This window comes from Curtobacterium sp. MCLR17_007 (assembly GCF_003234655.2).
GTDB lineage: Bacteria > Actinomycetota > Actinomycetes > Actinomycetales > Microbacteriaceae > Curtobacterium.
On the sequence record NZ_CP126271.1, the window covers coordinates 3536138 to 3591067 of the forward strand.

The 54930-nt window shown below is 72.3% G+C and carries 59 protein-coding genes and 1 pseudogene (2 of these 60 only partly in view); 17 read left to right on the plus strand and 43 right to left on the minus strand.

Going from position 1 to position 54930, the window contains the following annotated elements; translation table 11 throughout:
• Positions 1–228, minus strand: the start of a protein-coding gene (locus tag DEJ13_RS16700) for an AlkA N-terminal domain-containing protein (protein ID WP_111105980.1). Its footprint begins 1323 nt before the window's first position; 228 of the gene's 1551 nt are visible here — the first part of the coding sequence; the start codon lies at positions 226–228; the stop codon falls past the left edge of the window.
• Between the two features lie 89 nt (positions 229–317).
• On the opposite strand from DEJ13_RS16700, the gene DEJ13_RS16705 reads away from it, so the two are divergent.
• Positions 318–878 (plus strand): MOSC domain-containing protein, encoded by a 561-nt coding sequence (locus DEJ13_RS16705; RefSeq protein ID WP_111105981.1) that lies wholly within the window; start codon positions 318–320, stop codon positions 876–878.
• A 10-nt stretch (positions 879–888) separates the two neighbouring features.
• Here DEJ13_RS16705 and DEJ13_RS16710 read toward each other — a convergent pair whose 3' ends face one another.
• The 5 genes and pseudogenes from DEJ13_RS16710 to folE form a co-directional block, all read right to left on the minus strand.
• Entirely contained in the window at positions 889–1437 is a 549-nt protein-coding gene (locus DEJ13_RS16710) for a type 1 glutamine amidotransferase domain-containing protein (protein WP_111105982.1), read from the minus strand.
• Positions 1438–1526: 89 nt separating this feature from the next.
• Entirely contained in the window at positions 1527–2180 is a 654-nt protein-coding gene (locus tag DEJ13_RS16715; protein ID WP_056121303.1) for an HAD-IA family hydrolase, read from the minus strand.
• A gap of 10 nt (positions 2181–2190) precedes the next feature.
• Entirely contained in the window at positions 2191–2955 is a 765-nt protein-coding gene (locus DEJ13_RS16720; RefSeq protein ID WP_258374019.1) for a pyrimidine reductase family protein, read from the minus strand.
• Positions 2952–3881, minus strand: coding sequence for a dihydropteroate synthase (gene folP / locus DEJ13_RS16725; protein WP_111105983.1), 930 nt, complete (start codon positions 3879–3881; stop codon positions 2952–2954). Before folP ends, DEJ13_RS16720 begins: the two co-directional genes overlap by 4 nt.
• A 167-nt stretch (positions 3882–4048) precedes the next feature.
• Positions 4049–4642: pseudogene (folE, locus tag DEJ13_RS16730) on the minus strand (GTP cyclohydrolase I); the annotation flags it as partial.
• Positions 4643–4699: 57 nt separating this feature from the next.
• On the opposite strand from folE, the gene DEJ13_RS16735 reads away from it, so the two are divergent.
• Entirely contained in the window at positions 4700–6175 is a 1476-nt protein-coding gene (locus DEJ13_RS16735) for an NCS2 family permease (protein ID WP_111105985.1), read from the plus strand.
• Between the two features lie 178 nt (positions 6176–6353).
• Here the strand turns inward: DEJ13_RS16735 and DEJ13_RS16740 are convergent, their stop codons facing one another.
• A complete protein-coding gene (locus tag DEJ13_RS16740; protein WP_111105986.1) occupies positions 6354–6806 on the minus strand; it encodes a hypothetical protein in 453 nt (150 codons plus the stop codon).
• Between the two features lie 99 nt (positions 6807–6905).
• Here DEJ13_RS16740 and DEJ13_RS16745 point away from each other — a divergent pair, with 99 nt between their 5' ends.
• The 3 genes from DEJ13_RS16745 (at position 6906) to DEJ13_RS16755 (ending at position 8200) form a co-directional block, all read left to right on the plus strand.
• A complete protein-coding gene (locus tag DEJ13_RS16745; protein ID WP_146245163.1) occupies positions 6906–7169 on the plus strand; it encodes a hypothetical protein in 264 nt (87 codons plus the stop codon).
• A 69-nt stretch (positions 7170–7238) separates the two neighbouring features.
• Entirely contained in the window at positions 7239–7754 is a 516-nt protein-coding gene (locus tag DEJ13_RS16750; protein ID WP_181436937.1) for a DUF1697 domain-containing protein, read from the plus strand.
• 119 nt (positions 7755–7873) lie between these two features.
• Entirely contained in the window at positions 7874–8200 is a 327-nt protein-coding gene (locus tag DEJ13_RS16755) for a hypothetical protein (RefSeq protein WP_111105987.1), read from the plus strand.
• 64 nt (positions 8201–8264) lie between these two features.
• On the opposite strand, the gene DEJ13_RS16760 is transcribed toward DEJ13_RS16755, so the two are convergent.
• From DEJ13_RS16760 to hxlB, 7 genes are all read right to left on the minus strand, one after another.
• Positions 8265–10781, minus strand: a complete 2517-nt coding sequence (locus tag DEJ13_RS16760; RefSeq protein ID WP_111105988.1) for a glycoside hydrolase family 65 protein — start codon at positions 10779–10781, stop codon at positions 8265–8267.
• Between the two features lie 65 nt (positions 10782–10846).
• The gene (locus tag DEJ13_RS16765; protein ID WP_056121284.1) at positions 10847–11614 is read right to left on the minus strand and encodes an HAD family hydrolase; all 768 of its coding nucleotides are present in this window, start codon (positions 11612–11614) and stop codon (positions 10847–10849) included.
• A gap of 112 nt (positions 11615–11726) precedes the next feature.
• A complete protein-coding gene (locus tag DEJ13_RS16770; protein ID WP_111105989.1) occupies positions 11727–12470 on the minus strand; it encodes an alpha/beta hydrolase in 744 nt (247 codons plus the stop codon).
• Complete coding sequence (locus DEJ13_RS16775) at positions 12467–13426, minus strand: bifunctional GNAT family N-acetyltransferase/class I SAM-dependent methyltransferase (protein WP_111105990.1); 960 nt, start codon at positions 13424–13426, stop codon at positions 12467–12469. The genes DEJ13_RS16770 and DEJ13_RS16775 overlap by 4 nt, the downstream gene beginning before the upstream one ends.
• Positions 13427–13531: 105 nt before the next feature.
• Positions 13532–13780, minus strand: a complete 249-nt coding sequence (locus tag DEJ13_RS16780) for a hypothetical protein (RefSeq protein WP_220037551.1) — start codon at positions 13778–13780, stop codon at positions 13532–13534.
• A gap of 129 nt (positions 13781–13909) precedes the next feature.
• Positions 13910–14536 carry a 3-hexulose-6-phosphate synthase gene (hxlA, locus tag DEJ13_RS16785; protein WP_111105991.1) on the minus strand — a complete coding sequence of 209 codons (627 nt, stop codon included), beginning with the start codon at positions 14534–14536 and terminating at the stop codon, positions 13910–13912.
• An 11-nt stretch (positions 14537–14547) separates the two neighbouring features.
• Complete coding sequence (gene hxlB, locus DEJ13_RS16790; protein ID WP_056121279.1) at positions 14548–15120, minus strand: 6-phospho-3-hexuloisomerase; 573 nt, start codon at positions 15118–15120, stop codon at positions 14548–14550.
• 109 nt (positions 15121–15229) lie between these two features.
• Here hxlB and DEJ13_RS16795 point away from each other — a divergent pair, with 109 nt between their 5' ends.
• Complete coding sequence (locus tag DEJ13_RS16795; RefSeq protein WP_056121277.1) at positions 15230–16066, plus strand: helix-turn-helix transcriptional regulator; 837 nt, start codon at positions 15230–15232, stop codon at positions 16064–16066.
• Positions 16067–16293: 227 nt separating this feature from the next.
• On the opposite strand, the gene DEJ13_RS16800 is transcribed toward DEJ13_RS16795, so the two are convergent.
• From DEJ13_RS16800 to DEJ13_RS16835, 8 genes are all read right to left on the minus strand, one after another.
• Positions 16294–16980, minus strand: a complete 687-nt coding sequence (locus tag DEJ13_RS16800) for a response regulator (RefSeq protein WP_056121275.1) — start codon at positions 16978–16980, stop codon at positions 16294–16296.
• Complete coding sequence (locus DEJ13_RS16805; protein WP_111105992.1) at positions 16977–19469, minus strand: ATP-binding protein; 2493 nt, start codon at positions 19467–19469, stop codon at positions 16977–16979. Before DEJ13_RS16805 ends, DEJ13_RS16800 begins: the two co-directional genes overlap by 4 nt.
• A 171-nt stretch (positions 19470–19640) precedes the next feature.
• The gene (gene kdpC, locus DEJ13_RS16810) at positions 19641–20246 is read right to left on the minus strand and encodes a potassium-transporting ATPase subunit KdpC (RefSeq protein WP_056121271.1); all 606 of its coding nucleotides are present in this window, start codon (positions 20244–20246) and stop codon (positions 19641–19643) included.
• Between the two features lie 3 nt (positions 20247–20249).
• Positions 20250–22346: a potassium-transporting ATPase subunit KdpB gene (gene kdpB / locus DEJ13_RS16815; RefSeq protein ID WP_111105993.1), complete on the minus strand. Its 2097-nt coding sequence runs from the start codon at positions 22344–22346 to the stop codon at positions 20250–20252.
• On the minus strand, positions 22343–24025 hold the full coding sequence (gene kdpA, locus DEJ13_RS16820; protein WP_111105994.1) for a potassium-transporting ATPase subunit KdpA: 1683 nt from the start codon (positions 24023–24025) through the stop codon (positions 22343–22345). Before kdpA ends, kdpB begins: the two co-directional genes overlap by 4 nt.
• Positions 24025–24114: a potassium-transporting ATPase subunit F gene (locus DEJ13_RS16825; protein ID WP_056121266.1), complete on the minus strand. Its 90-nt coding sequence runs from the start codon at positions 24112–24114 to the stop codon at positions 24025–24027. Before DEJ13_RS16825 ends, kdpA begins: the two co-directional genes overlap by 1 nt.
• 253 nt (positions 24115–24367) lie before the next feature.
• Positions 24368–24817 (minus strand): GNAT family N-acetyltransferase, encoded by a 450-nt coding sequence (locus tag DEJ13_RS16830; protein ID WP_111105995.1) that lies wholly within the window; start codon positions 24815–24817, stop codon positions 24368–24370.
• Between the two features lie 9 nt (positions 24818–24826).
• Positions 24827–25789: a helix-turn-helix transcriptional regulator gene (locus DEJ13_RS16835; RefSeq protein WP_111105996.1), complete on the minus strand. Its 963-nt coding sequence runs from the start codon at positions 25787–25789 to the stop codon at positions 24827–24829.
• A 62-nt stretch (positions 25790–25851) separates the two neighbouring features.
• On the opposite strand from DEJ13_RS16835, the gene DEJ13_RS16840 reads away from it, so the two are divergent.
• The gene (locus tag DEJ13_RS16840) at positions 25852–26283 is read left to right on the plus strand and encodes a VOC family protein (protein ID WP_111105997.1); all 432 of its coding nucleotides are present in this window, start codon (positions 25852–25854) and stop codon (positions 26281–26283) included.
• Between the two features lie 163 nt (positions 26284–26446).
• Here the strand turns inward: DEJ13_RS16840 and DEJ13_RS16845 are convergent, their stop codons facing one another.
• On the minus strand, positions 26447–27259 hold the full coding sequence (locus tag DEJ13_RS16845) for a putative RNA methyltransferase (RefSeq protein WP_111105998.1): 813 nt from the start codon (positions 27257–27259) through the stop codon (positions 26447–26449).
• A gap of 41 nt (positions 27260–27300) precedes the next feature.
• Here DEJ13_RS16845 and DEJ13_RS16850 point away from each other — a divergent pair, with 41 nt between their 5' ends.
• From DEJ13_RS16850 to DEJ13_RS16860, 3 genes are all read left to right on the plus strand, one after another.
• Positions 27301–27948 carry a CG0192-related protein gene (locus DEJ13_RS16850; protein ID WP_111105999.1) on the plus strand — a complete coding sequence of 216 codons (648 nt, stop codon included), beginning with the start codon at positions 27301–27303 and terminating at the stop codon, positions 27946–27948.
• Positions 27949–28012: 64 nt separating this feature from the next.
• Positions 28013–28951, plus strand: coding sequence for an aldo/keto reductase (locus tag DEJ13_RS16855; RefSeq protein WP_111106000.1), 939 nt, complete (start codon positions 28013–28015; stop codon positions 28949–28951).
• A gap of 40 nt (positions 28952–28991) precedes the next feature.
• The gene (locus tag DEJ13_RS16860; RefSeq protein ID WP_111106001.1) at positions 28992–29510 is read left to right on the plus strand and encodes a GNAT family N-acetyltransferase; all 519 of its coding nucleotides are present in this window, start codon (positions 28992–28994) and stop codon (positions 29508–29510) included.
• Positions 29511–29516: 6 nt separating this feature from the next.
• Here DEJ13_RS16860 and DEJ13_RS16865 read toward each other — a convergent pair whose 3' ends face one another.
• From DEJ13_RS16865 to DEJ13_RS16885, 5 genes are all read right to left on the minus strand, one after another.
• Complete coding sequence (locus DEJ13_RS16865) at positions 29517–30032, minus strand: hypothetical protein (protein ID WP_146245165.1); 516 nt, start codon at positions 30030–30032, stop codon at positions 29517–29519.
• 59 nt (positions 30033–30091) lie between these two features.
• Entirely contained in the window at positions 30092–30400 is a 309-nt protein-coding gene (locus DEJ13_RS16870) for a type II toxin-antitoxin system Phd/YefM family antitoxin (protein ID WP_111106003.1), read from the minus strand.
• Between the two features lie 38 nt (positions 30401–30438).
• A complete protein-coding gene (locus DEJ13_RS16875) occupies positions 30439–31293 on the minus strand; it encodes a LamG domain-containing protein (protein WP_111106004.1) in 855 nt (284 codons plus the stop codon).
• Entirely contained in the window at positions 31290–32174 is an 885-nt protein-coding gene (locus tag DEJ13_RS16880) for a S24/S26 family peptidase (protein ID WP_111106005.1), read from the minus strand. Before DEJ13_RS16880 ends, DEJ13_RS16875 begins: the two co-directional genes overlap by 4 nt.
• A 111-nt stretch (positions 32175–32285) precedes the next feature.
• Entirely contained in the window at positions 32286–32939 is a 654-nt protein-coding gene (locus tag DEJ13_RS16885; RefSeq protein ID WP_111106006.1) for a COG1361 family protein, read from the minus strand.
• A 194-nt stretch (positions 32940–33133) separates the two neighbouring features.
• On the opposite strand from DEJ13_RS16885, the gene DEJ13_RS16890 reads away from it, so the two are divergent.
• The gene (locus DEJ13_RS16890) at positions 33134–33583 is read left to right on the plus strand and encodes a MarR family winged helix-turn-helix transcriptional regulator (RefSeq protein WP_111106007.1); all 450 of its coding nucleotides are present in this window, start codon (positions 33134–33136) and stop codon (positions 33581–33583) included.
• A 3-nt stretch (positions 33584–33586) separates the two neighbouring features.
• Here DEJ13_RS16890 and DEJ13_RS16895 read toward each other — a convergent pair whose 3' ends face one another.
• The 4 genes from DEJ13_RS16895 to DEJ13_RS16910 form a co-directional block, all read right to left on the minus strand.
• Positions 33587–33808, minus strand: coding sequence for a hypothetical protein (locus tag DEJ13_RS16895; RefSeq protein WP_056121244.1), 222 nt, complete (start codon positions 33806–33808; stop codon positions 33587–33589).
• A 33-nt stretch (positions 33809–33841) separates the two neighbouring features.
• Positions 33842–34099: a hypothetical protein gene (locus DEJ13_RS16900; protein ID WP_146245166.1), complete on the minus strand. Its 258-nt coding sequence runs from the start codon at positions 34097–34099 to the stop codon at positions 33842–33844.
• Positions 34100–34133: 34 nt separating this feature from the next.
• On the minus strand, positions 34134–37271 hold the full coding sequence (locus DEJ13_RS16905) for a GH92 family glycosyl hydrolase (RefSeq protein ID WP_258374020.1): 3138 nt from the start codon (positions 37269–37271) through the stop codon (positions 34134–34136).
• A gap of 64 nt (positions 37272–37335) precedes the next feature.
• Positions 37336–38028, minus strand: a complete 693-nt coding sequence (locus tag DEJ13_RS16910; protein ID WP_111106008.1) for a TetR/AcrR family transcriptional regulator — start codon at positions 38026–38028, stop codon at positions 37336–37338.
• Positions 38029–38112: 84 nt separating this feature from the next.
• On the opposite strand from DEJ13_RS16910, the gene DEJ13_RS16915 reads away from it, so the two are divergent.
• Positions 38113–38976 (plus strand): NmrA family NAD(P)-binding protein, encoded by an 864-nt coding sequence (locus DEJ13_RS16915; RefSeq protein ID WP_111106009.1) that lies wholly within the window; start codon positions 38113–38115, stop codon positions 38974–38976.
• A 4-nt stretch (positions 38977–38980) separates the two neighbouring features.
• Here the strand turns inward: DEJ13_RS16915 and DEJ13_RS16920 are convergent, their stop codons facing one another.
• The 10 genes from DEJ13_RS16920 to DEJ13_RS16965 form a co-directional block, all read right to left on the minus strand.
• A complete protein-coding gene (locus DEJ13_RS16920; RefSeq protein ID WP_111106010.1) occupies positions 38981–40567 on the minus strand; it encodes a serine/threonine-protein kinase in 1587 nt (528 codons plus the stop codon).
• A 10-nt stretch (positions 40568–40577) separates the two neighbouring features.
• Positions 40578–41399 carry a phosphatase PAP2 family protein gene (locus tag DEJ13_RS16925; RefSeq protein ID WP_111106011.1) on the minus strand — a complete coding sequence of 274 codons (822 nt, stop codon included), beginning with the start codon at positions 41397–41399 and terminating at the stop codon, positions 40578–40580.
• Positions 41400–41569: 170 nt separating this feature from the next.
• Positions 41570–43255 carry a bifunctional 3'-5' exonuclease/DNA polymerase gene (locus DEJ13_RS16930; RefSeq protein ID WP_111106012.1) on the minus strand — a complete coding sequence of 562 codons (1686 nt, stop codon included), beginning with the start codon at positions 43253–43255 and terminating at the stop codon, positions 41570–41572.
• 67 nt (positions 43256–43322) lie between these two features.
• The gene (locus DEJ13_RS16935) at positions 43323–43544 is read right to left on the minus strand and encodes a hypothetical protein (RefSeq protein WP_056121227.1); all 222 of its coding nucleotides are present in this window, start codon (positions 43542–43544) and stop codon (positions 43323–43325) included.
• Between the two features lie 34 nt (positions 43545–43578).
• Positions 43579–44355 (minus strand): hypothetical protein, encoded by a 777-nt coding sequence (locus DEJ13_RS16940; RefSeq protein ID WP_111106013.1) that lies wholly within the window; start codon positions 44353–44355, stop codon positions 43579–43581.
• Positions 44352–45257, minus strand: coding sequence for a carbohydrate ABC transporter permease (locus tag DEJ13_RS16945; protein WP_258374021.1), 906 nt, complete (start codon positions 45255–45257; stop codon positions 44352–44354). Before DEJ13_RS16945 ends, DEJ13_RS16940 begins: the two co-directional genes overlap by 4 nt.
• Complete coding sequence (locus DEJ13_RS16950; RefSeq protein ID WP_111106014.1) at positions 45254–46237, minus strand: carbohydrate ABC transporter permease; 984 nt, start codon at positions 46235–46237, stop codon at positions 45254–45256. The genes DEJ13_RS16945 and DEJ13_RS16950 overlap by 4 nt, the downstream gene beginning before the upstream one ends.
• Before the next feature lie 25 nt (positions 46238–46262).
• On the minus strand, positions 46263–47603 hold the full coding sequence (locus DEJ13_RS16955) for an ABC transporter substrate-binding protein (RefSeq protein ID WP_111106015.1): 1341 nt from the start codon (positions 47601–47603) through the stop codon (positions 46263–46265).
• A 23-nt stretch (positions 47604–47626) separates the two neighbouring features.
• Positions 47627–48832 carry a Gfo/Idh/MocA family protein gene (locus DEJ13_RS16960; RefSeq protein ID WP_111106016.1) on the minus strand — a complete coding sequence of 402 codons (1206 nt, stop codon included), beginning with the start codon at positions 48830–48832 and terminating at the stop codon, positions 47627–47629.
• A 213-nt stretch (positions 48833–49045) separates the two neighbouring features.
• Positions 49046–49834 carry a DeoR/GlpR family DNA-binding transcription regulator gene (locus DEJ13_RS16965; RefSeq protein WP_056121611.1) on the minus strand — a complete coding sequence of 263 codons (789 nt, stop codon included), beginning with the start codon at positions 49832–49834 and terminating at the stop codon, positions 49046–49048.
• A gap of 133 nt (positions 49835–49967) precedes the next feature.
• Here DEJ13_RS16965 and DEJ13_RS16970 point away from each other — a divergent pair, with 133 nt between their 5' ends.
• From DEJ13_RS16970 to DEJ13_RS16990, 5 genes are all read left to right on the plus strand, one after another.
• Positions 49968–50846 carry an SIS domain-containing protein gene (locus DEJ13_RS16970; RefSeq protein WP_111106017.1) on the plus strand — a complete coding sequence of 293 codons (879 nt, stop codon included), beginning with the start codon at positions 49968–49970 and terminating at the stop codon, positions 50844–50846.
• On the plus strand, positions 50846–51775 hold the full coding sequence (locus DEJ13_RS16975; protein WP_111106018.1) for an ROK family protein: 930 nt from the start codon (positions 50846–50848) through the stop codon (positions 51773–51775). Before DEJ13_RS16970 ends, DEJ13_RS16975 begins: the two co-directional genes overlap by 1 nt.
• Entirely contained in the window at positions 51772–52899 is a 1128-nt protein-coding gene (locus DEJ13_RS16980) for an N-acetylglucosamine-6-phosphate deacetylase (protein WP_111106019.1), read from the plus strand. Before DEJ13_RS16975 ends, DEJ13_RS16980 begins: the two co-directional genes overlap by 4 nt.
• A complete protein-coding gene (locus tag DEJ13_RS16985; protein ID WP_111106020.1) occupies positions 52896–53813 on the plus strand; it encodes a 1-phosphofructokinase family hexose kinase in 918 nt (305 codons plus the stop codon). The genes DEJ13_RS16980 and DEJ13_RS16985 overlap by 4 nt, the downstream gene beginning before the upstream one ends.
• Before the next feature lie 68 nt (positions 53814–53881).
• Entirely contained in the window at positions 53882–54718 is an 837-nt protein-coding gene (locus tag DEJ13_RS16990; protein WP_056121208.1) for a class II fructose-bisphosphate aldolase, read from the plus strand.
• Between the two features lie 92 nt (positions 54719–54810).
• Here the strand turns inward: DEJ13_RS16990 and DEJ13_RS16995 are convergent, their stop codons facing one another.
• Positions 54811–54930, minus strand: the 3' portion of a protein-coding gene (locus DEJ13_RS16995; protein ID WP_111106021.1) for a S8 family serine peptidase. It continues 2172 nt past the right edge of the window; the window shows 120 of its 2292 coding nt (coding positions 2173–2292); its start codon lies beyond the right edge, outside the window; its stop codon occupies positions 54811–54813.

The following is a 54930-nucleotide window of genomic DNA, read 5'->3' on the forward strand; positions in this document are numbered from 1 at the left end:
GCCCGGTGTGGCCTCGGGCAGGCAGCGCTTGCAGGCGCGGAACCCGGCCAGATGGGCGGCGGCACTGGTCCGGTAGAACGTGACGCCGGCCGAGCGGGGCGTGCGCGCGGGGCAGCTCGGCCGGCAGTAGATGCGCGTGGAGTGCACCGCGGTGACGAACTGGCCGTCGAACCGGGCGTCGCGCGAGGCGGCGATGCGGTAGCGCTCGTCGTGCAGTGCGTCGGTCATGCCGCCAGCCTGACACGGGCCACCGTCAGCCACTGGCGGGAATCGGACGGGGCAGGGAGCGGCAAGGAGGCTCGGCTACGGTCGGGTGCGTGGGTGCACTTGACGACGTCCCGGCGTCCACCGCCCTCAGGCACGAGACAGCGGTGGAGATCGCGCTGCTGCTCGTGTCGCGGCGGCACCGCTACGCGGGCCGGCCCGCCGACGGCGCACTGCCCGCGGACGAGGACGAGCGGCGCGACCGCATCGAGCTCCGGGCCGGCCTGGGGATCGTCGGCGACCGCTACTTCGCGTCGCGGGCCCACGTCCACGCGTCGGTGACGGTCATCGGCCTGGAGGACCTGGACGACGTCGCCGACGAGCTCGGCGTCGAAGTGGACCCGGTCGCGACCCGGCGCAACGTGTTCCTGCGCGGGGCCGACGTCGAGGCGCTGCGCGGCGAGCCGTTCTCGCTCGACAGCGGCGCGGGCACGGTGGCGTTCCGCGGGTACCGGGCGGCGAACCCCTGCGCCTGGATGGACCACGAGATCGCACCCGGGGCGTTCCGGGCGATGCGCGGACGGAGCGGGGTGCGGTGCGACCCGGAGTCCGACGGTGTGCTCACCCTCGGACCCGCGGTGCTCCGCACGGCCCGCCCCGTGCCGACGCGCTGATCGCCGGGGACTAGCGGAGTGCGGACTCGATCGCGTCGACGAACGCCGGCAGGTCGTCGGGGTTCCGCGAGGTGATGACGGTGCCGTTCGTGTCGTCGACCTGGACCTCGCGGTCGACCCACTCGGCACCGGCGTTGCGGATGTCGGTCTGCAGCGACGGGAACGACGTGATCGTTCGGCCGGTCAGCACACCCGCCTCGACGAGGGTCCACGGGCCGTGGCAGATCGCGGCGACGGGCTTGCCCGCCTCGACGAAGGACTTCACCAACGCGACCGCCGTCGCGTCCTGGCGGATGGTGTCGGCGTTGATCGTGCCGCCGGGGACGACCAGGGCGTCGAACTCAGTCGCATCGACACCGTCGTAGGTGGTGTCGACGTCGACGCTCTTGCCGGGGTCCTTGTCGCCGACGAGGGTCGCGATCGAGCCGGACTCCTGCCCGGCGACCGTCACGGTCGCGCCGCGCTCGCGCAGCTGGTCGGTGGGGACGACGATCTCGTCCTGCTCCACGCCGTAGTTGGTCGCGATGACCAGGATCGTCTTGCCGTCGAGGGTTGCCATGATGACTCCTTCCACGAGCCGGGGTCTCCGGCCGCGCAGACCAGGGTCGTCGCCCCGCGCTGGGCGTGCTCGCAGGACGCAGGCTCCGGTCAGCCGCGGATGCGGAAAGCGGACCCCTCGCGCGTGACCTCGACGCCGTCGTACCCGTGCACTCGCGGGATGCCGACCGTGGCCTCGGACTCGAGTGTCCCGACGACGACCGTCGTCGCGCCCGATGCCCGCGCGGACTCGACGCCGGCAGGGGCGTCCTCGAACGCCAGGCACGCCTCCGCGCCCAGCCCGAGCAGCTCGGCGCCACGCAGGTAGCCCTCGGGGTGCGGCTTGCCCTGCTCGGTGTCCTCGGAGGTCACGACGACCGCGGGCACCGGCACCCCGGCAGCGCGCATCCGGTTCAGGGCGAGGTCGCGAGGTGCGCTCGTGACGAGGGCGACCGGCACCCCGGCATCGACCAGCCGGCGGACGAACGCCGCCGCACCCGGCACCTCGACGATGCCGTGGGTGTTCTCGACCTCGTCCGCGACGAGCGCCTCGGCGACTCGGCGCTGTTCGTCGGACGGCAGGTCGGGCAGGAAGTGCCGGATCGTGTCGATCGTCTGGCGACCGTGCGAGAACGCCAGGATCGTGCGCGGGTCGATGTCGTGCGCGGCGCCGAAGCGACCCCAGGCGCCCTCGACCACCGAGGTCGAGTCGACGAGGGTGCCGTCCATGTCGAAGAGGACCCCGGACGCCACGATGTCGATCACGTGCCCGACCCTACCGGCGGACGTAGCGCGTCAGCAGCACGTCGTCCGCCCCGAGCAGCACGTGCGCCAGGCGCATCCGCCGCAGCTGGGGCGAGGACCCCGTGGCGATGCGCGGTGCGGCACCGCCCTCGAGCGACGGGTCGATCGTCAGGCAGAGCTCGTCGACCTGGTCCCCGGCCACGAGCGCCCCGAGGAAGGACGGTCCGCCCTCGCAGTGGATCGCCGTGAGTCCGCGCGACACGAGCGCAGCACGCACGAGTGCCACGTCGACCGAGTCCTGGCCGCAGGACACGACCTCCGCGACCGCCGACAGCGCCGCACGACGGTCGGCAGGGGCTGATGCCGACGTCAGCACGATGGGCCGCACCGGCGCATCGGTGAAGACGTTCGACGCGGGGTCGAGCGACAGCGAACCGGTGACGATGGCGAACACCGGGTGGTCGGGCTTGCCGTGCGCCCGCCGCCAGGCGACGTCGGACTCGCGCAGCCGCATCGGCCCGTACCCCTCGTCGCGGACCGTCCCCGCGGCGACGAGCACCACGTCCGCGAACCGGCGCAGCAGCTCGAAGACCCGCAGGTCGTCGTCGCCGCCGAGCGAGCCGGACACCCCGCCGGTCGATGCGGCACCGTCGGCCGTGGCGACGAAGTTGACCCGGATCCACCCGCCGGCCGACGTCGCGGACACGGGTGGGGCCTCCAGGCCGACACCGGCGGTGTACAGGGCGACCACGTCGTCGTCGGACAGGTCCGCGATCGGGGCGGGCAGCTGGTTCACGTGTTGTGCCTCGATTCCATGGGTGCGCGCCACCCGAGGGTGGCCTCGACCATCCGCATCGCGTCGACGGACTCCGCCACGTCGTGCATCCGGACGATCCGGGCCCCCAGCATCGCGCTGACCGTGGCGACCGCGATCGACCCGGCCAGGCGCTCCCCACGAGGCCGGCCGAGGGACTCGCCCACGAAGTCCTTGTTCGACACCGCGGCGAGCACGAGGTGGCCGAGCGCGACCACTTCGGGCAGGCGCCGGGTGAGCTCGAGCGTGTGCACGGTGTTCTTGTTGAGGTCGTGCCCCGGGTCCACGATGATCCGCGACTCGGGGACGCCCGCGGCGAGCGCGCGGTCGACCCGCTCCCGCAGGAAGTCCACGACAGATGCGGTGACGTCGTCGTAGTGCGGCGGCTCCGGCAGCTTCGTGCGGGGCGGCGCGGTCGAGTGGGTGATCACGATGGTCGCGTCCGAATCGGCGACCACCGCGGCCATCCGCGGATCGGACAGCCCGGTCGTGTCGTTGACGACGTTCGCGCCGGCATCGATCGCGGCCCGCGCGACGTCGGCGCGGAACGTGTCGACGCTGATGATGACGTCCGACTCGGCGCTGAGCTGGGCGATGACGGGCACCACGCGCTCGACCTCGTCCGCGGCGGGGAGCTCGGGACCCGGCGCGAACTTCACGCCGCCGATGTCGACCCAGTCGGCGCCTTGGTCGGCGGCGCGGACCGCCGCGGCCACTGCCCGGTCGAGCTCGAACGTGGCACCCCGGTCGTGGAACGAGTCAGGGGTGCGGTTGATGATCGCCATCACCGCGATGCGGTGGTCGAAGTCGATGGTGCGTCGGCCCAGCGTGCGGACCGGGTGGCGCAGGACGGGCACGACCCAGCCGGGGGCGGCCTGGAGGCGCGGCGCGGCCGGTTCGGTCGTCATGCGTCCGCCTCGTGGTCGGTCCGGGTGCCGCGGCCGGGTCCGCCGTCGTGCCCGGCGTACTCGTGGTCGGCGTGCCCGGCGTGCTCGTGGTCGGCGTGCTCGGCGTGCCCGGCGTGCCCGGCGTGCTCGTGGTCGTCGTCGTCGGCCCCGGGGCCGCTGCCGCGGGCGCTGATCAGGGCGATCGCCTCGGCGCGGGCCGCTGGCTCGGCGAGGGTGCCACGGGCCGCGACGGTCACGGTCGTCGAGCCGCTCTGGCGCTCGCCCCGCGTCGTGACGCACTGGTGCTGCGCGTCGAGCACGACCAGCACCCCCTGCGCGTCGAGCCCCTCGGCGATCGTCCCCGCGACCTGTTCCCCGAGCCGTTCCTGCAGCTGCGGGCGCGACGCGACCGCGTCGAGCACCCGGGACAGCGTGCCCAGGCCGATCAGCTCCGCACCGGGTGCGTACGCCAGGTGCGCGACCCCGATGAAGGGCAGCAGGTGGTGCTCGCAGACGGAGCGGAAGCGGACGTCCCGCACGACGACGAGCTGGCCCCGATCGCCGTCCTCGGCGTGGACGGTACCCTGCCGGGTGATCTCGACCGCGTCGGTGCCGATGCCGTGGAAGAACTCCGCGTAGGCGTCCGCGACACGGGCGGGCGTGCGGGCGAGTTCGGCGCGGTCAGGGTCGTCGCCGATGCCGAGCAGCAGTTCGCGGACCGCTGCCTCCACACGAGCGCGGTCGAAGGGACGTGTCACGGGATCATCCAACACCAGGAACATCCGGAGAACGCAGCCCGGGGTACGGCGTCACCGGGTCCCAGGTTCCTTTAAACTTCGTTGGTGAGCGCCCCGCAGACAACCGAAACGCCCCGGAACCGCGTCGCTTCCGGCCTCGACCGCTTCTTCTCCATCACCCAGCGCGGATCGACCATCCCCCGCGAGGTCCGTGGTGGCCTCGTCTCCTTCGTGACGATGGCCTACATCGTGATCCTCAACCCGCTGATCCTGGGCGGGTTCAACGCCGACCAGGCCGCCAAGGACGTCACCGGCGGCTGGCTCGAGAACGCTCAGGTCGCTGCGGCCACCGGGCTCGTCGCCGGCCTCATGACCATCGCGATGGGCCTGATCGCGAACCTGCCGTTCGGCATCGCGGCCGGTCTCGGGATCAACTCGTTCCTGGCCGTCAGCGTCGTGCACCAGGTCACCTGGGCCGAGGCGATGGGGCTCGTCGTCATCAACGGCGTGGTCATCGTCGTGCTGGCGCTGACCGGGATCCGGACGATGATCTTCACGGCGGTGCCGGCGCAGCTCAAGGCCGCCATCACCGTGGGCATCGGCCTGTTCATCGCGTTCATCGGGCTCGTCGACTCCGGCTTCGTGCGCACCACGAACAACGCGTCGCCGCCGCTGCAGCTCGGTGAGGACGGCTCCGTCGGTGCACTCCCGACGATCGTGTTCCTGATCGGGCTCGTCATCATCGGCACGCTCATGGCCCGCAAGGTCAAGGGCGCGCTGCTCATCGGCATCGTCGCGACGACGATCATCGCGATCATCCTGCAGGCGGTCTTCCAGGTGCCGACGTCGGTCGACTCCAAGACGGGTTGGAACCTCAACGCGCCGGGGCTGCCGAGTGCGCTGTTCGCCTTCCCCGACCTGTCGCTCGTCGGCCACGCCGACCTGGTCGGCGCGTTCGGCCGCATCGGGCCGCTCGCCGCGTCGATGCTCGTCTTCACGCTGGTCTTCACGAACTTCTTCGACGCGATGGGCACGATGACCGGCCTGGCCAAGGCCGCCGGTGTCGCGAAGCCCGACGGGACCTTCCCCCGCCTGCGTGCGGCGCTCGTGGTCGAGGGCGCCGGAGCCATCGCGGGTGGTGGCGCATCGGTGTCGTCGAACACGGTGTTCATCGACTCGGCAGCCGGCATCGGCGAGGGCGCGCGGACCGGCATGGCGTCGGTCGTGACCGGCCTGCTCTTCCTGGCGTCGATGTTCCTGACACCGCTGACGCAGGTCGTCCCGCTCGAGGTCGCCGCCGCCGGACTGGTCGTCGTCGGAGCGCTCATGGTGGCGCAGGTCGCGGACATCTCGTGGACGGACTTCGGGTCGGCCCTGCCCGCGTTCCTGACGATCGTCGTGATGCCGCTCACCTACTCGATCGCGAACGGCATCGGCGCCGGCTTCATCAGCTGGGTGCTCATCAAGGCGCTGTCCGGCCGGGGCCGCGAGGTCTCGTGGCTGCTCTACGTCGTCGCCGCGGGCTTCCTGCTGTACTTCGCGCGCGGACCGCTCGAGGCGGTGCTCGGGGTCGGCTGACCCGCGGCGCGCTGCTCGCGGCGCGCTGCGTCGACGGTTCGCTTCGGAATCGCACGACAGCAACCGGCTCGCACCACGGACGTCCGTGGTGCGAGCCGGTCTTCGTTGTGCGAGTCCGGTCCGCGCCACGGTGCGGACGGCGGCCGCAGACGCGACGCGGCGGACGGGAGGCCCGGGTCTACTCCGGCAGGTCGGCCGGCGTCGCCTCGTGGTGACGCCGACCCTGCGTCCGCCGGTCTTCCTTCATGCGCGCCTCGAGCAGGTGGCGGCGCCCCGCTGCCAGCTCGTCCCGCGCGGTGCGTTCGAGCTCCTTGACGAGGGCGTAGTACCCGTCGTCGTAGTCCTCGACGATCTGGAACGTCCACCGCCCCGCGATCACGTTCCGACCGATCAGTTCGGTGTCGATCCGGTCAGCCAGCTCGGCGTGCCCGGCCTTCCGGAGCTGGTCGACCGCGTCGCCGAGGTCCAGGTCCGCCATCCCGGTCAGCCGGTGGAAGCCGTAGAGCAGCCCCCGCGCGTGCTCGATCACCTCGACCGCTGCCGACAGCGTGCCGAGCGCCTCGACCGTGTCGTCGGACACCCCCTGGGGAACCTGGTGGGCGGAGTCCGGGCCCTGCGCGTCGTTCGTCATGCCCCTCGTCTACACGACTGCTCCGGGAACCGCTCCCGGTTGCGCGGGGTCGGAACCGACGCCTACCATTCGAACACACGTTCGAACGAGGAGGACCCGATGATCGTCGTCGATGCAGCCGTCACGGTCTGGTGGGAGCAGGGCACGCCGGTGCGGATCGTCTGGCAGGGGCGCCGGTGGCGGGTGTCCGACGTACCGACGCGGCTCACCGTCACCCCCACCGACCTGCCCACCGCCATCACCCATGCCCCCGAGCGCACGGCGGGGTGGCGCTTCCAGGTGACTGCCGACGACCGCGAGACCCTCGTGGTCGACATCGTGCCCGACCGCGGCGGCTGGACCGTGGCGCGCACCTGGTCCTGACCCGCGCCGTGTGCGCGGACATCTGCGCCCGTGGGCACTCCGCGCCTCGGTCCGCGGTACGGTCACGACATGGCGAGGTGGATCGCACTGCTGCGCGGCGTCAACGTCAACGGGATCACGATCCGGTCCGCTGAGCTGCGCGCACTCTTCGAGCAGCGCGGGTACACGGACGTGCGGACCGTGCTGGCGTCCGGCAACGTGGTGTTCGACGCCGACGCCGACGCGGCGTCGCTGCAGGCCGACATCGAGCGCGCCCTCCGGGACCGGTTCGGCTACGACGCCTGGATCGTGCTCGTCCCGCACCAGGACCTGGCCGCGGTCGTGGACGGATTCCCGTTCTCCTCGGCCGAGGACCGGCACGACTACGTCCTGTTCGGCTCCGACGACACCGCCCTCGACGACCTGCTCAGCGACCTCGTGACGGACCCGACCGTCGAACAGCTCGCCCGCGGGGACGGCGTCGTCTACTGGTCGTGCCCCAAGGGGTCGAGCACCGACACCGCCTTCGCGAAGCGCGCTGCCGCGGCACGCTTCAAGCGGACGACGACCACCCGCAACACCAACACCCTGCGCAAGCTGCTCTGAGCGGTCAGGACTGCGGTGGCTGCCCGGCCGGCAGGACGGGTCACGCTGGCGCAACACCGGTGCTGGTCGGATGGTGTGCAACGCCGCTGATCGGCAGCGGCCTGCGGAAGGAAGCACCCATGAACAGGATGTCAACTCGGAAGGGCCGCACGATCGCCGTGGTCGCGGCGGTGACGCTCGCTGGCGCGGTGGCGGTCGGCGGGGCTGTCGCAGCGAACGCGGCAGAAACCGGACCGGTGCCAGTGGGTGGGGGCCAGTTCCTCCAGACGGACCGCGACGGCAACCGCACGGAGGTCGGTGGGATGCCCGCCGACGGCGAGCGCTCCACCGGAGGCGGTGCGGGCGAGGTGGACGGCAGCGGCCTGGTCCAGACCGATCGTGATGGCGACCGCACGGGGGTCAGCGATGTCCCGGCTGTCGGTGGCGAGGCAGCGGTCGCATCCTGAGCCAGTTCGATGCGTGGTGCTGACGGCGACTGACCGTCAGCACCACGCGTCGGACCAGGATGCGTCAGGCGGTGGTGTCCTCGGGCTCGAGTTCGCGCTCGAGTGAGATCGTCGGGATCGACGCCGTGATGACCGACCCGTCGGCGCGCAGGGTGCCCTGGATGTCGCTGGTCGTCGGCGCGTGCCCGGACATGCGGGGCCCGTGGTGCGGGATGGGCACGACGGTCGGCTCGCCCGCCTCGATGTCGTGCGGCTGGTTGTGCACCCACGCCGTGAACCCGGACCCGGTCTCGACCGTGAACGTCATCTGCTGTTGTTCGAGGTCGATCCGCACGCGGGACCCGCGCACGGTGAGGCGGTAGGTCAGTCGTTCCCACTGCTCGGGCAGGCGCGGGTTGAACGACATCCGCCCGCCGTGGTCGCGCATGCCACCGAAGCCGTTGACCAGCCCGCCCCAGATGCCGCCGGTCGACGCGATGTGGACCCCGTCCGACGTGTTGCCGTGCAGGTCGGCCAGGTCGACGTACAGGGCCGTGTGGAAGTACTGCTCGGCGAGCTCGTGGTACCCGACCTCGGCCGCCATGATCGACTGCACCACGGCGGACAGCGTCGAGTCACCGGTGGTCAACGCGTCGTAGTAGTCGAAGTCGCGACGCTTCTCGGCCGGGGTGAACTCGTTCCCCTGCAGGAACAGCGCCAGGACGACGTCCGCCTGCTTGAGCACCTGGAACCGGTAGATCACCAGCGGGTGGTAGTGCAGCAGCAGCGGCCGCTTGGACTCGGGCGTGTTCTCGAGGTCCCAGAGTTCCTTGTCGAGGAACTGGGCGTCCTGCGGGTGGATGCCACGGTGCGGGTCGAACGGGATCTCCATCGACTCGGCGGCGCGCTCCCAGTCGACGACCTCGGCCTCGCTCAGCCCGGTGCGCCGGACCATGCGGGCGTACTCCTCCGGGTCGTCCACCGCGAGTTCACGGCACGCGTTCACCGCGAACCACAGGTTCGCCCGTGCCATCACGTTCGTGTACATGTTGTCGTCGACGACCGTCGTGTACTCGTCCGGGCCGGTGACGCCGTCGATGTGGAACTTCTGGTCGCCGTTCGAGCGCCAGAACCCCAGGTCCTCCCACAGTCGGGCGGTCTCGACCAGGATGTCGATCGCACCGCGCTTCAGGAACTCGGTGTCCCCGGAGGCGCGCACGTACTGCATGAGCGCGTGGGCGATGTCCGCGTCGATGTGGTACTGCGCGGTGCCGGCGGCGTAGTAGGCGCTCGATTCCTCGCCGTTGATCGTCCGCCACGGGAACAGCGCGCCGTGCTGGTTGAGCTCGCGGGCCCGGGCGCGCGCGGAGTCGAGCATGTTGTAGCGGAACCGGAGCGCGTTCCGGGCGACGATCGGCGCCGTGTACGACAGGAACGGCAGGACATAGATCTCCATGTCCCAGAAGTAGTGGCCGCCGTAGCCGGAGCCCGTCACGCCCTTCGCCGCGATGCCGTGCCCGTCGGTGCGTGCGGTCGCCTGCGCCAGCATGTACAGGTTCCAGCGCACGGCCTGCTGGACCTCGGGCTGCCCCGCGATCTCGACGTCGCTGCGCGCCCAGTAGTCGTCCATCCAGACCCGCTGCTTGGCGAAGGTCTCTTCCACCGTCTCGGCGTGTGCGCGGTCGAGCGTGCGGTCACACCGGTCGGCGAGCTCGCGAGCCGGGACCCCGCGCGAGGTGTGGTACACGACGTTCTTGGTCAGGCGGATGGGCTGCCCGGCCTTGGCGTGCACCCGGTAGACGTGCTTGGCCAGGTCGTCCTCGATCGACGCGGACTCGTCCCACGCGTTCTCGGTCTCGATCCGGTGCTCGACACCGACGCAGATCGTCATGCCCGAGCTCTTGGCCTGGTACCCGAGCAAGGAGCGGGTCGCCGTGTTCCGCTTGAGCCGGGGTTCGAGCACACGCTCGCTGAAGGTCTCGGCCTTGCGCGGGTCGAACGCCGATGCCGACGCCGCCGCGCGCATGCCGGCGTGGTACTCGTCGACGACGTCCTGCCGGTTGAGGATCTGGCTCGACAGCAGGATCGACGCGTCGTGGTCGAGCATCGTGACCTCGTAGTCGATGACCGCCAGGTGCCGGTCGGTGAACGACACGAGCCGCCGCGAGCGGATGAGGACACGCTTGCCCGACGGCGTGGACCACTCGGTCTCACGCAGCAGGTACCCGCCGCGGAAGTCGAGCCGACGCGTGTGCCGGAGGATGTCGGCCTCGGCCAGGACCAGCGGTTCGTCGTCGACGTACAGCCGGATGACCTTGGCGTCCGGGGCGTTGATGATCGTCTGCCCGGTCTTGGCGAAACCGAAGGCGTCCTCGGCGTGCCGGATCGGCCAGGTCTCGTGGAACCCGTTGATGTACGTGCCGTACTGCACCCCACCGCGGCCCTCGTCGAGGTTGCCGCGCAGCCCGAGGTAGCCGTTGCCGACCGCGAAGTTCGTCTCGGCGACGCCCTGTTCGTCGGGGGCGTACTCGGTCTCGACGAGCGCCCACTCGTCGACCGGGTAGCGCACGCGGTCGAGTGGGTCCGAGGTGATGGGGTTCATGGGTTCTCCGTGGGAGGGAGTGGTCAGGGACGCTCTGGAGGCACGGATCGCGCCCGGTGGGTCGGTCAGGCCGTGGGGGTGGCCGGCTGCGGCAGCTCGGCGAGCAGGTCCGCCAGGTCGGTCACGACGACGTCGGCACCGTCGGCGCGGAGCGCGTCGGCACCCGCACCGCGGTCGACGCCGATGACGAGTCCGAACGCGCCGTTCCGCCCGGCGGCGACGCCGCTGGTGGCGTCCTCGACCACGACGCACTCCGCAGCGGTGAGGCCGAACCGACTCGCCGCGTCGAGGTAGGTGTCGGGTGCGGGCTTGCCGGCGAGGCCGTCCTCGCGCGCGACCACGCCGTCGACGATGACGGGGAACCGCTCGAGGATGCCGGCCGTGCGCAGGACCTGCTTCGCGTTGGCGGAGCTCGACACCACGGCGACGGACAGCCCGGCGTCGGTCGCGGCGGTCAGGAAGCGCAGCGACCCCGGGTACGGCTCGACCCCGTGCTCGGTCAGCTCGGCCGTGAACTCGGCGTTCTTGCGGTTGCCGAGCCCGCAGACGGTGTCCTGGTCGGGGTCGTCGTCCGGGGAGCCCTGCGGCAGGTCGATGCCCCGCGCATCGAGCAGCGAGCGCACGCCGTCGTACCGCGGCTTGCCGTCGATGTACGCGAAGTAGTCCTGCTCCGTGTACGGGGCGACACCGTGCTGCTCGAGGTAGGGCGTGAAGAGCCGGCTCCAGGCCCGCATGTGCACGTCGGCCGTCGGCGTGAGGACGCCGTCGAGGTCGAAGAGGAGCGCCCGCGCGTCGGCGAGGCGCGCAGGGGTTCGCCGGTCAGACGACGTCATGGACACACCTTCCAGGGAGTGGTGTCGTACGAGTGCTGCGCCCGAGTCTAGGACCGCTCCAGGTGCCGCGCTGCACTCGGCTGCGCGCCTGTGGAGCGTGTTCACCGGATCGTCAGTGCAGGACGTCGGACCGGATCCCCTCGATCCACCGCTCGACCGCCGCGCTGATCTCGGCTCGGGCCAGGGACCGCGGGATCGTCGCCGTCAGGTCCCCCGGCTGGGCGCCGTAGGCGCCGAAGTCGGCGTGGTTCGCGCCCTGGATCTCGGTCATCGTGGCGTCGGCGGGCAGCCGGTCGCGGGCGGCGTCGACCTTCGCCGGGGTGGACAGCCCGTCGCGCGACCCCGAGACGCTCAGCACGTCGACGTCCGAGCGCGACAGGTCGTTCGCGCAGTAGCTGCCGAACAGCAGCAGCCCGGCGACGCCCGGGTCGTCGGCGAGCTGGCATGCCCGGACACCGCCGAGCGAGTGCCCGCCGACCGCCCAGGTGGTGACCGACGGCGCGTACCGCTCGAAGGCGGACAGCGGGCGGAGGTCGAAGAAGGCCAGGTGCAGGGTCGGCTTCGTGATGACGACGGTGGTGCCGGCCGCCACGACCTGCCGGAAGGACGCCATGTAGGCGTACGCGTCGACCTTGGCGCCCGGGATGAACACGATCCCCACGCCGTTCGCCTGCCCCGTCGGGCTCATCACGACCGAGTCGCCGGCGTCGCGCACGGACACCCGGTCGTCGCGCCAGACCTGGAGTGCCGCCGACCGGGTGCCCTGCATGACGATGTTCGCCCAGACCAGGAACACCAGCACCAGGACGACGAGTGCCGCCACGATCCAGGTGGTGACACGGAGTGCTCGGTTCATCGTTCGTCCTCAGTCCGGTGTGCGGTGATCGTGATCGGCCCGTCGCCCGAGGTCGCCCGGACGACGACGTCGTCCCAGCCAGCGGACACGACGTCGGCCGCGAGGGCATCGTCGGTCCGCTGCACCGTCACGGCGAGCACCCCGCCGGGACGGACGGCCACGAGGGCACGGCGGAGCACCCCGCGGAGCTCCGCCCGCCGCACGTGGCGGAGCAGCCCGGTCGCGAACACGGCGTCGAACGGTCCGCCGAACACCCCGGTCCGGACGTCGAGCACCCGCGCGCCGTGTCCGTCGGCCCGGAGCTCGTCGACGAAGGACCTGGCCCCGTCGGTGCGATCGACACGGAACCCGGCGGCTTCGAGGGCGAGCGCGTCACGTCCGGCCCCCGAGCCGAGTTCGAGCACGTGTGCACCCGGGCGCACCAGCCCGGCGAGGACGTCGACGAGCCTGGAGGCGCGTGGGGACTCCGGTGGTCCGGGCAGCGCCCGGCGCATCACGACCTCGTGACGGCCGTCCGGCAGGGCGTCACCGGCCACGGCGGACTCCGTGAAACCGAGCCGTGCGTACGTCCGTCGGGCACGGGCGTTGTCGGGCATCACCGCGAGCTCGAGCACGTCAGCCCCGGTCTCGACGGCCCAGCGGGCAACGGCGTCGATGAGGGCGTCCGCGACTCCGCGGCCACGCGCGGCGGGGTCGACCCACATCGAGATCAGTTCGGCATCGTCGCCCTCCCCGGGGACCCCGCTGGCCATGCCGACGGCGAGCTCACCGTCGTACGCGACCAGGTCGAGCGCACCCGGGATCGACAGCCGGGTGCGCCAGCGGCTCTCTGGCGCATCTGCCCAGTCGACGAGCCGCGAGCCGAAGGCATCGGGGGCGTCCGCGAGCGCCGCCAGCCGCACCGGCCGCCACTGCTGCCAGTCGTCGGCGGTCATGGCCCGCAGCGCGATCGTCACGCTCCGACGCTAGCGCTCCCCGCGCCGGACCGGCAGGACGCCGCACTCCCGATCGCGCGGTGACGGATGCGGTCGGCGACCCCCGCGTCCGGCGAACCAGATCCGTCAGACGGCGTCACGGGGATGCCCGCCCCGCAAGCAGCGCGACCAGGCGACCTCCCGCTCCAGCTGCCCGCTCGCACGGAACAGCGTCACCTGCGTCGTGTCCGCCAGCACCGCGGCGAGCGTCGACAGCTCGGCGGGGACGAACCCCAGCCGCTGCCAGAACGGCCCGGACCGTCGGCTGAACAGCCACGCTCGGTCGGCGACGTCGGCAGGCCCGACTGCCTGTGCTGCGATCGGCTCGTCGTCCACGCCAGCCACCCTACGGAACACGGGACGCCACACGGATGCGACGCCCACACGACGGCAGCCCGACACGACGACGGCCCGACGTCCCCGGCCAGCAGCCGGGGCCCGTCGGGCCGATCGTGGTGGGGTGGGTCAGGCCGTGATCGCCGCGCGGATCTCGGCGGCCGCGGCGCCGACGTCGGACGCGCTGTAGATGGCGCTGCCGGCGACGGCCACGCGGGCGCCGGCCTCCTGCACGGACGCGACGGACGAGGCGTTCACGCCACCGGCGACCGAGAACGGCACGCCGGACTCCTTGCCGGCGTCGAGCAGCTTCGAGAAGGTGAAGCCCTCCTCTGCCTGCTCGTCGAGACCGGCGTGCATCTCGACGAACTCGACGCCCATCTCGGTGACCTCGCGGGCACGGGCGGCCTTGTCGGAGACGCCGATCAGGTCGACGACGATGCCCTTGCCGTGGGCCTTGGCTGCCTTGACCGCACCGGCGATGGTGCTGTCACCGGCGACCCCGAGCACGGTGACCAGGTCGGCGCCGGCGGAGAAGGCGATGTCGGCCTCGAGCTCGCCGGCGTCCATCGTCTTGAGGTCGGCGAACACGATCTTGTCCGGGTGGGCTTCCTTGATCGCGGTCACGGCGGAGAGACCGGCGCTCTTGATGAGCGGCGTGCCGAGCTCGATGATGTCGACGTGCGGAGCTGCCGCGGCGGCGAGTTCGAGCGCCTTCTCCGTGGTGAGGGTGTCCATGGCGAACTGGAGCTGCATGGTGGTGCCTTTCATTCGAGGTTGGCGTGGCGGGGCCACAGCTCGTCGGCGGACCGACCGCTGCGCTGCCACAGGCTGTGGAAGAGTGCGTCACCGAGCAGGACGACGCCCTGCTCGAACAGGCTGCCGGCGTACTGCGCCGAGGCGGTGCCCGATCGGTCGGTCTTGGTGGCGGCGGGCAGCACGAGGGTGACGGTCGCGAGTTCGGACAGCGGCGAGTCGTCGGTCGTCGAGATCGCGAGGACGCTCGCACCCTCGTCCGACGCGGTCCGTGCTGCCTGCACGATGCCGGTCGTGGTGCCGGAACCGCTCGCGACGAGCAGGACGTCACCTGAGCGGATCGCCGGGGTGGTGACCTCGCCCACGACGTGGACCTGCAGACCGAGGTGCATCAGCCGCATGGCGGTCATCCGGAGTGCCAGCCCCGATCGCCCGGCGCCGTGCACGAACACGCGCGCTGCGCTGCCGAGCAGGTCGAGGGCACGCTCGGACGGCGCCTGGTCGGCGTCGCGCAGTCCGGCGACCAGGTCGTCGAGCTCGTGGACGACCAGGTCGAGCGCGTCGGGGACGGTCGGTTGTGCCATGCAACCCACACTGGCCCTCCGCACCCGGGTGGACCGCTACCCGACACGGCGGGTGCCCCGTCCGATCGGGTGAGCCCACCCGCTCGGGTGGGACGCGTACGGTCAGGGCGTGGACACGACGACCGACCAGGAGGCCCGGGTCGACCTCGGCGGGCGCCTCGCCGCCGCCGAGCACGCGCGGACCGTGGCCGAGCAGGCCGACCGGCACGCGCTGACGCTGGAGTCGGTGCTCGCCGTGCTGCGCTCGCCGCGGGTGACCGACGCGGCAGCCCGGGCCGAGGCCGTGGAGGTCGCCTCGGCAGCACTCGTGGACCTGCGCACCGTCACCGACCGGCGACGCGGCGCACTGCTCGAGCCGGTGACCGGTGCGTTCTCGCGACTCCGCGCCGACCTGCGTCCACTCGTCCGGTTCGGAGACCTCGACGTGCAGTTCGTCGAGCCGCCGGCGACCGGTCGCGCCCTGCCCGGCGACGTCGCCCACGCGGCCCGGGCGATCGTCCGGACCGCGGTGCTCGCGCTCGTCGACGCCGGCGAGGCCCACCGCGTCCGGATCCAGTGGGACTGCGACGGGCGCAACCTGCTCATGCAGCTGCGCGACGACGGCGCGGGCACGCTCGACGTGCACGACGACGTGATGCGCCCCATCGCCGAGCGGGTCGTCGCACTCGACGGGCGGCTCGACGTCGCGTCGACGCCGGCGTGGGGGTCCGTCCTCGACATCGCGCTGCCGCTCGACCCGGCGCCGGGCACGGTGGAGCTGTCCGACGGCGACGACCTGACCCCGCGCGAGCAGGACGTGCTGCGCCTGGTCGCGACGGGCATCGGCAACCGCGAGATCGCCGACGGGCTCGGCATCAGCGTCAACACGGTGAAGTACCACGTGGCGAACCTGCTCCGGAAGCGCGGGGCACGGACCCGCGCCGAGCTCGCAGCCCAGCGCGTCTGACGAACTCTGCGCGAGTTGGCTGACGCCGTTCGGTCCAGCCGACGCATGAGTGCTCAGCTGACGCCGTCCGCCCCTGGATCGCCATGCGCGTCCTGACGGATCCGGTCCACGATCCCCGGCTTGAGCGGACCGGATTCGTCAGGGCACAGATCGGACCGCCCCCCCCCCCCCCCCGCCGGGTCGACCGAGCAGGACCGCACCGCACGCCGTGCCGCCCGCCGTGCCGCTCAGGGCGTGAAGCGGTAGCCCATCCCCGACTCGGTGACCAGGTAGCGCGGCACCGACGGGTCCGGCTCGAGCTTGCGCCGCAGCTGCGCGATGTACAGCCGCAGGTACCCGGAGTCGCTGCCGTGCGAGGGCCCCCACACCTCGGTGAGGAGCATCTCGCGGGTCATCAGCCGGTCCGGGTTCGCCAGCAGCACCTCGAGCAGCCGCCACTCGGTCGGGGTCAGGCGGATCGCGGGGCCCGACGGCGGGGTGACCTGCTTCGCGACGAGGTCCACGACGAGGTCGCCGATCCGCACGGTCGGCGCGGACTCCGCCGAGCCCGCTGCCGCCGCACGTCGACGGCCCAGGGCGCGCAAGCGAGCCAGGAGCTCGTCCATCTGGAACGGCTTCGTGACGTAGTCGTCGGCCCCGGCGTCGAGCGCGTCGACCTTGTCCGACGAGTCCGTCCGGCCGGACAGCACCAGGACCGGGACCTGCGACCACGCCCGGATGCCCTCGAGGACGCCGATGCCGTCCAACCGCGGCATGCCCAGGTCGAGCATCACGATGTCCGGCCGCTCGGTGATGACGGCGTCGATGGCGGCGCGGCCGTCCCGGGCGGTGACGACGTCGTACCCGCGAGCCGAGAGCGTCACCCCCAGCGCACGGACGAGCTGCGGGTCGTCGTCCGCGATCAGGACCCTCATCGTGCTTCCACTCCCACGTGACCGGCGATCGGCAGCCGCACCACCATCGTGAGGCCACCGCCCGGGGTGTCGTCGACCTCGATCGTGCCGCCCATGCCCTCGGTGAAGCCCCGGGCCAGGGCGAGTCCCAGTCCGAGGCCGGTCTCGTTGTCGGTGTCCCCGAGCCGCTGGAACGGCTGGAAGACGTCGTCGCGCTGGGTCTCGGGGATGCCCGGCCCGTGGTCGGTGATCCGGAGTTCGACGCCGCCGCCGAACGCGCTGGCCGCGACCCGGACGCTGGTGCCCTCCGGCGCGAACCGCACGGCGTTCGCGAGCAGGTTCACGAGGACGCGCTGCAGCAGCACCGGGTCGGCCAGCACCTGGGGCAGTTCGGCGGGCAGGTCGAGGTCGACGTCGTCCGGTCCGAGCTCCAGCTCGTCGAGGGCGGGCGCGACCACGGTCTCCAGCGGGAGCGGCACGGCCGAGACCGCGAGCACCCCCGCCTGCACCCGTGAGACGTCGAGCAGGTCGCCCAACAGCACCGCGAGCTGGCCGAGGCTCTCGTCTGCGGTGGCGAGCAGGGCCTCCCGGTCGGGTTCCGACAACGCGATGTCGCTGGCTCGCAGGGTCTGCACGGCCGCGGAGGCGGCGGCGATGGGCCGCCGGACGTCGTGGCCGACGGCCGCGAGGATCGCGCTCCGCACCCGGTCGGCCGCGGCGATGCGCTCCGCGTCGACCGCGGTCCGCGTCAGCTCACGGTGCTCGACCGCGGCGTCGATCTGCTGCTCGACCACACGCAGCAACCGGCGCTGGGTCGGGTCGTCGGGTGCGCCCGCGAACTCGAGCACGGCTCCGGACGGGAGGCTCGTGGTGGCGTCCGGCGCCTCGTCGAACGACCCCGACGTGGCCGGCACCACGTCCCCCTGCCGGACGCGCAGACCGGTGAAGCCGAAGGCCTCGCGCGTGCGGTCCACGAGCGCCTGCAGGGCGTCGTCCCCGCGCAGCACGCTGCCCGCGATGCCGACGAGCAGCCCGGACTCGGCGGCGGCACGCCGTGCCGTCCGGGACCTGCGGGCCGAGCGGTCGACCACGAAGCTGACGAGCACGGCGCTGATGACGTACATGACCAGGGCGGCCAGGTGCCACGGCTGCTGGACGGTGACCCGGTAGAGCGGTTGCACGAAGAAGAAGTCGAGGCTCAGCCCGGACAGCACGGCGGCGAACACGGCCGGCAGCATCCCGCCGACCAGGGCGACGACGAGCACCAGCAACTGGTACGCCAGCACGTCGACCGTGATGGCGTCCGAGTCCGTGCCGAGCGACAGCAGCCAGGTCAGCAGCGGCCCGACGACGATCGACAGACCGAACGCCGCCAGGACCCGCCCGCGGGACAGGCTGCCACCGAGCCGGGGCAGGGCGAACCCGCCGCCCGCCCGCTCGTGCGTGACGACGTGCACGTCGATGTCGCCGGACTCCTGGATGACGGTGTTGCCGATGCCCGGGCCGGTGAGCGCGGCGGCCGTCCGACTGCGGCGGCTGACACCGATCACGATCTGCGTCGCGTCGATCGACCGGGCGAAGCGCACGAGGGTGCTCGGCACGTCGTCCCCGACCACTTGGTGGTAGGTCCCGCCGAGCTGCTCGAGCAGGGCGCGCTGCTTGCCGAGGGCTCCCGGGTGTCGCTCGCGCAGCCCGTCGTTCGTCGTGACGTGGACGGCCGCGAGCTCGCCGCCCGAGGACCGGGCCGCGATGCGGGCGCCCCGGCGCAGCAGGGTCTCACCCTCGGGGCCGCCGGTCAGCGCGACGAGGACCCGCTCGCGGGCCTCCCACCGGTGCTCGATCCCGTGTTCGGCGCGGTACCGCCGCAGGGCGTCGTCGACCTCGTCGGCCAGCCACAGCAGGGCGATCTCGCGCAGGGCGGTCAGGTTGCCCAGGCGGAAGTAGTTCGACAGGGCCGCGTCGATCCGGGCGGCCGGGTACACGAGCCCCTCGGAGAGCCGCTCGCGCAGGGCCTGGGGCGACAGGTCGACAACCTCGATCTGGTCGGCCGCGCGCACCACGGCGTCGGGGACAGTCTCGCGCTGCACGGTGCCGGTGATCTCGCGCACGACGTCCCCGAGGGACTGCATGTGCTGGATGTTCACCGTCGAGATCACGTCGATGCCCGCGGCGAGCAGCGCCTCGACGTCCTGCCACCGTTTGTCGTGCGGGCCGCCGGGGGCGTTCGTGTGCGCGAGCTCGTCGACCAGGGCGACGTCGGGGTGCCGGGCGACGACCGCGTCCAGGTCCATGTCGTCCAGTTCGACGCCGCGGTGGGACTCGACGCGGCGCGGCACGAGCTCGAGCCCCTCGACGAGCGCGGCGGTGGCGGCGCGGCCGTGGGTCTCGACGACGGCGACGACCACGTCGCGGCCCTCATCGCGCAAGCGGCGCCCCTCTTCGAGCATCGTGAAGGTCTTGCCGACGCCGGGCGCGGCACCGAGCAGGACCCGCAGCTTGCCTCGCTTCACGTGCTCATCCTCTCGCGGGTTCGTGTGTGGTGCGCGTTTGCGCCCGTCCGCGGCGCACGGTTCCGATCGGCGTCGCAGAACCGCCTCCCGTTCGAACCACGGACGTCCGTGGTTCGAACGGGTTTCGGTTGTGCGACGCCGAACCGCACCGCGGCAGGGCGCTCGGCGTCGTCACGCCGACAACGACGCCAGGGCCAGGTTGAGCTCGAGCACGTTGACCGCGGGGTCGCCCAGCACGCCGAGCTGCCGCGCTTCGGTGTGCTCGTCGACGAGCTTCCGCACGACCGACTCGCTCAGACCGCGGGCCGACGCCACGCGGCTGATCTGCAGGCGGGCGTACGCCGGGCTGATGTCCGGGTCGAGACCCGAGCCCGACGCCGTCACCGCATCAGCGGGCACGTCGGCGGCGGAGACCCCGTCGGCCTTCGCGACCGCGGCCTTCCGCGCCTCGACGGCCTTCGTCAGGTCGGGGTTGGACGGGCCGAGGTTCGAGCCGGACGAGGCGTTCGCGTCGTACCCGTCCTCACCAGCGGCGGAGGGACGCGACTGGAACCACCGGTCCGCCTGCCCGCCCGTGAAGGACTGCCCGATCAGCGAGGACCCGACGGGCTTGCCGTCCTGGGACACGATCGACCCGTTGGCCTGGTCGTGGAAGGCGGCCTGGCCGACGCCCCAGACGGCGAGCGGGTAGGCGATGCCGAGCACGACGGTCGCCAGGACCATGAGCCGGACCGCGACGCCGGTGGTGCGGAGGAAGGAACGCGAGCTGGTTGCCATGAGTCAGAACCCCGGGAGGAGACCGACCACGAGGTCGATCAGTTTGATGCCGATGAAGGGGACGATCACGCCGCCGAGCCCGTAGACGAGCAGGTTGCGGCCGAGGATCGACGACGCCGACGCCGCGCGGTACTTGACGCCACGCAGGGACAGCGGGATGAGCGCCACGATGACGAGCGCGTTGAACACGACGGCCGACAGGATCGCGGACGACGGGCTGTGCAGGCCCATCACGTTGAGCGCGGCCAGGCCGGGGAACGCCAGCTGGAACATCGCCGGGATGATCGCGAAGTACTTCGCGACGTCGTTGGCGATCGAGAACGTCGTCAGCGCCCCGCGGGTGATGAGGAGCTGCTTCCCGATCCGGACGACGTCGATGAGCTTCGTCGGGTCCGAGTCGAGGTCGACCATGTTGCCGGCCTCCTTCGCCGCGGTCGTCCCGGTGTTCATCGCGACGCCGACGTCCGCCTGCGCCAGGGCCGGAGCGTCGTTCGTGCCGTCGCCGGTCATCGCGACGAGGTTCCCGCCCTCCTGCTCCCGACGGATCAGCGCGAGCTTGTCCTCCGGGGTGGCCTCGGCGAGGAAGTCGTCGACCCCGGCCTCGGCGGCGATCGCCTTGGCGGTGCGGGGGTTGTCGCCCGTGATCATCACCGTGCGGATGCCCATGCTGCGGAGCTCACCGAAGCGCTCGGCCAGGCCGTCCTTGACGACGTCCTTCAGGTGCACGACGCCGAGCAGGTCGACCGCACCCGACGGGGCGCGACGAGCGACGACGAGCGGCGTGCCACCCTGGTCGGAGATCTCCGCCACGGTGGCGTCGATCGCCGCGACCACACCGGCATCGGGGGTTCCAGACCAGCTGAGGACTGCAGCTGCAGCGCCCTTCCGGACCTGCGAACCATCGGTCAGGTCGACTCCGGACATGCGGGTGTTCGCGGTGAACGGCACCTCGACCGCACCGTCCGGCAGGCCGGTGGTCACCCCGTCGGCGACCGCCAGGTCGACGATGGAGCGCCCCTCCGGGGTCCCGTCGGCGGCACTCGACAGCGCCGCGGCGGCCATCAGGTCGGCCTGCGTCACCCCGGGCACGGGCACCACGCGGGAGGCCCGGCGGTTGCCGTACGTGATGGTGCCCGTCTTGTCGAGCAGCAGCGTCGTGATGTCCCCGGCTGCTTCGACCGCGCGGCCGGACATCGCCAGGACGTTCCGCTGCACGAGCCGGTCCATGCCGGCGATGCCGATGGCCGACAGCAGTGCACCGATGGTGGTCGGGATCAGGCAGACGAGCAGCGCGATGAGCACCGTGATGCTGACGGTCGAACCGACCATGCCGGCGATGGGCTGCATCGTCAGGCAGACGATGACGAAGACGATCGACAGCGACGCGAGCAGGATGTTCAGCGCGATCTCGTTCGGCGTCTTCTGCCGCGCGGCGCCCTCGACCAGCCGGATCATCCGGTCGATGAACGTCTCGCCCGGTGTCGAGGTGATGCGCACGATGATCCGGTCGGACAGCACGCGGGTGCCGCCGGTGACGGCGCTGCGGTCACCGCCCGACTCGCGGATCACCGGCGCGGACTCCCCCGTGACGGCGGACTCGTCGACCGAGGCGATGCCGTCGACCACGTCGCCGTCCCCGGGGATCACGTCCCCGGCGACGACGACCACGACGTCGCCCTTGGCCAGGTCGACCGAGGCGATGTCCTCGGTCGCGTTGTCCGTGGCGGCGGGCCGCGCGGTGTCGTAGTCGAGCACGCGACGGGCGCTCGTGGTCGAGCGGGTCTTCCGGAGCGTGTCGGCCTGGGCCTTGCCCCGGCCCTCGGCGACCGACTCGGCCAGGTTGGCGAAGACGACCGTCAGCCAGAGCCAGATCGCGATCGCGATCGTGAAGGCGGACACGTCGACGAACGCAGCGGCCGTGGTCAGGGCGGCGCCCACCTCGACCAGGAACATGACGGGGTTCTTCCACATCAGGCGCGGGTCGAGCTTGCGGAACGCGCCCGGGAGGCCCGCCACCAGTTGCCGGGGCCCGAAGGCGGACGAGCGGGTGGTCGGCTCCACCGCGGTGCGCGGTTCCGACTCGGAGGTCACGATGCTCATGACAGTCCTTCTGCGAGGGGTCCCAGTGCCAGCACCGGGAAGTAGGTGAGCGCGGTCACGATGACGGCGACACCGGCGAGCAGGCCGATGAAGAGCGGCCGGTGGGTGGGGAGGGTGCCGACGGTCTCGGGCACCTTGTCCTGGCTGGCGAGCGACCCCGCGAGCGCCAGGACGAAGACCATGGGGACGAAGCGACCGAGCAGCATCGCGACGCCGAGTGCGGAGTTCATCCACGTCGTGTTCGCGGTGAGGCCGCCGAACGCCGAGCCGTTGTTGTTGCCGGCGCTGGTGAACGCGTAGAGCAGCTCGGACAGGCCGTGGTTGCCGGGGTTGAAGACCGACGTGCCGAGGACCTGTTCGCGGACACCCGGGATCACCAGGGACAGCGCCGTGCCGAGCAGCACGACCGTGGGCGTGACGAGGATGTACAGCGCGGCGAAGGTCATCTCCCGCGAGCGGATCTTCTTGCCGAGGTACTCCGGCGTCCGGCCGACCAACAGACCACCGATGAAGACCGTGATCACGGCGAGCACGAGCATGCCGTACAGGCCCGACCCGACACCGCCCGGGGTGACCTCGCCGAGCATCATGTTCAGCATCGCCATCATCCCGCCGATCGGGGTGAAGCTGTCGAACATGCCGTTCACCGCACCCGTCGACGTGGCGGTCGAGGTCGTGCCGAAGAGCGTCGTGCCGAGGATCCCGAAGCGGACCTCCTTGCCCTCCATCGCGGCACCCGCGGCGTGTGTGGCCGATCCGCCCCCGCCGAGCTCGGCGATCGACATGATCGACAGCGAGACCAGGAAGATCAGCCCCATCACGGCGAGGATCGCGTAGCCCTGTCGACGGTCGCCGACCATGCGGCCGAACGTGCGCGGCAGCGAGAACGGGATCGCGAGCATCAGGAAGACCTGGAACAGGCTCGTCCACGCCTGGGGGTTCTCGAACGGGTGGGCCGAGTTGGCGTTGAAGTACCCGCCACCGTTGGTGCCGAGCTCCTTGATGGCCTCCTGCGACGCGACGAACCCGTCCGGGATGTGCTGCGTCCCGCCGACCAGCGTCGTGACGTCGGTGCCGCTCCCCCACGACTGGATCACGCCTCCGGCGACGAGCACCAGGGCGGCGACGAACGAGAGCGGCAGGAGCAGCCGGCCGGTGCCGCGGACGATGTCCACCCACACGTTGCCGAGCGTGCCGGAGCGACGTCGGGCGAACCCGCGCACCAGGGCGACCGCGACGGCCAGACCGACCGCCGCGGACACGAAGTTCTGCACCGCGAGCCCGGCCATCTGCACCGAGGAGCCGAGGGTGGCCTCGGGCGAGTACGACTGCCAGTTCGTGTTCGTGACGAACGACACCGCGGTGTTGAACGCGAGCGACGGGCCGACGGCCGGCAGCCCGAGGTCACCCGGCAGGACCACCTGGATGCGCTGCAGCAGGTAGACGATGCCGACGCCCACGATGCTGACCAGCAGCACACCGCGCAGGTACGCGGCCCAGGACTGCTCGGCGTCGGGGTCGACACCGATCAGTCGGTAGACCCCGCGTTCGACGCGACCGTGGTGCTGCGACTCGTAGAGCCGGGCCATCCAGTCGCCGAGCGGACGGTGGACGACGACGAGCAGCAGGACGAGCAGGGCGACCTGCGCGATGCCGGCCCAGGTCTGTGCGGCGCCCATCAGAACCGCTCGGGACGCACGAGCGCCCAGACGAGGTAGACGAGCGCGGCGATGCCGAGGACGGCGGCGACGATGGTGATCGCGATCACAGCCGCTCCACCCCCTTGGCGATCAGTGCCACCACGCCGAACACGGCGAGGACACCGGCGACGACGAAGACGTCGAACACGTGGGACTCCTGGAGATCATGGGTTCCGCGGCGGGTGCCGTGGACGGCACCGTGTGTGGTGCCGGAACCGATCGTGGATCCGGCGCCGGTCCTCCAGGTCGTTCCTAACGCGCTCCTAACGCTGCCCTGCGCGACGCATGCACGCTCCTAACGTCGCCGCGCTCCACCGGCGATCAGTCGAGCGCCGGCCGCATGTCGTAGGTGACCCAGGGGGTCGCGACGGCGGACCGGTCGTAGACCTGTCGGGCGCGGCTGTTGTCGGCGGCGGTGATCCACCGGACGACGGTCGCGCCCTCGCGTCCGGCGAGCGCAGCTGCCTCCTGCAGCAGCGCGGTCGCGACACCCTGCCCCCGCGCGTCCGCAGCGGTGAACAGGTCGTCGAGGTACAGGCCGGTGCTCGCCGACGAGGGGCGGGCGAACCGGCGGAGGTTCGCGAGGCCGATGACGCGCTGTGCATCGTCGACGGCGACGAGTCCGGTCAGGCCGTGCTCGCCCCGCGACACCCACGACCACGTCGTCAGGACGGCCGTGTCGTCGTCCGGGAGGGCGTAGAAGGCGCGGTACCCGCGGTACAGGTCGGACCAGTCGGACTCGTCGGCAGGTGTGACGGTGCGGATCTGCATCGCCCCAGGCTAGGGAACCGACCGGAGCCGGTCGGCGAGCGTGTCGAGCGCGGCGCGGAGTGGAGCGGGTGCCTCGACCTCGAAGGCGACGTCGAAGCCGGCGATCCTGGCCGCGAGGGCGGTCCACGACCACGAGCCCGTCGTCAGACGGCACCGGTCCGGGCCGAGCTCCTCGAGCACGGCGTCCGCGTCCAGGTACGGCGCGACCCGGCGTGCGGGCGCGTGCAGCACGACCGTGCCGGTGCACGGCCAGGCGCCTGCTCCGTCCGAGCCGCGGAAGCGTGCGGCCACGAACGCCGCGGGGTCGCCGCCCGGGACCGCACGCGGGGTGAAGTGCCGACCCGTCGGTGTCCGCGGGGCCATCCGGTCGATGCGGTACGTGCGCCAGTCGTCCCGCTCGTCCTCCCATGCGAGCAGGTACCAGCGCCCGTTCCGGGCGACGACCGCGTGCGGCTCGACCCGGCGCGGTGGGCGGTCGTCGTCCTCGTCGCCGGGCCACGCCGCCGCGTACCCGAACCGCAGCACCTGCGCCGTGTGCACCGCCTCGCTCACCGCGACCAGGACCCCGGGGTCGACCGTGGTGGCACCGGGAGTGGTGACGACGTCGACCGCGTCGATGCGGTGGCGCAGGCGCGACGGCATGACCTGTCGGACCGCCGCCAGGGCACGGACGGCGGACTCGGCGATGTCGGCACCGGACGCGGGTGCGACGGCGAGCGCCAGGGCGATCGCCACCGCCTGCTCGTCGTCGAAGAGCAGCGGTGGGAGCTCCGACCCGGCGGACAACCGGTAGCCGCCGGCCGGGCCCTTGAGCGCCTCGACCCGGTAGCCCAGCTCGCGCAGGCGATCGACGTCGCGACGGACGGTGCGCGGACTGACCTCGAGACGGTCAGCGAGGACGTCGCCCGGCCAGTCGCGACGCACCTGCAGCAGCGAGAGGAGTGCGAGCATGCGCGAGGACGGTCCGGCCATGGGACCAGTATCGGCCGAGAAGCGGACATGATCTGACCGCTTCCCCGGACAGACTCACTCCCATGACGATCACCACGACACCCCACCTCAACTTCGACGGCAACGCCCGCGAGGCACTCGACTTCTACGCCACGGCGTTCGGCACCGAGGCCGTCACCATGACCTACGGCGCGATGGGCGCCACCGACGAGCCCGGCTGGGCCGACCGCATCGTGTGGGGCCAGGTGCAGAGCGCATCGGGCATCCGCGTGATGGCCTTCGACGTGTGGCCGGGACAACCCTGGGACCAGGGCACGAACGCCTCGTACGTCTACGTGAGCGGCACCGACCCGGACGAGGTCACCGCCGCGTGGAACGGGCTGCTCGACGGCGCCGAGGTCCGGCAGCCGTTCGGGCCGTCGGCGTGGTCGCCGCTCGCCGGGCAGCTCCGCGACCGGTTCGGCGTCATCTGGGCACTCGACGTGGCGGCTCCGGCGGAGGGCGTGACCGGCTGACCGGCGGGCCGGCTGACCGGCGGGCCGGCTGACCGGCGGGCACTCGGACGTCCGTTCCCGTTCCTGGCGGTGACGAATCCGGTTCGCGATCCTCGGGGATCGTGGACCGGATTCGTCGTCGAGCGAGCGGAACGTGGCCGTCGACCCTGGGACGTCCACTCGCTCAGGCGGTCGGCGCCCAGGTGCTCACGGTGACCGCGGCCGTCACCGACGTGGACGCGAACACCGTGTCGGCCGCGACGTGGTGGTGGCTCGGGCCCATGTGCACCACGTCGTGCACGTCCGCGGCATCGAGCTCCATCGTCCACGTCAGGTCCTCGGACGAGCGCTGGACGAACGACGGCGTCAACGAGTCGTGCAACCGGCGGTCCTTCTCGGGGTCGACGCTGATCGTGGCCTCGGCGAGTTCGGCCAGGTGACCGGGGCGCGGCGTGACGACGGCCAGGACGCCGTCCGGGTGCAGCACCCGGGCGTACTCGCGCTGGTTCCGCGGGGCGAACACGTCGAGCACCACGGCTGCCGCACCGTCGACGACGGGCAGCCGCTCCGTGACGTCGGCGACCACGGCATCGACGCGCTCGTGGACCCTGGCCGCGCGGCGCACGGCGACGGGTGACAGGTCGAGCGCGACCCCGAGCCTCCCGTCCGCCGCGCGCAGCGCCTGTGCCAGGTAGGTCCCGGGGCCGGAACCGACGTCGAGGACGACCCCCGGCGCGTCGGACGACGCAACGACCGCGGCGAGCGCTCGCTCGACGAGTGCGTAGTGGCCCCTGCCCAGGAACCGGATGCGGGCGTCGACCATCTCCGGGGTGTCCGCGGTGAGCGCACGGCGCTTGGCGGGCAGGAGCGTCAGGTGGCCCTGCTTGGCCTCGTCGAAGCGGTGCCCGTTCGTACAGCCCGCCTGGCCGTCGCCGGTGCGGGCGAGGGGCTCGCGACAGACGGTGCAGGCGAGCACGGGGAGCAGGTCGTCGCGCACCGCACCAGCGTACGGGCGCGGGGCCCCGGTACGGTCGGGGCATGGCCGTCATCCACAACGCCGAACTCCGCCCGTCGAAGACCGACGCGATCGCCGCGTGGCTGCCGTCGCAGCCGTGGAGCGGGGTCGACCGGGACGGGGAGCGCGGTGCGCTCGTCGCGCTCGGACGCTTCCGGTTCGACGACCCGGACGGCGAGGTCGGCGTGGAGACGTACCTGGTGCGCGTCGGGGACGGGCCCGTGCTGCACGTTCCGCTCACCTACCGCGGTGCACCACTGCCCGGGGCCGAGGACTTCCTCGTGACCGAGATGCACCACTCGGTGCTCGGGCGACGCTGGGTCTACGACGCCGTGGGCGACCCGGTCTACGCCGACGTCCTGCGGCGCGCGATCGCGACCGGCGGGCACGAGGCCGACCTCGAGGCAGCACCGGGCGAGGGCGGCACGGCTCCGGCGAAGGAGGGCTCGGCGACGGGCAGCGGTTCGGCTGCCGACTCCCCCGTCGTCTCGGCCGTGCAGGTCGTGACCGCCGGGACGACCAGCACGGTGTCGACCGGGAACGGCGACCTGGTGGTGCTGCGGGTGGTCGGGAGCGACGTGCCGGAGACGCCAGTACCCTCGGCCGGTGCGAGGCTCACGGCGACCTGGGCCGGTTCCGACCCCACCGTCGTCGCCGTCCTGCGCCCCTGACCCGTCCGCGGCGGGTACCCGCAGTGCCTGTCTCGGGACTCCCCCGGGTGGCAGGATCGTCCGTGTGAAGACACTGGAGTTGCCACAGACGGACCTCACCGCATCCGACGTCGTCGTCGGCCTGATGCGGATCAACGACATGAGCGACGAGGACATCCGATCGCTCTACGCGGCCTCGCGCGACGCGGGTGTGACGATGTTCGACCACGCCGCGGTCTACGGCGGTTGGCACGGCTGCGAGGAGCGGTTCAGCGGCGCCGTCACCCTGTCGTCGTCGGAGCGCGCGGCCATCCAGCTGCAGACCAAGGTCGGCATCCGACCGACGGCGAACGGCGCGTACTTCGACTTCTCGTACGAGCACATCATGGAGTCGGTCGAGGAGTCGCTCACCGCACTCCGCACCGACTACATCGACGTGCTGCTGCTGCACCGCCCCGACGCACTGGTCGAGCCGGAGGAGGTCGCGAAGGCCTTCGACGAGCTGCACGCCGCCGGCAAGGTGCACCACTTCGGCGTCTCGAACCACACCCCCGGGCAGGTCGCCCTGCTGAAGAAGTCGGTCACGCGCCCGCTCGCGTTCAACCAGGTGCAGCTGAGCATCACGCACGCGAACGTCATCACGCAGGGCCTGTCCGCCAACATGGGCGGGCTGGACCAGTCGATCGACCGCGACAACGACATCCTCAACCACTCGCGCCTGGACGACGTGACCCTGCAGGCCTGGTCACCGTTCCAGAAGGGCTTCTTCGACGGCGTCTTCCTGGGCGACCGCGAGCACTACGCCGAGCTCAACGACGTGCTCGAGGAGCTGGCGAGCGCGCACGGGGTCACGCCGACGGGCATCGCCGTGGCGTGGATCACGCGCCACCCCGCGCACTTCCAGGTCGTCCTCGGCACGACGAACCCGCAGCGCGTGCGTGACTCGGCAGCGGGCAGCGACGTCGAGCTGACGCGCGAGGAGTGGTACCGCGTCCTGACCGCGGCGGGGCACACCGTTCCCTGACCGCCTTCCCCCGCCGCTCTGCATCGGGCAGGGTGAGGTCGTGCTCCACGACCTCACCCTGCCCGTCCTGCTGTCACCCCGGTCCGGCGACGTCACGCTGCGGTCCGCCGTGGACGACGATCTCGACCCACTGATGGCGCTGCTGTCGGACGACCCGGTCAGCGCTGCGCGCGGCGACGTCGCCGACGAGTCGGACCGGCCGCGCTACGCGGCCGCCCTGCGGGCGGTCACCGAGGACACGGCGAACGCGCTGCTGGTCGCCGTGGACCGGGACGGGAGGCTCGTGGGGACCTTCCAGCTCACCCGCATCCCCGGCATGGCTCGGCAGGGGTCGACCCGGCTGCTCGTCGAGGCCGTCCGGGTCCGGAGTGACCTGCGGTCGGGGGGCATCGGCGGCGCGATGATGCGCTGGGTGACCGACGTCGCCGCGCCGGCGCTCGACGTCGCGCTGGTGCAGCTGACGTCCGATGCTGCCCGGGTGGACGCCCACCGGTTCTACGAACGGCTCGGGTTCACCGGTTCGCACGTCGGGTTCAAGTACCGTGTCGGCGAGCGCTGACGCTGCTCAGCGCGGACGGGACCAGTGCTCGGCCAGTCGGCGCTGTGCCTCGTCGACCGAGATCGCGGCGATCTCGCGCTCGGTGAGGTGCAGCACCTCGGCCAGACCGCGGGCGAGCCAGTCCGGGAAGTCAGGCCCACGGTCCGGTTCGGGAGCGGCGTCGACAGACCGGTAGAGCCGGCCCATCTCGGCGACGACCGCTGCGAGGGCGCGCACCGCCGGACGACTGTCGCCCTTCGCCCGTTCGACCCGTGCGCTGAGCTCCTGGTACACCTGTTCGTCCGCGCGGGCTCCCGCCGCCCACACCTCGGCGATGTCGAGGACCGGATCGTGGCTGTCGTCCTCGGTGACGCGCCAGACGATGCGCCACGTCCGGTCGCCCGCGACCAGCTTGCGGAACCCCACGAGCGCGCCGAGCAGCGGTTCGCCCGCGAGTGGGGACCGCTCGAGCAACAGCATCTTCTTGAGGACCGTGCGCAGCGCATCCGGGTCGAGCCGGTGCAGTCGCTCCAGATCCGTCACCGCGTCGCCCGTCAGCCGGACACGAGCAGGCCGGGTCGGGTCCGGGCGAGCCCGGTCCGTCACGGTGTCGTGGCGGACTGCTCGGCAGCGATCTCCCGCTCCAGCTCGACACGGCTGACGCCGAGGGACTCCATCGCCACGTCGAGCTCTGTCCGAGCGCCGTCGTCCGTCGCGAAGCGGGCCATGACGAGTGCCGCGTCACGCAGTGCCTCGCGGCTGTTGCGGAGATCGGCGAACTCGTCCGCGCTGACCACCTGCGCAACGATGCGGCCGTGTCGCGACAGGGCCACCTCGCCGTCGTCGATCGCAGCGGAGACCAGCGCGGAGACGCCGGCGCGCGATGCTTCGGTGATGCTGAGGGTCGACATGACCCCAATCTACACAGTCTTCTGTGTAGGAACCAGCGTCACCGGCCGGCCGCGGAGTGGTTCGCGACCTGCGCCGGGGTGAGCACCGTGGTGTACACCGCCGCGAAGCGCATCGAGCCGGTGAAGAAGAAGTTGTTGGGCTGACCGGGCCATCCGCTGACGGTGTCGTAGCCGACGCGCCAGTACCCGGTGTAGTTCTCCGGCGCCGTGTACGCGGCGTTCGACGCGACCAACGCGCCGTCCAGGTAGAGCCGCATGCCCGTGGCGGCCGACATCGTCGCGACGACGTGGTGCCAGGCGCCGTCCGTGACCGAGCTCGGCGACGTGACCACCTGGGTGGTGCTGCTGTACGCACCGAAGACGAGCTGCCCCGCGGTGTTGATGTAGACCTGCCGGTCGTGCTGCCCGGAGACGGCGACCTGGTTGCTGCCGAAGCCGATGAGCATCCCGCCGGCGACGGTCGTCCGGAACCAGACCTCCTCGCTGAACGTCGTCGGGTTGCGCACCGACGTCGGCGTCGAGACGAAGCTCGTCGACCCGTTGAGCACGTACGCGCTCCCGGTGTCGCGGGGGCAGGCGATCGGTGAGGGCGTCGCTGCGACCATCGAGCCCTGGTAGGTGCCGTTCGACGCCGCCACCGACGAGTCGGCTGCGGTCTTCGCACCCGTGGCCTCGCCGAGTCGGTACCGGAACGTGGCCCCGGCGTCGTCGGCGTCCACGGCACTGGCGCACGTGAAGTACGCGGCGGTGCCAGCGGAGTTGCTGCTGTTGGTGACCTTCGCGCTGAACGCGGACCGGGTCGGTGCGAGCTGCGCGAACAGCACCACGACCGCCAGGGCGACGACGAGCAGCAGGGCGACGAGCTTGCCGTCGCGCAGTCGGGCGGCGGTCACGAGGCGCGCACCCGGTGCTCGCGCCCGATGACCAGGCAGCAGACGAGCGGGACGAGGCAGGCGCAGATCAGGAGCGCCCACCCGGCCGGGTCGAGGTCGATGTTCGACGTCAGGTGGTACTGACCGTGACGGCTCAGCTCGTGGATCACCACGCGGCCGACCTCGCCGTCCACCAGGTGCACGCTGTTGCCGCCGTGCGCCTGCACGCGGACCGGGAAGATCCCGGAGGACACGACCGTCGCGACGACGGAGTCGGGGTTCGCGGTGTTGGTGATCGTGGTGACGTTCACGAAGGGCCGGAGGACGAACGCCGCGTACGACACGGTGAGCGACGCCCCGGCGACGCGGAGCGACCCGCGGGTGACCCGGTCGCTGAACGGGCTCGTGAGCAGCCAGATCAGCAGCGTCCCGATGAGCAGGATCGGAGCGGCGCGGAACAGCCAGCCGAGGTGCGGGACGAGCAGCGCGGGTGTGCCGACCAGGTTCTCCTGCGTGAGCGTCCACGGGTCCGTCGCACCGTTGACGTCGCCGCGGGTGTGGATCCCGCCGGCGCTGTCGACGTCGATGACGCGGTGCGTGTAGATGGTGTCCGGCGCGGCGCTGACGCGGAACGACACGATGTCTCCGACCTGCAGGGACGATGCCTGCACGGGGAGGTCGAGGACGAGGGTGCCGACCGGGGCTGCTTCGCCCATCGACGGCGTCTCGACGACGAACATCCGTCCGCCCTGGGTCAGGAACAGGGCGGCCGCGGCGAGCAGCACCGCGGCGAGACCGGCGACCGTCCAGGCGAGGACGACCTCGAAGCGGGTGGCACTCGGGGCGCCGATGAGCGGCCGGGAGAGCGTCCCGGTCAGGGGGAGGGCGGCGGTCTGGCTCATGGTCGTCGTCCTCTCTCAGCTGGGGTTCGTGGCGGGGTGGGGATGGGCGACGTCTCGGCCGTTTCGGGATCGGTCGAGGCGTCGCCCAGCGGGACGGGGACGATCAGTGGATCAGGCGGTGAAGGTCCACGTCATCGGGACCGACGCGGCGAGGCCCTGGTAGGCGTTGCCGGCGCTGCTGTCGAGCGTGACGGCGAAGTTGAACGGGACCGAGGCGCCGGCGGCCGGGGCGGCGGGCATCGTGAACGCGGTGGCGGCTGCGCCCTTGAAGCTGGCGAGCGTGCCGGAGAACACGGTGGTCGAACCCGAGGTGATGACGATGTTCATCTTGGCGCAGAGGTCGGTCGCGGTGCCGTTGAGCGAGCCGTTGTTGGACTGCGTGCAGGTGGCGCCGGGGGTGAGCGTGAAGGTGCTGGCGGCCGCGGTGCCCGTGTTCTTGATCGTGATCGGGGTGTTGACCGTCACGCCCGGGGTCATCGTGGTGCTGCCACCGAACTTGTTGATCGTCGAGCACGTCGCCGAGTTGGTCGAGACGGAGCCGCCGTCGGTGCTGAGGCAGGTGACGGACGCGTTGGCGTTCTGCTCCTGCATGACGAGCGTGCCGCTGGCGGCGGTGTTGCTGCTGTTGGTGATGCTCGCCGCGAACCCGGACAGGGTGCCGGTGAGCGAGAGGGAGAGCAGGACGGCGGCGAAGATGCCCGCGATGAGCGCAACGGGCGCGAAGCGGAGGCGCTTGACCGGGGAGATGCGGTTCGGGTTGGACACGGGGTTACCTCGATGACTGTGTTGGGTGTTCAGGGCGTTTGCTTGATCATTAAGATAGCCAACCATTCACACAACCGGAAGCCGAGCCTCCTCCCCAGAGCGGGGGACAGCACGTGGGACGCAGGGGGACACGACGCCGGGACCCGGGTGGTCCGTGCGATCCTGGGCGACGGGCACACGACAGGGAGCAGCCGGTGGCGGGAACAGCAGACGACGAGGCAGGAGACCTCCTCGCGGCGTTCGACGCTGTGGTGCGCGCGGAGAAGGGCCTGGTCGGACAGCTCAGCGCACGCGCCGGCATCCATGAGACGGGCATGCGCGCGCTGACGCTCGTCAACGACACCGGGTACTCGACCGCGACGGAGCTGGCGGGGTACCTCGGGCTGACGTCCGGCGCCGTGACCAACATGGTCGACCGGCTCGCCGACGCCGGGCTGGTGGAGCGGCGCCCGAACCCGTCCGACCGACGCGGCTCGCTGATCGTGCTCAGCCCGGCCGGCGAAGCCGTGGTCACGGGCACGCGCGAGCGCTACGCGACGGTGTTGCGCGAGGTCAGCACGACGATGGGCGTCGACCTGACGAACGTGTTCAACGAGGTCGCCACGGGCCTGCTCCAGCAGAGCGCCCGCGAACAACGGGACTGACGGCTACGCCGAGGTCGGTGGGCTCGGCACGCGGACGGCCGAGGGCGTCTGGGGCTCGAGGAACAGCGCCGGGGCAGCCGGGTCCGCAGCGGCACCGCTGACCACCTCGACCGCGATGTCCAACCCGTGTGCGGGGTCCTGGTCGAGCTCGAGGCCGTTCTCGGTGGCCTTGTCCTCGGGGATCGCGAGACCCTTCGACGGATCGAACGCGCTGCTCATCGACATGCCACGAGCATGCCCGTCGTCGATGAGCAGGACCTAGGAGTCGAGCTCGGAGTCCGCCGTCAGTTCCTCGGCGTCCAGACGATCGCCAGCCTGGGGTCGACGGAAGACGGGCCCGCCGCCGGCCTCGTCCTCGTCGTGCTGGCGCACCGGGGACCCGTCGGCGTCGGTCGGCTCGGCGGAGCCGGTCAGGTCGCCGCGGTCCTGCTCGACCTCGAGCTCGTCCTGGTCGCTGCCGTCCACGGGGACGTCACTGCCCTGCTGTTCCGGATCGAACGGTGCGCTCATCGACATGGCGCGATCATGCTCCGGCTCGGTGAACACCGGGTCAACGCTGTCCGTCCGACGCGATGAGCTCGAGCTGCGTGACCACCATGTCGGTGTGCGGGGTGAACGAGAACGTCGAGCCGCCGCCCGCGACCCGGAACACGCGCGTCTGCCCCGCCCAGTCGAACACCGCGCCCGACACCGCCGACGCCGACGCCGACGCCGACGACCCGAGCGACACCGACCACGCGTACGTGCCGGGTGACGCGACCGTCACCGTGTAGAGCGACGCCGACCCCACGTCGACCGGGAACGACACCGTCGCCCCCGAAGAGAGCGCCGTCGCCGTGCGCCCGGTGTCGTCCGTCAACGCCGAGGCGCCGACCGGCAGCACGTCGGCCGGGGTGTCCCGGTAGCCGTGTGCCGCCGAGGCGGACTCGGGTCGCGTGTCGGCGGCCCAGCCGAGCGGTGTAGCGGACAGCTCGACGACGATCCGTGACGCCGCGGTCACGACCGTGTGCGGGATGCTGATCGACGTCCAGGGCACCCCGTCGACCGTCACCGACGCGACGTAGGCACCCGCGGGGTCGCCGCTGGTCTCGATGACGGTGGGCGAGCCCCCCGGGGGACGCAGGACGGACCGCCGGACCGACGGCGGCACGATCACGTAGGACCCGCTGGCCGGAGCGAGCGGGTACAGCCCGATCGTCGCGAAGACGTACCAGGCGCTCATCTCGCCGTTGTCCTCGTCACCCGGGTAGCCCTGCCCCAGGTCGGACCCGACGAAGAGGCGCTGCAGGCACTCGCGCACGATGCGGTGCGCGTCGTCGTGACGTCCGGTGAACATCGGGAAGAACGGGATGTGGTGCGCAGGCTGGTTCGACAGGCCCAGCATGCCCATCCGCACGTCGCGGGCCTCGGTCATCTCGTGGATCGGGAAGCCGTAGTGGCCGGAGCGGTCGGTCGCCCCGGTCTCCGGCTCGGCGAAGAAGCGGTCGATCGCGGCGTCGAAGCCAGCCGGACCGCCGTGCAGGTCGACCATGCCGGCGCCGTCGTGCGGCGCGGTGAACATCGTGCCCCAGGCGTTCGTCTCGGTGTAGTCGCCGCCCCACTGGTCGGGGTCGTACCCCTCGCCCTCGCGCCACTGCCCGTCGGGCGTGCGTCCGATGAAGAAGCCGCGGCGGCGGTCGAAGACGTTGCGGTACTGCAGCGAGCGGCGGGCGAACCACTCGGCCTCGGCGTCGTACCGCTCGCGTTCGGCAGCGTCCTCGGTGCGGTCCGCCAGGGCGGCGGCGAGCACCGAGACGCTCCAGTCGTTGATCGCCGCGTCGAGGGTCCACGACATCCCCTCGGAGGTGTCGGTGTCGACGTGGCCGCGGAAGGCGCCCGGGAGGCTCCCCTTGCGTCCGACGCGCTCGTCACGCGGCGGGACGGTCGCGTTCTTCACCGCGCTGCGGTACGCCTGCTCGACGTCGAAGCCGTCGATGCCCTTGGCGACCAGGTCGCCGAACACGGTGTCGCTCGTGGTGCCGGTCATGCAGTCCTCGGCGCCCGGGGCGCTCCAGCGCGGGGTCCACCCGCCGTCGTGGAAGTGCTCGACGAAGCCCTGCGCGAGCTCGGCGGCGGTGTCCGGGGTGAGCAGCCCGAGCAGCGGCCAGGCGGTGCGGTAGGTGTCCCAGAACCCGTTCGTGGTGGTCATCGGTGCCTCGACGACCTCGGGGCCGGGTTCGTCGCGGATCGGCTCCGCCAGGACGTCGCCGTACGGGGAGCGGTGGTGGGGCGTCCCCGTCAACGCGGTCTCGCCGGCCCGGTTCGGGTAGAGGAACAGCCGGTAGAGCCCGGAGTACAGCGACACGAGCTGGTCATCAGTGGCGCCCTCGACGTCGAGCGTCGCGAGCTCGGCGTCCCAGAGCTCCTCGGCGCGGGTCCGCATCGCGTCGAAGGACCCGGCGGCGTCGAGGTTGGCCCGGGCGTCCGCGAACGACACCGTCGAGATCCCGAGCAGCACGTCGGTGTCGCCGTCGACGGCCACCCAGCCGGACAGCGCCTGGTCGGTGAACGCGGTGTGGTCGGCAGTGACGCCCGGGACCCGCACGTGCACGAAGTGCGGCGGGGTGCCCGGCCGGTCGTCCAGGTGCGCCTCGACCACGGCGGTGCCGTCGTCGTCGACCCGCACCGCGGCGTCGAGGACGCGCCCGTGGTGGTCGAGCACGATGCTCCGCGCGCCGGTGAACCGGAAGCCCAGGGCGAACTCCCCCGCGGTCATCTCGGCGGTGACCCCGTCCTCGAGCGCCACGCGGTACCGGTGCGGGCCGTCGAGCTCGTCGTCGTGGTCGAACGCCAGTGCGCGGGCCGTGCGGTCGACGTCGGGGGTCGCGAGCGGGGACGGCATCACCTGGAAGACCCCACGGTCCCCCATCCACGGCGACGGGATGTGGCTGGTCGCGAAGGCCTGGATCGCGGGGCGGTCGTCGCTCGCCCGGTCGTGCTCCTGGTACGCGTAGGGCCACCGGTTGCTGGCGGCGTCGGTCATCGGCAGGCCGAACACCCCGCCGTGCGGCAGCCCGACGAGCGGGGCGTTGTTGCCGCGGGAGAACCGCGACGAGGCCTGCGTGCCCCGGGTCGTGCGGACGTGGTCGAGCGGCTTCGTGGCGGCCGGCCGGCGGGGCTGCTCGATCCGGACGTCGTCGAGCCAGCCACGGAGGGCGGGACGCGCGTCGCCGCCGGCCGCAGCGGAGGTGGCGGAGCCGAGCCGTGCCTCCAGGCGGTCCACCACCCGACCCGCGAACGGCGTCAGGTCGACCTGACGCCGGTTCCACTGGTCGACCCACTGCTTGCGGGCGGTGTCCTGCGCGGCCGGGGTGAGAGCGTCGCCGTACTGGTCGGTCGCGCTGTCGCCGGCGCGGGAGCCGTCGGTGAAGACCACGTCGAGGGCGAAGGCCGTGGCGTCCCAGAAGTGCGGCAGGTCGTCGGGCGTGGGCTCCGTCGCGCCGTCGGGCAGCGTCCGCTCGGGGAACCAGACCCACGACAGGCGCTCGCCGGCCGTGATCGTGTGTCCCGCGAAGCCGGGGACCACCGCCGTGGTCTGGTCGTCACCGTCGCTGCGCTCGACGAGCCAGCCCTGGGATGAGATGAAGCCGACGTGGTTCCTGGCTGCGACGGCCGTCGTCGGGCCACCGCTCCGTTGCAGTTCTCGCACGTCGTCCACCCTATTTGCTCCAGAGGATGGACGAAACCCCGCCCGCGCGCCGCCGCGCCGCCGCTCAGCCCTCGGCGATCCGCTCGAGCCACTCGCGCAGCAGCGCCTGCTCGGCGGGACGCAGCGCTGCGAGCGCCCGGTCGTCCGCAGCCAGACGGACCGCCGCCGCACGCGGGTCGACGCCGTGCACCGGTCCGGAGGCCTGCTCGGACGCCGGCTCGGTGAGGACCGCGCTCGCCAACGCCTGCCACGCCGCCCCGACCAGCTGCGGGTCCCGCTCGCCGACCGGCGTGCCGATCAGGTCGAGCACGACGCCGACACCGATGGCGTGCACGAGGGACACCGCCCGCGACTCCGGCACGCGCAGACGCCCGGCCAGCGCCACGCGGTGCACCCGCTCGCGCAGCACGGCGATCCCCTGGTCCTCCGTCGTCGAGTGCGCGCGCAGCGGGTCCGAGAACAGCGCCGTGAGCCCGGGGTTGGCCAGGCCGAACGCGATGTGCGCGTCGAACGAGTCCCGCAGGTGCTCGACGGGGTCGACGTCGTCGGGCACGGTCTTGCCGGCGACGTACGCGGCGAAGACCCGCTCGGCGACCGCCGTGAGCAGACCGTCCTTGTCGCCGAAGTGGCGGTAGATCGTCGGCGCCTGCACCCCGGCGGCGCTGGCCACGGCGCGGGTGGTCACGGTCCGGGGCCCTCCGTCGGCGAGCAGGTCGGCGGCGGCTTCGACGATGCGGTCGCGGACGGAGTCGGTCACGGATCAACGATAACGGGTCCTTGCTACCGCTGAGTTTCCAGTGTTATGTTCCTGATGTTTCCACTGATAACGAAGGGTCTCCCCATGATCATCGTCACCGGCGCCACCGGCGCCCTGGGCTCCGCCACCGTGCAGGCCCTGCTCACCCGGCTCCCCGCATCCGAGGTCGGCGTGAGTGTCCGCGACGTCGACCGCGCCGCCGACCTCGCGGCACGTGGCGTCCGCGTCCGCGCCGGCGACTTCGCCGACCCGTCGTCGCTGGCGCACGCGTTCGAGGGCGCTGACCGCGTGCTCGTGGTCTCCGGCTCGACACTCGGGGCCGAGGGCGTCGCCATGCACGCCGCCGCAGCACGGGCCGCGGTGGACGCGGGCGCAGAGCGGGTCTTCTACACCGCACACCAGGACACCCGGGCCGACTCGCCCGTGGCGTTCGCCGTCGACCACGCCGCCACCGAGGCCGCCCTCGCCGACCTCGACACCCCGTGGACCTCGCTGCGCAACGGGTTCTACGCCCACACCGTGGGGTGGCTCATCGCAGGAGCACGCGAGACGGGCGAGCTGCTCCTCCCCGAGGACGGACCGGTCTCGTGGACCGCGCGCGCCGACCTCGCCCAGGCGGACGCACTGCTGCTCGCCGACGGTCCGGTGTTCGACGGGCCGACGCCGCCGCTCACGGCACGCCACGCGGTCACGTTCGACGACGTCGCGCGGATCCTGTCCGACGTCACCGGCACCACCGTCCGCCGCACGGTCGTGGACGACGACGAGTGGCTCGCGGAGCAGGTGGCGGGCGGCACGCCCGAGCCCGCGGCGCAGCTGCTGCTCGGCATGTTCCGCGCCGCACGCGCCGGCGAGTTCGACGAGGTCGACCCGCTGCTCGGTGACCTGCTCGGCCGCGAGCCGCTCCCCGTCCGCGACGCGATCGAGGCCGCGCTCACCCGCTCCTGAGCGCTCAGCCCTTGTCGTGGCCCGGGGCGCTGCCCGACTTGCCGGGAGCGGAGCCGGGGCCTGTGCCCGTGCCCGTGCCACCCGCTGGCCCCGCGTTCGTGTCACCGACCGGCGTCTGCACGGGCAGCGTCGGCTGGACGGACGGCTGCGGGCCGTTCGACGGCTCAGACGGCTGCGAGGGCTCCGGCTCGGGCTGCGACGGCTGCTGTTCCGGCTCGGACGGCTGCTGCTCGGGCTCGGAGGGCTGCTGCTGCGAGGGCTCGTCCGACGGCTGCTGCTGGGACGGCTCGTCCGAGGGCTGCTGCTGTTCCTGGCTCGGGGACGACGAGTCCGTCGGTGCGGGGGTCGAGCCGCCGCCACCGAGTGCGACCACCGCTGCGATGATGCCGGCGAGCACGAGCACGCCGACGATGACGAGCGTGACGATCAGCCCCGTACGGCGCTTGCGCTCCTCGGGCGGCTCGGGCTGTGCGGCACGTGGCGCGACGGGCGCGCCGCCGCCGGTACCGCCGGCGTTCCCCCGCTGTGCACCGAGCACGGTGGTCGCGACGTCGTCCTGCCGGGAGGCCCCGCTCGCCGGCATCACGCGGGTCGCGTCGTCCTGCGGTCGGGTCACGGGCATCGCGCGCGTCGGTTGGTCCGCGCCGGACATCGCCTGGGTCGCCTGGTCGGCGGACGCTGTCGCAGGCGAGCCGAGCACGGCCGTGGCCCCGGCCACCCCCGCGGCCGCAGCGGCCGGTGTCAGCGTCCCGGGGCCTCCAGGAAGCAGTTGTGTCGCCAGGGCCGCGTCGTCGTGGGACAGCGCGCGCAAGCGGTCGGCCGCCTCGGTGGCGGACGGCCGTTCCGCCGGGTCCGTCGCGGTCATCACGTGCAGCAGCACGCGCCACGACGTCGGCAGCGCGGGGTCGATCTCGGGCGACCGGGCGAGGCGCGCCGTGGCGGACTCGACCGCGGTGCCCGGGAAGGGCATGCGACCCGACAGGCACTCGATCAGCATCAGGCCGAGGGCGTAGACGTCCGCCTTGCCCGTGACCGGCTGGCCCAGGACCTGTTCCGGCGCGATGTAGGCCGCCGTGCCCATGACCGTGCCGGTGCCCGTGACGCGGGCGGCGTCGCGCAGCAGGGCGATGCCGAAGTCGGCGAGCTTGACGTGCGAGCCGTCGGACTCCAGCAGCACGTTCGCGGGCTTGACGTCGCGGTGGACGATGCCCTGCACGTGCACCGCGGCCAGGCCGTCGGCGACCTGGGCACCGACCCGTGCGGTCGTGGCACGGTCGAGGGGCCCCTCGCGCAGCCGCGTCGCCAAGTCGCTGCCGGGGACCAGCTCCATCACGAGGTACGAGTCGCCGTCGGCATCGTCGAGTGCCGCGTCGTAGAGGGTCACCAGGGCCGGGCTGCGCAGGCCGGCGAGCACGTGGATCTCGGCCTCGGCACGGGCCCGCTCACCGTGGTCCACCGCGCCCATGCGGAAGACCTTGACCGCGACCTCGCGTCCGAGTTGCTCGTCGACCGCGCGGTACACCGAGGCCATGCCCCCGTGGCCGAGCGTGCCCGTGACGCGGTACCTGCCGCCGAAGACCCGTTCTTCCATGCCCGGCAACCTACCGGCTCGGCCTGACGGCCTGCGCCGTCGGGACGTCCTCGTCGCGGTGCCGCACGGCCGTCAGGTACAGGCGGTGCGCCGTGACCACGACCGCGAGCCACGCCAGTCCGAGTGCCCACGCCGCCAGCACGTCGGTGGACCAGTGGTGCCCGAGGAACACCCGGGACACCCCGATCGACACCACGAACGCGGTGCCCAGCACGACGGTCCAGACGCGGGTCACCCGGCGGCTCTCGCGGAGCAGCAGCAGGTAGACGATCGTGCCGACGACGACGGTCGCGTTGAGCGTGTGTCCGGACGGGAAGGACGGCGAGTGCTCGAACGGCGGGACGGCGTCGGCGAGCGGCGGACGAGCACGGCCGATCAGGTCCTTGCCCGCGACGGTCATCAGCAGCGACCCCGCGCTGGCGGCCATGAGCAGCACCACGGGTGTCCACGCCCGACGCTGGATCGTGAACCCGACCAGGAACCCCAGCGCGACGATCGGCATCCCGATCGTCCCGGCGACGTTCGTCCACCACGTGACGGCCGTGTCGAGCACGGGTGACCGCAGCGTCATCATCCAGTCCAGGACCGGACGGTCGAGCACTGCGGCGTCGTCCGCTTCCCGCACGCCCTCGTAGACCTCGGACGCGGCCCACGTGCACACCGAGGCCACCCCGATGCCGATCAGCAGCGTCACGATGAGCAGGGGCAGGGCGCCGAAGCGCGCGCCGAGCCGTACCCAGGCGGACGAGACGGTCCGGCCGAGGCGGGTGCGCCAGGTGGTCAGGTCGACGTCGCCGACGGTGCGGTGTTCTCGGCGGTCGTCGTCGGTCATCCGACCAGCTTGCCCGTCCGTGGCTGCGTGCGCTCGGGCGTCAGTGGCGTGCGGCTGCGCGATGGCACGTGTGGTGACGCGGTGCGGGCCCGCACGCCCCGTGCCCGCTTGTTGCCCCGCACCACGCGACCAGCCCCGCACGAGGAGAACGGCAGGCCGCCGGGCGCCCGTCAGTCCTTCGCGCTGCCGTAGTCGTCGACGACCGAGACGGACAGCGGGAAGGTCACCGGGAACGTCCCGAACAGGATCCGGCCCGCGTCCTCGGCCGCTGCCGTGACCTGCTCGGCGACCCAGGCCGCGTCGGCTTCCGGCGTGTGCAGGACGATCTCGTCGTGCACGAAGAACACCAGGTGCGCGCCGTCCCGCACGGGGCCCCGGTACCGTGCGGCGAGTCGGGTCCGGAGCGACGCCATCCACGAGAGCGCCCACTCGGCCGCCGTGCCCTGCACCACGAAGTTGCGCGTGAACCGCCCCCAGCTGCGTGCCCGCGACTCGACCGAGCGCTGCATCGCCGGTGTCCCGTCCACCGACCACGCGCGGTTCCGGGCCTCGAACCACGCCGGTTCCGGGATCGGCGACGTGCGACCGAGCCGCGTCGTCACCGGCTCGCCGCGCTCCCCCGCCCGCGCTGCCCGCTCGACCAGGTCGAGCGCACGCGGGAACGCCCGCGCCAGCCGCGGGACGAGCCGTCCGCCCTCGCCCTGGGTCGCGCCGTACATGGCGCCGAGCATCGCGCCCTTTGCCTGTTGCCGCGTCTCGACGGCCCCGGAGGCGACGACACCGTCGTACAGGTCCCGCCCGTCACCGGCCCTGGCCATGTCGAGGTCGCCCGCCATCGCGGCGAGGACCCGGGGCTCCAGCTGCGCGGCATCGGCGACGACGAGCTTCCACCCGTCGTCCGCGACGACCGCCGGGCGGATGGTCTTCGGCAGCTGCATGGCCCCGCCGCCGTTCGCGGCCCACCGCCCGGTGACGACCCCACCGACGGCGTACTCGGGGTGGAACCGGCCGTCCCGCACCCATTCGTCGAGCCAGCCCCACCCGTTCGCCGTGAGCAGGCGGTACAGGCGCTTGTACTCGAGCAGCGGCGCGATGGCAGGGTGCTCGAGCTGCTGGAGCTCCCATTTGCGGGTGCTGTCCACCACCAGGCCCGCCCGACGCAGCGAGCGCAGGACGTCGGCGGGCGAGTCCGGGCTGAGCGCGGGGTCGTCGAGTGCGGTTCGGAGCGCGTCGGCGATCTCCTCGAGCCGACGGGGCCGCACGCCGTACGGCACCCGGGGACCGAGGGCGTCCTCGAGCAGGCGTTCGTGCACGTCCGCGCGCCAGGGCAGCCCTGCGAAGCGCATCTCGGCGGCGACGAGGGCACCGGCGGACTCGGCCGCGACCAGCAGCCGGAGCGCTCCCGGGTCCTTCGAACCGGCGACGGCTGCGAGCTGCGCACGGAGCTCGGCCGCTGGGTCGACGTCATCGGCCGGCTGCATGCCGGCGAAGAGCGCGTCGTCGAAGAGCGCCGCCTGGGTCGGTCGCGCCACCCGTTCCGACGGCGCGGCACGGTCCCACGACGACTCGGGTGCGGTCTGCAGTGCCGATCCGCGGGCGGCCAGTGCCGCGCGGAGGATCCGGTGCGCCAGCCGCAGGTCGACGCAGCGTGCCACGCGGCCACCCGCTGCGAGCACGAGCGGGTACCAGCGGGAAGTGTCGTCCCACACCCAGCGCACGCCGGGAGCCTCGTGCCGAGCGACGAACGCGGGCAGGTCCGCGTCGGCCACCGGGACCGGCGCGCCGTCAGCAGCGCCGGCGTCGGTCAGGGGCGTCGCGAGGACGCCGCCGTCGACGCGGCTGAGGACGAGGTGCACGGGACGATCATGCCGTGCGCCACCGTCCCCGCTCGACGCGACGGACCAGGGCGAGGACCCGGCCCGGTCAGTGCCGGTCGCGTCGGTGCGGGTCCGTCCCGCCCGGTCGGACCGCGGCCGTGTCGGCGACGTCGATCCGCACGGTGCCGTCGTCGAGCTCAGCGACCTCGACACGGGGGTCCTCGTCGTGCTCGTCCGACCCCGACATCCGCCGGAGCGTGTCGTGGCGGCGCTCGTCGAACGTCATGTCGACGCCGTCGTCCAGGTGGTCGCGGTCCGGTTCGCTCATGGGCGCGACGGTACGCCCGCTGATCTGGACGGGCTCATGCGACGGGAGCGGTCCCGGTGCGTTCCGTCCAGTGCGCGCCACCGGACCAGCGGTCGGCCACCGCACGCTGCACGCGGCCGACAGGCGTCGCGACGCGGGCGGTGGCGAGGTCGGCGCCGAAGACGAACTTCGCGGCGCTCTCGTCGCCCTCGTGCTCATCGTCGGGACCGGGCGGCTCCAGCGTGAACCGGTCGGCGAACCGCGCCAGGTTGGCCTGCGCGCCGATCGCGTGCGGCAGGCCGGGGTCGAGGGTCCAGGACCGGCAGCTCCACACGCGCGCCGTGTGCTCCGGCGCGAGTCGTCGGAGCACGTCCGGTGCCGCGGCGAACGACCGGTCGCAGGCGTCCGGCTCGAGCGGTCCGGTCTCCGGCACGTGCACACCCCAGGCCCGGGTGCCGTCCGGCAGCGACACCCCGAGTTCGAACTGGAGGCGCCCGACGGCCACCACGCGTCCGGTCGCGACCGCGCAGAACCAGGACAACCCGGTGCCCCGGATCCCGTACCGGTCGCGTTTGCGGTCGACGTCGGCGACGCTCGCCGCCGCCTGCGCGTCGGTCGCGCCGTGCGCGACGAGCCACGCCCGGGTCGACGGCAGGACGGCGCGCACCGCGGCGAGCGCGAACTCGTCCTGGGCATCGTCGTCGTCCCGGGCATCCGGGGCCGCTTCCCGGACGCACCTGGTGAGGGACGTCGCGAGGCGATCCGGGTCCACGACCCGACCCACCGCTCCGGTGAGCAGCGCGACGGCGGCGGGGTGGGCCTCCCGGGTCACTTCAGCCCGGACGAGGCCAGCCCGTCGATCACCCGGCGCTGCAGCACGACGAACATGATGAGCACGGGTGCCATCGCCATCAGGCTGGCCGCCATCAGCACCGGGTAGTCGATCGTGCGGTCACTCGACAGCGTGGCCAGGCCCGCTGCGAGCGGCATGTCCTCGGCCCGGGTGGAGACCACGAGCGGCCAGAGCAGCTCGTTCCACGACCACAGCACCGTCGTGATCGCGAGGACGCTGATCGACGGGCGGGCCAGCGGCAGCATGATCCGCCAGAACACCTGGAACGGGTTGGCGCCGTCCATGCGCGCAGCTTCTTCGAGCTCGGGCGGCAGGTTCAGGAAGGCCGTCCGCATCAGGAACGTGCCGAACGCGCTGAACAGACCCGGTGCGACGATCCCGGCCAGGGTGTCGAGCCAGCCGAGGCCCTGCACGATCTGGTACTGCGAGATCAGGTAGACCTGCGACGGGACCAGCAGGATCGACAGCACGATGCCGAGCAGCAGGGCGCGGCCGCGGAACCGCATCCGTGCGAAGGCGTAGCCGGCGAGCGTGCAGAGGATGATCTGCGCGATCGTGCGGATGATCGTGACGTACACGGACGTGCCGAGCTGGCTGAGGAACGGCAGCCGCTCGAACACCGCGGCGAAGTTCTGCCACTGCAGCTCCCCCGGCCAGAACACCGGCGTCACGGACTGCACCTGGGCGTTCGTGGACAGCGACATGATGATCTGCCAGAGGAACGGGAAGGCCATGACGAAGCCGCCGACCCCGAGCACGACGTGGATCCACCAGTGGCTGCCGCCGCGGCGGCCCGCGCGGGTCGTCGCGGGACGTCGGGCCGCGCTGGCACGGGTGGCGACGGCGACCTTCTGGCCCCGTGCCTGGATGATGCCGGTCATGCCTGTACCCACCGTTTCTGGACCCGGAACTGCACGAGCGTGACGATGCCGATGAGGACGAAGATCACCATCGCGATCGCCGCGGCGAAGCCCTTGTCGTTGTCGATGAACCCGGCGCTGTAGAAGTAGAAGACCAGGGACATGGTCTTCGGGATGACCGGGTTCGTGCTGCCGAGGATCGCGTACAGCAGGTCGAACAGCTGGAAGCTCGAGATCGTCGTCACGATGACCACGAAGAAGATGCTCGGGGTCAGCAGCGGCACGGTGACGGAGCGGAACTGTCGCCACCGGCTGGCGCCGTCGAGCTCGGCCGCCTCGTACAGCTCGGGCGGGATGTCCTTCAGCCCGGCGCCGAGGATGATCATCGAGAAGCCGAGCGACGACCACAGTCCGACGAGGCTCACCGCGACGAGCGCGAAGCCGGGCGTCGAGATCCAGTACGGACCGTCGATGCCGAACCGTCCGAGGAACCAGTTGACGATGCCGTAGTCGCCGTTGAACATGATGCGCCAGACGAGCGCGATGGCGGCCGGCATCGCGACGTAGGGCAGGAAGAAGAGCACGCGGTAGAACTGGGCGAACCGCAGGCCGGGGGTGTTGAGCAGGCTCGCGAGCCAAACCGCGATCGGGATGCCGGCCAGCACGATCGCCGTGTAGATGACCGTGTTGAGCAGCGACTGGTACAGCTGCGGGTCCGCGAGCAGGCGGGTGTAGTTCGCCAGGCCGGTGAACGTCGCCCCGCCGAACACTCCCCAGCTCGTGAACGAGAACCAGAAGGTCTGCAGGATCGGCCAGATGTAGAAGGTGGCGACACCGACCAGCAGCGGCAGCACGAACAGCCAGGGCCACGCGCCGTCCGTCCGACCGTGGCGCGGGGTGCGGCCGCCGCCGGGGGCGCCCCGCCCGGACGCGCGCTGCGTCCGGGCGGGGGTGGCGACCGGAGTGGTCGCCGTGTCGGGGTGCTCGGTGTGGATCGTCATCGGATCACTCCAGGACGCCGGGGCGTCACTGCTCCTTGCCGAGGGCGGTGTCCATCTTCGTGGCGAGCTGCTGCGCGACCTGGTCGACCGGCTCGGACCCGTCGAAGGCACTCGGCAGCATGTTCGTCTCGAGGGTGTTCCACGCGGCCGTGTTCTTGGACACCGGCAGGGGCTTGGCGTACTTGACCGCGTCGAGGAAGACCTGCAGGTCGGCGTCCGGCATCGTCTTCGTGAAGGCGTCCTGCGTCCCGGTGTAGGCCGGGATGACCGCACCCATGTCGCCCTGCTGCTGCTGCGCGGTCTTGCCGGCGAGGTAGACCTGCAGCGCCTGGGCGGCCGCCTTGTTCTTGCTGCCCTCGGCCACGACGTTCGACACACCGTGGATGACCGTGGCCTGCTGCTTGCCCTTGGGCAGCGGGTAGACGACGACGTCCTTCTCCATGTCGGAGCCGACGAGTGCCGAGCGGAACCAACTGCCGCCCTGGTACATCGCGAGCTTGCCCGAGGTGAACCACTGGTCGGCGGTCGTGTCGGTGAGCTGCTTGATCGACGGGGATGCCCCGGACTTGATCAGGTCGGTCCAGAACTGCAGGCCGTCCTCCGATGCCTTGGACGCGTACTCGGACTTCGAGCCGTCGGCGTTCAGCACCGAGCCGCCCGCCTGGAAGATCGTGTCGTAGTAGGTGGTCTGTCCGTCCATGCCGCCGGCCGCACCGTAGGCACCCTGGCCCTTGAGCTTGTCGGAGAGCTCCTTGCCGGTGGCCTGGAAGTCGTCCCACGTCCAGTTCTTCGAGGGCAGTGCGACGCCGGCCTGTTCGAACAGCGCCTTGTTCACCCAGACACCGATCGTGTCGAAGTCCTTCGGCACGCCGTACTGGGTGCCGTCGTACGTGTACAGCTTGTTGAGCGCCGAGGAGTAGTTGCCCGGCTTGATCGCCCCGGCCTTGACCTCGCCGGTGATCGGCGCGATCTTGCCGTTCGCCGCGTAGAGCTGGAAGTTCGGGCCGTTCATCCAGAACAGGTCGGGCAGCGTGTTGCTCGAGCCCTGGGTCTGCAGCTTCGTCCAGTAGCTGGCGAACGGGGTGACGTCGACGTTGACCGTGATGTCGGGGTACTCCTTGTTGAAGCCCGCGATGTTGGCCTTGATCGCCTTGACCTGGTTCTCGTCCCAGACGGCGTAGTTCAACGTCGCCTTGGTGTCCTTGGCGATCTTCTCGTAGTCGCCGCTGCCGCCACCGGACGCACCGGACGACGTGGAGCACCCGGCGAGCAGGACGGCCGCGCCGAGGGCGGCGACGGCACCGAGCAGCATGCGGCGCCGGCGACTGCCGGAACCGGTGCCTCGGGCGGGGATGTGTGCGGTCATCGGGTGGTCCTTTCGCACGTCCGTCAGCGGGTGACGGTCTGGGTGGGGTGGGTGAAGTGGGAGACCGTGGCGTCCGGCAGGGCCGGGACGTCGATCGGGACGGAGCCGTTCCGGAGGGAACGGGTCGCGAGCGCGCCGGCCGCCACCGCCGCGCGGGCGGCGATCGGCGACAGGGTGGTCGGTTCGCCGAGTGCGACGCTGCGCAGGAACTCGGTCATGGTCAGCAGGTCGGCGTCGGCGTGGCCGTCCTCGACGCCGTCGACCGGGTACTCGCGGTCGCCGCGGACGTCCCAGCCACGCCGGTGGTTCCAGACCTTGACCACGCCGCCGCCGGTGTCGCCGATGTTCTCGAGGCGCCCCTCGGTGCCGATGACGGTGTAGTTCCGCCAGTAGTCCGGCGTGAAGTGGCACTGCTCGTAGCTCGCCTGCACGCCGTTGTCGAGCGTCATCATCACCATGGAGACGTCCTCGACGTCGACGACCGGGTTGAGCCCGGTCTGCTCGAGCGGCGGCCAGTTGTCCAGCGAGAACCAGTCCCCCATCAGCTCACCGCTGCGGTCGCGACGGTCGGTGACGTCGCCGTACACCGACAGCGATCCCATGCCGACGACGCGCTGCGTGTACCCGCCGGCCAGGGCGTGGATGACGTCGAGGTCGTGACTGGCCTTCTGCAGCAGCAGCGAGTTGACCTTGGTGCGGTCGGCGTGCCAGTCCTTGAAGTAGTAGTCGCCGCCGTTGCCGACGAAGTGCCGGCACCAGACCGCCTTGACCTGGCCGATCTCGCCGCGGTCGATCACCTGACGCATGAGCCGGACGACCGCCGCGTGCCGGAAGTTGTGCCCGACGTAGAGCGGGGTGCCGGTCTCGGCCGCGACGTTGAGCACGGCGTCGGCGTCCTCGACCGTGATGGCGAGGGGCTTCTCGAGGTAGACGGCGATGCCCGCGCGGAGCAGGTCGATCGCGATCTCGGCGTGGGTCCAGTCCGGCGTGGTGACGATCGCCGCGTCGACGAGCCCCACCAGGGCCCGGTGGTCCTCCACCACCTGAGCGTCCGGGTGCTCGGCGTGCCCGCGCTGCCGTCCGGCGGGCGTGACGTCCGCGACGGCGGTGACCCTGGCCTGCAGGTCGGATGCACCGGCGACCGCCTCGGCGACGTGCCGTGCGATGGCGGACCGCTGCCCCATGCCGACCACCGCGATGCGGAGGCCTTCGTACGTGTCGACGCTCATCTCGCTCCCTTGCGTGATTGTGACGCCAATGATGCCGAATCGATCATGAATGCACAATAGGCGCTCACGGATCGCTCACGGAAGCGGGGAGCGAGGGTTTTACACGCCGGTAACGTCCGGTGCGGCGTGCGTCGCGTGCGTCGCGTGCGCCGCGTGCGCCGTGTCGCAACCGTCGGGCCGCTGCGTCGGGGTCCGTGTCGGGGTCGGAGTCGGTCAGTCGGCGACGACGAGCTCGACGCCCGCCGCGGCGAGGTCGGCCGCGAAGGCGGGCGGCACCGGCTGGTCCGTGACCAGGACGTCGATGCGGTCGAGTGGGCAGATCCGGGCGAAGGTGGCGCGCTCGACCTTCGTCGAGTCCGCCACGACCACCACACGCCGACCGACCGAGGCGAAGTGCCGGCTGACCTCGGCCTCGCCCTCGTGCATGGTCGTCGCCCCGTACTGCCCGGTCAGGCCGTCCACCCCGAGGACGACGACGTCCAGCGCGAACTCGTCGAGGGTGTCGCGCACGAGCGGGCCGACGAGCTCGTACGACTGGCGGCGGGCGACCCCGCCCGTCACCACGATCTTGACGTTCGCGCGGACGGACAGCTCGTACCCGATGTTGAGCGCGTTCGTGACGATCGTGATGCCGAACTCGCCGTCGGCACGGTTGAAGCGCTCGCTCTTGCCGAGCTCGCGCGCGACCTCGGTGGTCGTGGTGCCGCCGTTCAAACCGACCGTGTCGCCGGGCTCGATCAGTGCCGCGGTGGCGCGGGCGATCGCCGTCTTCGCCTCGGCCTGTCGCGCGATCTTGTACTGCAGCGGCAGCTCGTACCCGGTCCCGAGCGCGGCGGCTCCGCCGTGCGTGCGCGTGACCAGGCGCTGGTCGGCGAGCGTGGACAGGTCGCGCCGGGCCGTCGCCGCCGAGATCCCGAGCATCTCGCCGATCTCGGAGATCGACACGTTGCCCCGTTCGCTCACGAGTTCGAGCAGGGCGTTGAGCCGCTGTTGCGGAGTCATGACGGCCATCCTACGGGCGGTCCGTACACCCCTCCGTGATCGGGAATGACGTTTTTCCCTCGCACTGCGCACGATCGCTCGCTATGCTGCCGACCATCGATCATCCGGATCGACTCAGGATCGGAAGGCTCCCATGACCGACACCTTCGTGAGCGCGGAGCTCGCGTCGCAGCCGGAGACCTGGCGCGCTGCCGCCGGCCTGCTGCCCTCGTTCGTCGATGCACTCCCCCAGCCCGGCGAACGCGTCGCCGTCATCGGCTGCGGCACGAGCTGGTTCATCGCCATGAGCTACGCCGTCGCCCGCGAGCAGGCGGGTCTCGGCGTGACCGACGCCTTCGCCGGCTCGGAGTACCCGGCGGCGCGCGAGTACGACCGCGTCGTCACCATCAGCAGGTCCGGCACCACCACCGAGATCGTGTCCCTGCTGCAGGCGCTGCGCGGGCAGCGCACCGTGCTCATCACCGCGGTCGCGGACAGCCCGGCGGCCGCTGTCGCCGCCGAGACGATCGCGCTGCCGTTCGCCGACGAGCGGTCCGTCGTGCAGACCCGCTTCGCCACGACGACGCTGGCGCTGCTCCGGGCCTCGCTCGGTGACGACGTCGACGCCCTCGCCGCCCAGGCCGAGACCGCGCTCACGATCCCGGTCGACGACCTCCTCGATGCCGAGCAGGTGACCTTCGTCGGTCGTGGTGCCGCCGTCGGGCTGACCTCCGAAGCCGCGCTCAAGACCCGGGAGGCAGCGCAGTTCTGGGCAGAGTCGTACCCCGCCATGGACTACCGTCACGGTCCGATCGCCATCGCACAGCCCGGGCGGCTCGTGTGGTCGCTGGGGGCCACGCCGGACGGCCTGGCTGACGAGGTCGCAGCGACCGGCGCCCGGTTCGTCCACCACGACCTCGACCCCATCGCGGGCCTGGTCGTCGTGCACCGGTTCGCCGTCGCCCTGGCGGAGCGCCGCGGACTCGACCCGGACAACCCGCGGTCGCTGACGCGCTCGGTCATCCTCACCTGATGGGCGCCGGCGGGGTCGTGCTCGGGGTCGACGTCGGCGGCACGGGCATCAAGGCCCGTGTCGTCGACGAGTCAGGCCGGGTGCTCACCGAGCACCGTGTGCCGACCCCGCGGGACGACCCCGCCGCGGCTCGCCTCGCCGAGGTCGTGGCGGACCTGACCGCGCGGTCGATCGACACCGTCGGGCCGCTCGACGCCGTCGGCGTGGTCGTCCCCGGCGTGGTCGACGAGCGGACGGGCACCGCGGTGCTGTCCGTCAACCTGGGCTGGCGCGGCGTCCCCCTGCGTGCCCGGGTCCACCAGGCCCTGCTCGTCCGGGGCATCACGATCCCCGTCGCCTTCGGGCACGACGTCCGGGCCGGCGCCCTGGCCGAGGTCTGCGGCTCCGACGACACCAGCCGCGCACTCCGGACCGGCTCGGTCGGGTTCGTCCCGGTCGGCACCGGGCTGGCCAGCGCGCTCGTCGTCGACGGCACGGTGGTCGACGGCGGCGGGTGGGCAGGCGAGATCGGTCAGGTCCGCATCACCGAGGGGTCCCACCGCGGCGCGCGGGTCGAGGAGATCGCATCGGCCGGTGCGGTCGCCCGGCGGACCGGTGTCCCCACGGCGCGCGACGCGGTCGAGCTGGTACACGCCGGCGACCCGACCGCCATCCGGGTCTGGGACGAGTGCGTCGACGTCCTCGCCGGTGCGCTCGGGTGGATGACGGCGGTCGCCGGTTGCCACACCCTCATCGTCGGCGGCGGCCTCGCCGAGTCGGGTGCCGTCCTGTTCGACCCCCTGCGCCGTGCCGTGACCGAGCGGCTCCCCGGGCTCCGCCCGCCCGCGGTCGTCCCCGCACGACACCGCGACGCGGCAGGGTCCATCGGCGCCGCGGTGATGGCGCGGGAGCTGCTCGACACCGTCGTCCCGTCCGGAGGACCCGCATGACCCCCACGACCACAGCCACGCTGGTCACCACCGACCGGCTCGTGACCCCCGATGCGGTCCTCGACGACGGCTGGCTGCTCGTCCGGGACGGCGTGGTGACCGCACGCGGCACCGGGACCCGACCCCCACACGTCGACCACGTACACCACGACGGCGTCGTCGTGCCGGCGTTCGTCGACCTGCACGCCCACGGCGCCCTCGGCCACGACTTCGCCTCGTGCTCCGCCGACGACGCCCGTCGTGTCGTCGAGCACCACCGTGCCCGCGGCACCGGCGCACTCGCCGCCTCGATCGCGTCCGGGCCGGTGTCCGCGACCGAGGACGCGCTGCGGCGACTCCGACCGCTCGTCGCCGACGGCACACTCGCCGGACTGCACCTCGAGGGCCCCTGGCTCTCGGCAGCACGGCGCGGCGCCCACGCGGCGTCGCTCCTGCACGCCCCGAGCACGGCCGAGGCCGCCGGGTTCCTCGACGCAGCGGGTGACGCCCTGCGGATCGTCACGATCGCCCCCGAGCTGCCCGGTGCGCTCGACGTGGTCCGGCTGCTGACCGAGGCCGGTGTGGTCGTCGCCGTCGGCCACACGGACGCCGACGCCGACACCGTCCGCGCCGCGGTGGACGCCGGCGCACGTCTCGTGACCCACCTGTGGAACGGGATGCCGCCGTTGCACCACCGCGCGCCCGGGCCGGTCGGGGTCGCGCTGACCGACGACCGGCTCACCGTCGAGCTCATCGCCGACGGACACCACCTCGACGACGTGACCATCGACCTCGCCCGCCGCAGCGCCGCGGGCCGCATCGCGCTCGTGTCCGACGCGATGGCCGCCACCGGCTGCCCGGACGGCGAGCACCGCGTCGCCGGGTCCGCCGTCGTCGTGACGGGCGGGATCGCCATGACCGCGGACGGCTCGTCGCTCGCCGGCAGCACCAGCACGGTCGTCGACGGCTTCCACCGGCTGCTCGACGCCGGTGCCACGCTGCCCGAGGCAGTCGCGGCGACCTCCGGCCGCGCCGCCGGGGTCCTCGGCCTGCCCGAGCCGCTGTCCGTCGGCTCCCCCGCGCGCCTGCTCGTGGTCGACCCGCTGACCCTCCGCGTCCGCACGGGGTCCCCGGTGCCCGCATGATCGTCGTCGTCACCCCGAACCCCGCGGTCGACGTCACGTACCGCGTCGACGAACAGCGCATCGGCACGACCCAGCGCGTGCGGTCGGTCGAGCGTCGACCCGGCGGGAAGGGCCTCAACGTGGCCCGGGTCCTGACCGCCGAGGGGGCCCCGACACACTCGGTGCTGCCACTCGGGGGTGCCGTCGGTAGCTGGGTCGCCGAGCAGGTCGAGGCGCTCGGACTCCCGATGACGGCCGTGCCCGTCGACGGGGAGACCCGCACGACCGTCACCGTGGTGGACGACCGCGCCCACCCCACCATGTTCGGGGAACCCGGACCCGCCACCACGCTCGCGACCTGGCAGGACCTGGGCGGCGTGCTGCGGAGGATGACCGAGGACGCCGACACGCTCGTGGTCTCGGGCTCGCTGCCGGTCGGCGCCGACCCCGGCGCCGTCGCGCCGTGGATCGCCGACGCCGTCGCGGCCGGGCTGCTCGTCGTCGCCGACCTGGCCGGTCCCGCGCTGCTGGCTGCCGCAGCGGCCGGGGCCTCGGTCTGCAAGCCGAACCGTGACGAACTCGCCGAGGCCACCGGGCACCGCGACGAGCGGGACGGTGCACTCGCGCTGCTCGACCGCGGTGCCGGACTCGTCGTGGTGTCGCGCGGCCACCGGGGCATCGCGGCCCACTCCCGCACCGGCGTCGTCGAGGTCGCCGCCGTCCCGGACGTCACCGGCAACCCGACCGGGGCCGGGGACGCCGCGACCGCGGGCCTCGTCCTGGCACTGCGCGACGGAGCCGACCTGCCCCTGGCCCTGCGCACGGCAGCCGCGTTCGGCGCCGCTGCCGTGCTGCGACCCGTCGCCGGCGAGGTCGACCGCGCAGCCGTCCGGCGCTTCCTGACCCCGGGCGAACGCCCGCGGGACCCCGCGTGAGCGCCCGCCCCCGAACCCACGTCCGCCCCAGCACGACCACCGATCCACGACCCCTCCCGGAGCCCCGCATGACGACCGACCTCGCCCTCACCGGACTGCTCGACACCGCGCGCTCCGACCACCGCGGTGTCGGCGCGTTCAACGTCGTGCTGCTCGAGCACGCCGAGGCCATCGTCACGGGCGCCGAACAGGCCGGGCTGCCGGTCATCCTGCAGATCAGCGAGAACTGCGTGCGGTACCACGGCGGCCTGGTCCCGATCACGACCGCGACCCAGGCCATCGCCCGCGCCGCGGACGTCGAGGTCCTCGTCCACCTCGACCACATCGAGGACGCCGACCTCGTCGCCGCGGGCATCGCGCTCGGGGTCGACTCGATCATGTTCGACGGGTCACATCTCGACCACGACCGGAACGTCGCCGCCACCCGCGACCTGGCGGAGGCCTGTCACGCCGCGGGCATCGCGATCGAAGCCGAGCTGGGCGAGGTCGGCGGCAAGGACGGCGTGCACGCTCCGGGCGTCCGGACCGACCCGGAGGAGGCCGCTGCCTTCGTCGAGGCGACTGGCGTCGACGCCCTGGCCGTGGCCGTCGGGACCTCGCACGCGATGCAGACGCGCGAGGCCTCGGTCGACCGTGACCTCGTCGCCCGCCTGCGCGACGCGGTCGCCGTACCGCTCGTCCTGCACGGCTCGTCGGGCCTGTCCGACGACGAGCTCCGCGGCGCGGTGGCCGCGGGGATGACGAAGGTCAACATCTCAACGCACCTGAACGGCCTGTTCACGCGGGCACTCCGCGACGTGCTCGACGAGCGGCCCGACGTGGTGGACCCGCGCCGGTACGTGGGCGCGGGGCGGGACGCGATCGCCGCTGAGACCGCGCGGCTGCTCGAGCTGCTGGCCTCCTGACGCACCAGCGCCGCAGGCCCGGCGCACCAGCGCCACAGGCCCGGCGCACCAGCGCCACTGGCCCCGCGCACCAGCGCCGCAGGCCCGTCGCCTCAGCCCTTCGTGCCCGAGTGCCAGCGCCGCGCGGCCCCCTGCGTCAGCACGAGGTCACCGTCCGTCCGCATCCGGAGCTCCATCCCGGACCCACCGAACCTGCCGGTCCGCGTCGACCA

What these genes read in the sequence shown, in the direction of transcription:
- DEJ13_RS16760 (WP_111105988.1), bottom strand. Translation starts at nt 10,781, where the DNA reads ATGAACCCCATCACCTCGGACCCACTCGACCGCGTGCGCTACCCGGTC.
- DEJ13_RS16985 (WP_111106020.1), top strand. Translation starts at nt 52,896, where the DNA reads ATGATCGTCGTCGTCACCCCGAACCCCGCGGTCGACGTCACGTACCGC.
- DEJ13_RS16770 (WP_111105989.1), bottom strand. Translation starts at nt 12,470, where the DNA reads ATGAACCGAGCACTCCGTGTCACCACCTGGATCGTGGCGGCACTCGTC.
- DEJ13_RS16765 (WP_056121284.1), bottom strand. Translation starts at nt 11,614, where the DNA reads ATGACGTCGTCTGACCGGCGAACCCCTGCGCGCCTCGCCGACGCGCGG.
- DEJ13_RS16850 (WP_111105999.1), top strand. Translation starts at nt 27,301, where the DNA reads ATGGCCGTCATCCACAACGCCGAACTCCGCCCGTCGAAGACCGACGCG.
- hxlB (WP_056121279.1), bottom strand. Translation starts at nt 15,120, where the DNA reads ATGGCACAACCGACCGTCCCCGACGCGCTCGACCTGGTCGTCCACGAG.
- DEJ13_RS16945 (WP_258374021.1), bottom strand. Translation starts at nt 45,257, where the DNA reads ATGACCGGCATCATCCAGGCACGGGGCCAGAAGGTCGCCGTCGCCACC.
- DEJ13_RS16740 (WP_111105986.1), bottom strand. Translation starts at nt 6,806, where the DNA reads ATGACGAACGACGCGCAGGGCCCGGACTCCGCCCACCAGGTTCCCCAG.
- DEJ13_RS16870 (WP_111106003.1), bottom strand. Translation starts at nt 30,400, where the DNA reads ATGTCGACCCTCAGCATCACCGAAGCATCGCGCGCCGGCGTCTCCGCG.
- DEJ13_RS16960 (WP_111106016.1), bottom strand. Translation starts at nt 48,832, where the DNA reads ATGAGCGTCGACACGTACGAAGGCCTCCGCATCGCGGTGGTCGGCATG.
- DEJ13_RS16925 (WP_111106011.1), bottom strand. Translation starts at nt 41,399, where the DNA reads ATGACCGACGACGACCGCCGAGAACACCGCACCGTCGGCGACGTCGAC.
- hxlA (WP_111105991.1), bottom strand. Translation starts at nt 14,536, where the DNA reads ATGCAGCTCCAGTTCGCCATGGACACCCTCACCACGGAGAAGGCGCTC.
- DEJ13_RS16970 (WP_111106017.1), top strand. Translation starts at nt 49,968, where the DNA reads ATGACCGACACCTTCGTGAGCGCGGAGCTCGCGTCGCAGCCGGAGACC.
- DEJ13_RS16835 (WP_111105996.1), bottom strand. Translation starts at nt 25,789, where the DNA reads ATGGCCGGACCGTCCTCGCGCATGCTCGCACTCCTCTCGCTGCTGCAG.
- DEJ13_RS16965 (WP_056121611.1), bottom strand. Translation starts at nt 49,834, where the DNA reads ATGACTCCGCAACAGCGGCTCAACGCCCTGCTCGAACTCGTGAGCGAA.
- DEJ13_RS16950 (WP_111106014.1), bottom strand. Translation starts at nt 46,237, where the DNA reads ATGACGATCCACACCGAGCACCCCGACACGGCGACCACTCCGGTCGCC.
- DEJ13_RS16750 (WP_181436937.1), top strand. Translation starts at nt 7,239, where the DNA reads ATGGCGAGGTGGATCGCACTGCTGCGCGGCGTCAACGTCAACGGGATC.
- DEJ13_RS16710 (WP_111105982.1), bottom strand. Translation starts at nt 1,437, where the DNA reads ATGGCAACCCTCGACGGCAAGACGATCCTGGTCATCGCGACCAACTAC.
- kdpA (WP_111105994.1), bottom strand. Translation starts at nt 24,025, where the DNA reads ATGGGCGCCGCACAGACCTGGGCCGGCATCGCGCAGGTCGCCCTGCTC.
- DEJ13_RS16755 (WP_111105987.1), top strand. Translation starts at nt 7,874, where the DNA reads ATGAACAGGATGTCAACTCGGAAGGGCCGCACGATCGCCGTGGTCGCG.
- DEJ13_RS16745 (WP_146245163.1), top strand. Translation starts at nt 6,906, where the DNA reads ATGATCGTCGTCGATGCAGCCGTCACGGTCTGGTGGGAGCAGGGCACG.
- DEJ13_RS16980 (WP_111106019.1), top strand. Translation starts at nt 51,772, where the DNA reads ATGACCCCCACGACCACAGCCACGCTGGTCACCACCGACCGGCTCGTG.
- kdpC (WP_056121271.1), bottom strand. Translation starts at nt 20,246, where the DNA reads ATGGCAACCAGCTCGCGTTCCTTCCTCCGCACCACCGGCGTCGCGGTC.
- DEJ13_RS16880 (WP_111106005.1), bottom strand. Translation starts at nt 32,174, where the DNA reads ATGAGCCAGACCGCCGCCCTCCCCCTGACCGGGACGCTCTCCCGGCCG.
- DEJ13_RS16900 (WP_146245166.1), bottom strand. Translation starts at nt 34,099, where the DNA reads ATGTCGATGAGCGCACCGTTCGATCCGGAACAGCAGGGCAGTGACGTC.
- kdpB (WP_111105993.1), bottom strand. Translation starts at nt 22,346, where the DNA reads ATGAGCATCGTGACCTCCGAGTCGGAACCGCGCACCGCGGTGGAGCCG.
- DEJ13_RS16800 (WP_056121275.1), bottom strand. Translation starts at nt 16,980, where the DNA reads ATGAGGGTCCTGATCGCGGACGACGACCCGCAGCTCGTCCGTGCGCTG.
- DEJ13_RS16895 (WP_056121244.1), bottom strand. Translation starts at nt 33,808, where the DNA reads ATGTCGATGAGCAGCGCGTTCGATCCGTCGAAGGGTCTCGCGATCCCC.
- DEJ13_RS16990 (WP_056121208.1), top strand. Translation starts at nt 53,882, where the DNA reads ATGACGACCGACCTCGCCCTCACCGGACTGCTCGACACCGCGCGCTCC.
- DEJ13_RS16955 (WP_111106015.1), bottom strand. Translation starts at nt 47,603, where the DNA reads ATGACCGCACACATCCCCGCCCGAGGCACCGGTTCCGGCAGTCGCCGG.
- DEJ13_RS16830 (WP_111105995.1), bottom strand. Translation starts at nt 24,817, where the DNA reads ATGCAGATCCGCACCGTCACACCTGCCGACGAGTCCGACTGGTCCGAC.
- DEJ13_RS16935 (WP_056121227.1), bottom strand. Translation starts at nt 43,544, where the DNA reads ATGAGCGAACCGGACCGCGACCACCTGGACGACGGCGTCGACATGACG.
- DEJ13_RS16975 (WP_111106018.1), top strand. Translation starts at nt 50,846, where the DNA reads ATGGGCGCCGGCGGGGTCGTGCTCGGGGTCGACGTCGGCGGCACGGGC.
- DEJ13_RS16840 (WP_111105997.1), top strand. Translation starts at nt 25,852, where the DNA reads ATGACGATCACCACGACACCCCACCTCAACTTCGACGGCAACGCCCGC.
- folP (WP_111105983.1), bottom strand. Translation starts at nt 3,881, where the DNA reads ATGACGACCGAACCGGCCGCGCCGCGCCTCCAGGCCGCCCCCGGCTGG.
- DEJ13_RS16915 (WP_111106009.1), top strand. Translation starts at nt 38,113, where the DNA reads ATGATCATCGTCACCGGCGCCACCGGCGCCCTGGGCTCCGCCACCGTG.
- DEJ13_RS16920 (WP_111106010.1), bottom strand. Translation starts at nt 40,567, where the DNA reads ATGGAAGAACGGGTCTTCGGCGGCAGGTACCGCGTCACGGGCACGCTC.